Source organism: Enterobacter sp. ENT02, from assembly GCF_019219165.1.
Lineage (GTDB): Bacteria > Pseudomonadota > Gammaproteobacteria > Enterobacterales > Enterobacteriaceae > Enterobacter > Enterobacter mori.
The window spans coordinates 287,356-344,607 of the sequence record NZ_JAHUWD010000003.1 but is presented as its reverse complement, the minus strand read 5'-3'; the positions used below and the strand labels follow the sequence as shown (position 1 = coordinate 344,607).

General features: G+C 56.4%; 51 protein-coding genes (2 of these 51 cut by a window edge). 24 read left to right on the top strand and 27 right to left on the bottom strand.

Features of this window, described 5'->3' with window-relative positions:
- Both KW829_RS12605 and KW829_RS12600 read right to left on the bottom strand, forming a co-directional pair.
- On the bottom strand, positions 1–1,565 hold the 5' portion of the coding sequence (locus KW829_RS12605; RefSeq protein WP_218308340.1) for a hybrid sensor histidine kinase/response regulator. The gene continues 229 nt to the left of window position 1, outside the view; 1,565 of the gene's 1,794 nt are visible here — the first part of the coding sequence; its start codon is at positions 1,563–1,565; the stop codon falls past the left edge of the window.
- Positions 1,562–2,194 carry a response regulator transcription factor gene (locus tag KW829_RS12600; protein ID WP_010435529.1) on the bottom strand — a complete coding sequence of 211 codons (633 nt, stop codon included), beginning with the start codon at positions 2,192–2,194 and terminating at the stop codon, positions 1,562–1,564. The genes KW829_RS12605 and KW829_RS12600 overlap by 4 nt, the downstream gene beginning before the upstream one ends.
- A gap of 175 nt (positions 2,195–2,369) precedes the next feature.
- Here KW829_RS12600 and KW829_RS12595 point away from each other — a divergent pair, with 175 nt between their 5' ends.
- Both KW829_RS12595 and KW829_RS12590 read left to right on the top strand, forming a co-directional pair.
- A complete protein-coding gene (locus KW829_RS12595) occupies positions 2,370–2,684 on the top strand; it encodes a lipoprotein (RefSeq protein ID WP_010435531.1) in 315 nt (104 codons plus the stop codon).
- A gap of 114 nt (positions 2,685–2,798) precedes the next feature.
- Positions 2,799–5,801, top strand: a complete 3,003-nt coding sequence (locus KW829_RS12590; protein ID WP_218308339.1) for an autotransporter outer membrane beta-barrel domain-containing protein — start codon at positions 2,799–2,801, stop codon at positions 5,799–5,801.
- A gap of 61 nt (positions 5,802–5,862) precedes the next feature.
- Here the strand turns inward: KW829_RS12590 and KW829_RS12585 are convergent, their stop codons facing one another.
- Positions 5,863–6,390: a helix-turn-helix domain-containing protein gene (locus tag KW829_RS12585; RefSeq protein WP_010435537.1), complete on the bottom strand. Its 528-nt coding sequence runs from the start codon at positions 6,388–6,390 to the stop codon at positions 5,863–5,865.
- Positions 6,391–7,062: 672 nt separating this feature from the next.
- Between KW829_RS12585 and pgaA the strand changes: the two genes are divergently transcribed.
- From pgaA to pgaD, 4 genes are read left to right on the top strand one after another with little or no spacing between them, the layout of a single operon-like run.
- Complete coding sequence (pgaA, locus tag KW829_RS12580) at positions 7,063–9,501, top strand: poly-beta-1,6 N-acetyl-D-glucosamine export porin PgaA (protein ID WP_218308338.1); 2,439 nt, start codon at positions 7,063–7,065, stop codon at positions 9,499–9,501.
- Between the two features lie 8 nt (positions 9,502–9,509).
- On the top strand, positions 9,510–11,447 hold the full coding sequence (pgaB, locus tag KW829_RS12575; RefSeq protein WP_218308337.1) for a poly-beta-1,6-N-acetyl-D-glucosamine N-deacetylase PgaB: 1,938 nt from the start codon (positions 9,510–9,512) through the stop codon (positions 11,445–11,447).
- Positions 11,440–12,771, top strand: coding sequence for a poly-beta-1,6-N-acetyl-D-glucosamine synthase (gene pgaC, locus KW829_RS12570; RefSeq protein ID WP_218308336.1), 1,332 nt, complete (start codon positions 11,440–11,442; stop codon positions 12,769–12,771). Before pgaB ends, pgaC begins: the two co-directional genes overlap by 8 nt.
- On the top strand, positions 12,768–13,202 hold the full coding sequence (gene pgaD / locus KW829_RS12565) for a poly-beta-1,6-N-acetyl-D-glucosamine biosynthesis protein PgaD (protein WP_010435545.1): 435 nt from the start codon (positions 12,768–12,770) through the stop codon (positions 13,200–13,202). Before pgaC ends, pgaD begins: the two co-directional genes overlap by 4 nt.
- Positions 13,203–13,238: 36 nt before the next feature.
- Here pgaD and gss read toward each other — a convergent pair whose 3' ends face one another.
- The gene (gene gss / locus KW829_RS12560; protein WP_218308335.1) at positions 13,239–15,104 is read right to left on the bottom strand and encodes a bifunctional glutathionylspermidine amidase/synthase; all 1,866 of its coding nucleotides are present in this window, start codon (positions 15,102–15,104) and stop codon (positions 13,239–13,241) included.
- A 153-nt stretch (positions 15,105–15,257) separates the two neighbouring features.
- Between gss and KW829_RS12555 the strand changes: the two genes are divergently transcribed.
- Positions 15,258–15,806, top strand: coding sequence for a thioredoxin domain-containing protein (locus KW829_RS12555; RefSeq protein ID WP_218308334.1), 549 nt, complete (start codon positions 15,258–15,260; stop codon positions 15,804–15,806).
- Between the two features lie 106 nt (positions 15,807–15,912).
- Here the strand turns inward: KW829_RS12555 and KW829_RS12550 are convergent, their stop codons facing one another.
- The 5 genes from KW829_RS12550 to KW829_RS12530 are packed head-to-tail and all read right to left on the bottom strand — an operon-like array spanning position 15,913 to position 21,295.
- Positions 15,913–16,890, bottom strand: coding sequence for an ABC transporter ATP-binding protein (locus KW829_RS12550; protein ID WP_218308333.1), 978 nt, complete (start codon positions 16,888–16,890; stop codon positions 15,913–15,915).
- Positions 16,887–17,864, bottom strand: a complete 978-nt coding sequence (locus tag KW829_RS12545) for an ABC transporter ATP-binding protein (protein WP_218308332.1) — start codon at positions 17,862–17,864, stop codon at positions 16,887–16,889. Before KW829_RS12545 ends, KW829_RS12550 begins: the two co-directional genes overlap by 4 nt.
- Positions 17,857–18,702: an ABC transporter permease gene (locus KW829_RS12540; RefSeq protein ID WP_028014404.1), complete on the bottom strand. Its 846-nt coding sequence runs from the start codon at positions 18,700–18,702 to the stop codon at positions 17,857–17,859. Before KW829_RS12540 ends, KW829_RS12545 begins: the two co-directional genes overlap by 8 nt.
- 4 nt (positions 18,703–18,706) lie before the next feature.
- Complete coding sequence (locus tag KW829_RS12535) at positions 18,707–19,660, bottom strand: ABC transporter permease (RefSeq protein ID WP_218308331.1); 954 nt, start codon at positions 19,658–19,660, stop codon at positions 18,707–18,709.
- Positions 19,661–19,705: 45 nt separating this feature from the next.
- Positions 19,706–21,295 carry an ABC transporter substrate-binding protein gene (locus KW829_RS12530; RefSeq protein WP_218308330.1) on the bottom strand — a complete coding sequence of 530 codons (1,590 nt, stop codon included), beginning with the start codon at positions 21,293–21,295 and terminating at the stop codon, positions 19,706–19,708.
- Positions 21,296–21,540: 245 nt separating this feature from the next.
- Between KW829_RS12530 and yghU the strand changes: the two genes are divergently transcribed.
- Positions 21,541–22,407 (top strand): glutathione-dependent disulfide-bond oxidoreductase, encoded by an 867-nt coding sequence (yghU, locus tag KW829_RS12525; RefSeq protein ID WP_010435563.1) that lies wholly within the window; start codon positions 21,541–21,543, stop codon positions 22,405–22,407.
- A gap of 160 nt (positions 22,408–22,567) precedes the next feature.
- Positions 22,568–22,900: a YMGG-like glycine zipper-containing protein gene (locus KW829_RS12520; RefSeq protein WP_042717804.1), complete on the top strand. Its 333-nt coding sequence runs from the start codon at positions 22,568–22,570 to the stop codon at positions 22,898–22,900.
- Positions 22,901–22,972: 72 nt separating this feature from the next.
- Here the strand turns inward: KW829_RS12520 and KW829_RS12515 are convergent, their stop codons facing one another.
- Genes KW829_RS12515 through KW829_RS12505 form a run of 3 tightly spaced genes read right to left on the bottom strand, consistent with a single transcriptional unit; the run spans position 22,973 to position 25,841 of the window.
- The gene (locus KW829_RS12515; protein WP_218308329.1) at positions 22,973–23,875 is read right to left on the bottom strand and encodes an alpha/beta hydrolase; all 903 of its coding nucleotides are present in this window, start codon (positions 23,873–23,875) and stop codon (positions 22,973–22,975) included.
- A complete protein-coding gene (locus KW829_RS12510; RefSeq protein ID WP_218308328.1) occupies positions 23,865–24,761 on the bottom strand; it encodes an alpha/beta fold hydrolase in 897 nt (298 codons plus the stop codon). Before KW829_RS12510 ends, KW829_RS12515 begins: the two co-directional genes overlap by 11 nt.
- Before the next feature lie 24 nt (positions 24,762–24,785).
- Positions 24,786–25,841: a sugar phosphate isomerase/epimerase gene (locus tag KW829_RS12505; protein WP_218308327.1), complete on the bottom strand. Its 1,056-nt coding sequence runs from the start codon at positions 25,839–25,841 to the stop codon at positions 24,786–24,788.
- A 141-nt stretch (positions 25,842–25,982) separates the two neighbouring features.
- On the opposite strand from KW829_RS12505, the gene KW829_RS12500 reads away from it, so the two are divergent.
- Both KW829_RS12500 and fucR read left to right on the top strand, forming a co-directional pair.
- Positions 25,983–26,576 carry a TetR/AcrR family transcriptional regulator gene (locus tag KW829_RS12500; RefSeq protein ID WP_218308326.1) on the top strand — a complete coding sequence of 198 codons (594 nt, stop codon included), beginning with the start codon at positions 25,983–25,985 and terminating at the stop codon, positions 26,574–26,576.
- Complete coding sequence (fucR, locus tag KW829_RS12495) at positions 26,566–27,282, top strand: L-fucose operon activator (protein ID WP_089599916.1); 717 nt, start codon at positions 26,566–26,568, stop codon at positions 27,280–27,282. Before KW829_RS12500 ends, fucR begins: the two co-directional genes overlap by 11 nt.
- Positions 27,283–27,319: 37 nt before the next feature.
- Here the strand turns inward: fucR and KW829_RS12490 are convergent, their stop codons facing one another.
- Complete coding sequence (locus tag KW829_RS12490; RefSeq protein ID WP_148400575.1) at positions 27,320–28,864, bottom strand: methyl-accepting chemotaxis protein; 1,545 nt, start codon at positions 28,862–28,864, stop codon at positions 27,320–27,322.
- A 230-nt stretch (positions 28,865–29,094) separates the two neighbouring features.
- Between KW829_RS12490 and KW829_RS12485 the strand changes: the two genes are divergently transcribed.
- Positions 29,095–30,135, top strand: a complete 1,041-nt coding sequence (locus KW829_RS12485; protein WP_148400574.1) for an aldo/keto reductase — start codon at positions 29,095–29,097, stop codon at positions 30,133–30,135.
- Positions 30,136–30,235: 100 nt separating this feature from the next.
- On the opposite strand, the gene KW829_RS12480 is transcribed toward KW829_RS12485, so the two are convergent.
- On the bottom strand, positions 30,236–30,724 hold the full coding sequence (locus KW829_RS12480) for a TIGR00645 family protein (protein ID WP_010435582.1): 489 nt from the start codon (positions 30,722–30,724) through the stop codon (positions 30,236–30,238).
- Positions 30,725–30,805: 81 nt separating this feature from the next.
- Positions 30,806–31,309, bottom strand: a complete 504-nt coding sequence (locus tag KW829_RS12475; RefSeq protein WP_042717810.1) for an ESA_00282 family adhesion-associated protein — start codon at positions 31,307–31,309, stop codon at positions 30,806–30,808.
- Between the two features lie 104 nt (positions 31,310–31,413).
- On the opposite strand from KW829_RS12475, the gene KW829_RS12470 reads away from it, so the two are divergent.
- Together KW829_RS12470 and KW829_RS12465 are read left to right on the top strand one after the other, a co-directional pair.
- Complete coding sequence (locus tag KW829_RS12470) at positions 31,414–31,818, top strand: hypothetical protein (RefSeq protein ID WP_010435585.1); 405 nt, start codon at positions 31,414–31,416, stop codon at positions 31,816–31,818.
- Positions 31,799–32,266, top strand: coding sequence for a hypothetical protein (locus KW829_RS12465; protein WP_041951451.1), 468 nt, complete (start codon positions 31,799–31,801; stop codon positions 32,264–32,266). Before KW829_RS12470 ends, KW829_RS12465 begins: the two co-directional genes overlap by 20 nt.
- On the opposite strand, the gene KW829_RS12460 is transcribed toward KW829_RS12465, so the two are convergent.
- The 3 genes from KW829_RS12460 to exbB form a co-directional block, all read right to left on the bottom strand.
- Positions 32,263–33,714, bottom strand: a complete 1,452-nt coding sequence (locus tag KW829_RS12460) for a methyl-accepting chemotaxis protein (RefSeq protein WP_218308325.1) — start codon at positions 33,712–33,714, stop codon at positions 32,263–32,265. The genes KW829_RS12465 and KW829_RS12460 overlap by 4 nt on opposite strands.
- Positions 33,715–33,987: 273 nt before the next feature.
- Positions 33,988–34,413 carry a TonB system transport protein ExbD gene (exbD, locus tag KW829_RS12455; RefSeq protein ID WP_010435590.1) on the bottom strand — a complete coding sequence of 142 codons (426 nt, stop codon included), beginning with the start codon at positions 34,411–34,413 and terminating at the stop codon, positions 33,988–33,990.
- Between the two features lie 4 nt (positions 34,414–34,417).
- Positions 34,418–35,149, bottom strand: coding sequence for a tol-pal system-associated acyl-CoA thioesterase (gene exbB, locus KW829_RS12450; RefSeq protein WP_100166417.1), 732 nt, complete (start codon positions 35,147–35,149; stop codon positions 34,418–34,420).
- Positions 35,150–35,401: 252 nt separating this feature from the next.
- Here exbB and metC point away from each other — a divergent pair, with 252 nt between their 5' ends.
- Positions 35,402–36,589: a cystathionine beta-lyase gene (gene metC, locus KW829_RS12445; RefSeq protein ID WP_089599575.1), complete on the top strand. Its 1,188-nt coding sequence runs from the start codon at positions 35,402–35,404 to the stop codon at positions 36,587–36,589.
- A 142-nt stretch (positions 36,590–36,731) separates the two neighbouring features.
- Positions 36,732–37,391 carry a DedA family general envelope maintenance protein YghB gene (gene yghB / locus KW829_RS12440; RefSeq protein ID WP_089599576.1) on the top strand — a complete coding sequence of 220 codons (660 nt, stop codon included), beginning with the start codon at positions 36,732–36,734 and terminating at the stop codon, positions 37,389–37,391.
- 44 nt (positions 37,392–37,435) lie between these two features.
- Here the strand turns inward: yghB and KW829_RS12435 are convergent, their stop codons facing one another.
- Positions 37,436–38,335: an AraC family transcriptional regulator gene (locus KW829_RS12435; protein WP_010435596.1), complete on the bottom strand. Its 900-nt coding sequence runs from the start codon at positions 38,333–38,335 to the stop codon at positions 37,436–37,438.
- Between the two features lie 195 nt (positions 38,336–38,530).
- Between KW829_RS12435 and yqhD the strand changes: the two genes are divergently transcribed.
- Together yqhD and dkgA are read left to right on the top strand one after the other, a co-directional pair.
- A complete protein-coding gene (yqhD, locus tag KW829_RS12430) occupies positions 38,531–39,694 on the top strand; it encodes an alcohol dehydrogenase (RefSeq protein ID WP_010435598.1) in 1,164 nt (387 codons plus the stop codon).
- A 105-nt stretch (positions 39,695–39,799) separates the two neighbouring features.
- The gene (gene dkgA / locus KW829_RS12425; RefSeq protein WP_218308324.1) at positions 39,800–40,627 is read left to right on the top strand and encodes a 2,5-didehydrogluconate reductase DkgA; all 828 of its coding nucleotides are present in this window, start codon (positions 39,800–39,802) and stop codon (positions 40,625–40,627) included.
- 97 nt (positions 40,628–40,724) lie between these two features.
- Here dkgA and KW829_RS12420 read toward each other — a convergent pair whose 3' ends face one another.
- From KW829_RS12420 to KW829_RS12400, 5 genes are all read right to left on the bottom strand, one after another.
- On the bottom strand, positions 40,725–42,899 hold the full coding sequence (locus tag KW829_RS12420; protein ID WP_256350592.1) for a YgiQ family radical SAM protein: 2,175 nt from the start codon (positions 42,897–42,899) through the stop codon (positions 40,725–40,727).
- A 188-nt stretch (positions 42,900–43,087) separates the two neighbouring features.
- Positions 43,088–44,500 (bottom strand): cell division protein FtsP, encoded by a 1,413-nt coding sequence (gene ftsP / locus KW829_RS12415; protein WP_108416235.1) that lies wholly within the window; start codon positions 44,498–44,500, stop codon positions 43,088–43,090.
- Positions 44,501–44,559: 59 nt separating this feature from the next.
- The gene (plsC, locus tag KW829_RS12410; protein ID WP_010435607.1) at positions 44,560–45,297 is read right to left on the bottom strand and encodes a 1-acylglycerol-3-phosphate O-acyltransferase; all 738 of its coding nucleotides are present in this window, start codon (positions 45,295–45,297) and stop codon (positions 44,560–44,562) included.
- Positions 45,298–45,462: 165 nt separating this feature from the next.
- Entirely contained in the window at positions 45,463–47,721 is a 2,259-nt protein-coding gene (parC, locus tag KW829_RS12405) for a DNA topoisomerase IV subunit A (RefSeq protein ID WP_089599583.1), read from the bottom strand.
- A gap of 118 nt (positions 47,722–47,839) precedes the next feature.
- Positions 47,840–48,241: a YgiW/YdeI family stress tolerance OB fold protein gene (locus tag KW829_RS12400; RefSeq protein WP_029485199.1), complete on the bottom strand. Its 402-nt coding sequence runs from the start codon at positions 48,239–48,241 to the stop codon at positions 47,840–47,842.
- A gap of 139 nt (positions 48,242–48,380) precedes the next feature.
- Between KW829_RS12400 and qseB the strand changes: the two genes are divergently transcribed.
- The 5 genes from qseB to lysM all read left to right on the top strand — a co-directional run bounded on the left by qseB (position 48,381) and on the right by lysM (position 51,999).
- A complete protein-coding gene (qseB, locus tag KW829_RS12395; protein WP_218308323.1) occupies positions 48,381–49,040 on the top strand; it encodes a quorum sensing response regulator transcription factor QseB in 660 nt (219 codons plus the stop codon).
- Positions 49,037–50,374, top strand: coding sequence for a quorum sensing histidine kinase QseC (gene qseC / locus KW829_RS12390; protein ID WP_172701210.1), 1,338 nt, complete (start codon positions 49,037–49,039; stop codon positions 50,372–50,374). The genes qseB and qseC overlap by 4 nt, the downstream gene beginning before the upstream one ends.
- A gap of 104 nt (positions 50,375–50,478) precedes the next feature.
- Complete coding sequence (locus KW829_RS12385; protein ID WP_042714968.1) at positions 50,479–51,060, top strand: NAD(P)H-dependent oxidoreductase; 582 nt, start codon at positions 50,479–50,481, stop codon at positions 51,058–51,060.
- Between the two features lie 30 nt (positions 51,061–51,090).
- Positions 51,091–51,405 (top strand): putative quinol monooxygenase, encoded by a 315-nt coding sequence (locus tag KW829_RS12380; protein WP_010435613.1) that lies wholly within the window; start codon positions 51,091–51,093, stop codon positions 51,403–51,405.
- Positions 51,406–51,558: 153 nt separating this feature from the next.
- Positions 51,559–51,999 carry a peptidoglycan-binding protein LysM gene (gene lysM, locus KW829_RS12375; protein WP_010435614.1) on the top strand — a complete coding sequence of 147 codons (441 nt, stop codon included), beginning with the start codon at positions 51,559–51,561 and terminating at the stop codon, positions 51,997–51,999.
- Between the two features lie 32 nt (positions 52,000–52,031).
- Here the strand turns inward: lysM and KW829_RS12370 are convergent, their stop codons facing one another.
- From KW829_RS12370 to KW829_RS12360, 3 genes are read right to left on the bottom strand one after another with little or no spacing between them, the layout of a single operon-like run.
- Positions 52,032–53,219: a glycoside hydrolase family 88 protein gene (locus tag KW829_RS12370; RefSeq protein WP_218308322.1), complete on the bottom strand. Its 1,188-nt coding sequence runs from the start codon at positions 53,217–53,219 to the stop codon at positions 52,032–52,034.
- A gap of 27 nt (positions 53,220–53,246) precedes the next feature.
- A complete protein-coding gene (locus KW829_RS12365) occupies positions 53,247–54,512 on the bottom strand; it encodes an oligosaccharide MFS transporter (protein WP_089599592.1) in 1,266 nt (421 codons plus the stop codon).
- A 32-nt stretch (positions 54,513–54,544) separates the two neighbouring features.
- Positions 54,545–56,359 carry a DUF2264 domain-containing protein gene (locus tag KW829_RS12360; protein WP_218308321.1) on the bottom strand — a complete coding sequence of 605 codons (1,815 nt, stop codon included), beginning with the start codon at positions 56,357–56,359 and terminating at the stop codon, positions 54,545–54,547.
- Between the two features lie 166 nt (positions 56,360–56,525).
- Here KW829_RS12360 and KW829_RS12355 point away from each other — a divergent pair, with 166 nt between their 5' ends.
- Positions 56,526–57,252 carry the 5' portion of an AraC family transcriptional regulator gene (locus tag KW829_RS12355; protein WP_218308320.1) on the top strand. It continues 113 nt past the right edge of the window, so 727 of the gene's 840 nt are visible here — the first part of the coding sequence; it begins with the start codon at positions 56,526–56,528; the stop codon falls past the right edge of the window.

Genomic DNA, 57,252 nt, shown 5'->3' with positions numbered 1-57,252 from the left:
GCGAACGGCTTAAAGCCCTCGTCGATTATGGCGAACGCTTCTTCAGCGGAGGCCGCGCAGCGCACGTTGATTCCCCATACGCTCATCAGGCTCTCCCAGGCAGACGTCACCAGCGGATCGTCATCGACGACCAGGCAGGAACCGTGCAGCGGTGCATAGCGTACCGGCGTGGCGGTGCTATCACAGGCGGGTTGGGTGTCCAGCGCGATGTCTTCGCCAGCATATTGAGTGAAGCGCATCCAGAAGCGTGAGCCTTTACCTTCAATGGATTGCATCCCGTACTTCACCTTCATCAGCTTGGCACAACGGGCCACTACGGCCAGTCCCAGTCCGTGTCCGGCGCTGTCAATCTTCCATGCCAGCTCAGGGCGGTAGTAAGGTGAGAAGATTTTACCTTTCTCGTCATCGGCGATACCGACACCCGTATCCCACACCTCTACCATACACTCCTCACCGCGTGGCCGGATGGCGACCAGTACGCCCCCCTGTAGCGTGTAGCGAAGGGCGTTTTGAATCAGGTTAATCAGGGATTGTCGCACCAGCAGCGGATCGCCTGTCACGTAGATGCGGCGTTTGGGTCGACGGGTAGACAGTCGCAGGGCACGGCTGTTGGCCTCTTCGCGAAACAGCGTGATCACCGAGTCAAGCAGAGCGCCGATATCCACTTTGGTCGGGGCAGAAAGGACATTCCCGGATTCAATTTTGCTGAGATCGAGCAGAGAGTTGAGCATTAAATGTACCGAACGAACGCTCTGCTGCAGGTCAAGGAGTTGCGGCGTCAGGCTATCGTCCCGGTTTCGGTGGAGAATGGCTTCGATCAGAAAACCCATGGCGTGCACGGGCTGGCGCAGATCGTGGCTGGCGGTTGTCAGAAACTGATTTTTATCCAGCAGAGCCTGCTCCGCGTCCTCTTTGGCCTGACGAAACTGTTCCGCCAGGCGCGAGCTTTTTTCCTCAAGAAGCGCTTGCTGTATAAAGAAAGCGTGTGAAGTTAATGCATGGCGGTAAATCGCGAAGCCGTAAAGCAGATTCAGCATGAGCACGATGAACATTAACTCATCCAGCCGCCAGATAATGCCGAGGTTCAGCACCCCCCAGGAGGCGAAGAAAAAGCGCGTAAAAGTGCTGATGACCGGCGTCAGATGCGTCGCATTGGCGGCGACGATAGCGGCGATGCTGATATTAAGGAGCAGGAAAAAGTCAAAGTTCTGCGTCTGCGGGGTAATTAAATAGAGTGATGAAATGCCCAGCCCGTGGACAAAGGCGATATTATTAATACGCGGAAGCCAGCGACGCAGCACGTCCTTTTCAATATTGTCTTTCGCTTCGCGCTGATAGCGTCGATGCAATATTCGTATCGCCACTGCACATAGCAGATAAATGATTATCCAGGTAATCGTTGGGCCGAGGTCATCCCCAAGCATATAAATCCAGATGGCGAAAGGGATCCCGACAAAGGGCACCGCGCTAAAGCTAAACACCAGCCGCAGAAAGGTGTTGTTTAGCAAACGGATCTGCGCCGGAGGAGAGATACCCTCGTTCTGTAAGCTCTGGAAAAACCTCATTCCGACGGTTCCTGCTTGCCATGCAGAAGCGTGATGGCCTCTACCCTGCTGTTAACACCTATCTTTTTCAATATATTGCTGATGTGTTCTTTGACCGTGGGCTCAGAAATTGAAAGCTGTGCGGCGATTCTTTTATTTGGCAGGCCACGCATAATCATATTTAATACATCTATTTGCCGCGGCGTTAAGTTAAATTTACTTAACTTCTCATTATTCGACTGAACGGAAATTTCGCTTCCATCAGGGAACCACGTCAAATTATTAGTGAGTGCGAAAACGGCCTGTGAGAACATTTCAGGCGGTTCGCTTTTCAATACAAAACCGTGCCCCCCGGCGGCATGAACTTTCCGCCAGAGATCATTATTGTCATCCCCGCTGACCACCAGGAGTCGTATCTGTGGGTAAAGTTGTTTCACTTCTTTGAGTAATTTCAACGCCGTTCCGGACGAGAGCCAAAAATCGATTACCAGCAAACGTGGTGGGCCATTATCCCTAATTTGACGGTAGCAATCGTCTTCATTCGTCACCACATACGCCTGCTTAAATTGGCAATGTGTAATCAGATAATTGGCGATGCCGCTAGCTACCAATGGATGGTCATCAACGACCAACGCATAATTCTGTCCCAAAGGGTCCTCCTTTAACCTTCGCATATCTGAGAGTACAGATGAATTATTATCTACCCACCCTACTTTAGGAGGGTTTTTTCGATTAGGAAAGGGAAATATATTATTCGCTGATTTGAGTAAATGAAAACATAAATACAATCAGTGAAATTAACTGATTGGATATCAAGGATAATTTATGAAAAAACCTCTCGTCTTTTTAACCGTTACGTTGATGCTAACCGGTTGTTCCACGCTGAAAACCGATCAGGCTATTCCACTCCTGCAGGCGGAGACCGCTAAAATGCTGGGGCTGGGCTCATCAGATGAAATAACCGTGACCAATGTAAATGGCGCCCAGCCGGACGCACTGGGTGGACAAAAGCTGTCTTATCGCGCCACGACGGAAAAAGGGCGTATTTTCGATTGCTCATCAATGATGATGCCTGGGATTTTAGGATCCGCACCGACACTCAGCGCGCCAACCTGTACCCCTGTCGTCACTCATAAATAATTAACTTCAAATCAAAAGGCGTACATAAATAACGCCTTTTATATTTTCTGACGTATCTGAGTTTTCATAAAAACGATTTTCCAGACATCACGCTAATGAGTACGGAGATAGCCCGTGAATAACTCTACATCGCATGCTTTAGCGGTTAAGACGCCGCTTTCCAGACTTTACCTCGCTCTATTTTCCGCGCCGCTGTTACTGCTTTCACCTGCCGATTTCGCACGTGCAGCCGATGCAATTTTTGATGGCGACGCGCGTATTACCGAAACGCTGGGTTACACCGGAGATGTTTACGTTGGACGTAATCAACGCGGAAACCTGCTGATCGATAATGGCAAAATCACCGCCTATAACATCAATATCGGTCGACTGTTCGATGGCCAAATTTATGAAAGCGTCGTCACGGTTCGTGGGCCAAACGCTGAGCTTAACGCGGTGAACGATCAGTACGTCCTGCGCGGTGACCTTAATCTTGGCCTCGGCACCCTGCGTGTCGAAGAGGGCGCGCTGGCGAGCGCGAAGGAGATCGTTGTCGGCACCACCCGCGGCTACGACAGCCACCTTATCGCCACGGGTGCGGGTTCTCGCGTGACCAGTAATTTTCTCAGCGTAGGCACCGATCTGGGGGCACGCTCCACGCTGGCGATTGAAGACGGCGCGGCGCTCAGCACCGCCTACGATGCGCGCATCGGCAACGGTACCGGGCCGGGTGAAACCGACACGCTGAGCCCGAAAGCCACCGTCACGGGGAGCGGTTCACAGTGGAATGTTGGCCGTACATTGACGCTTTATGGCGATCTGGACGTGCTGAACGGTGGAACGGTTAACGTTGGCGGCGCGCAGGTGGCGGGCGTCTCCGGGGCGGGTAAAACCGCCGAGCTGGTTATTGCGGGCAAAGACTCACGCTTTACCAGCGTTAGCAGCGTGAGCGTGGGCGATTATGGCAATGGCGTGCTGTCTGTGATTGACGGCGGTTCATTTTCCGCTGGTAGCAATACGCTGATCGTGGGGACTTCGGGTTCCGGTTCGAACCGGGGTGCGCTCATCATCGGCAGCCGCGGCAATATGGACACCGGCACGGGTTTAACTGAGCCAACGCTTGGCACAGCGGGTGGCGCGGGTACTCTCGATGCGAATACGGCAATCAGCCTGCGTGGCGGGCTGTTCGGCAGCTATGTCTACTTCAACCATACCGACGGAAATTACGTCTTCAGCAACACGATGAGCGGTGAAGGTGAGGTGATCAATACCTCCGGGCAGACAACGCTAAACGGCGATCTTTCAGCCCTGCAGGCGAACGTGACCGCGCGCGGTGGCAAAGTCATTATTGCCAGCAATATCAACACCCAGCCAGAAGACGATATTTTTGATATTCAGACCCTTAGCGCCGAGAACGGCGGAACGCTGATCCTCAACGCGACGGCGGGATCCGACGTTAGCAACGGGCTGGGCTACAGCAGCGCCGCGTCAATCAAAGCCGGCGGCACGCTTGGGGGGAACGGCACGCTGGGCCAGACCGAGATCCTGTCCGGCGGGCATATCTCGCCCGGTGACGGCAATATCGGTACGTTGACGCTGAAACGCTATCTGAACTTTGTCGGCGAATCCTTCTATGATGTTGATATTGCCGGAGATGGTCGTAGCGACCAGCTGCTGGTATCGGGCAAAACCACCATCAGCGACCAGGCTAAAGTACAGGTCACCGCGCTGGACCCGCAAACCAGCTACAAAACGGGCCAAAGCTATCGCATTTTAACCTCGGACGGGGGAATTGACGGTCAGTTCGCGGGGGCGATCTCCAAATCTGCCTTCCTGGACGTGGCGCTGAAGCAGGGCACCAACGCCGTCGATCTGACCATCGCCCAGAAAGAGACCGGCGGCGAGAATCCTGGAGGCGAAAATCCGGGAGGTGAGAATCCCGGAGGCGAAAATCCCGGAGGCGAAAACCCGGGCGGTGAGAATCCTGGCGGTGAAAACCCGGGCAGCGGCAAGCCGGGCATTTTCCAGACCGTGGCCAAAAGCAGCAACCAGTGGAATACCGCCGGTGCGCTCTCCACGCTGACGCAAAGCGGCCCGTCGCTGGCGCTGTACAACTCGCTGCTGGTGCTGAGCGCGCCGGAAGCGCGCGAGGCGTTCAACCAGCTGTCCGGTGAAGTTTATCCGTCAATGCAGTCCAACCTGATCGCGGGCAGCACGCAGGTGTTTAACGTGTTAAACCAGCGTATGCAGCGCGCATTTGATAACGACAGCCTGCCGATACCACCGTTAGCGATGTCGCTGGTGCAGCAGCCGGAGCCGCAAAATAACGGCGTCTGGGGTCAGACCTTCAGTTCATGGAGCCGAAACAACGGCGACGGTAACGTGGGCAAGCTGGATGGCAATACCACCGGCTTCCTGCTGGGGGCAGATCGCAAGCTGGCGGATCATAACGTGCGTGTTGGTGGCTACTTCGGCTACAGCCGCGGTGATTACGACGTCGATAGCCGTCGTTCCTCAACGGATACCGACAACTACCATCTTGGCCTGTATGCAGCGGGTCAACAGGATGCGTTCTCCCTGCGCGGCGCGCTGGGTTATACCTGGCACAAGATCGAAGGCGAGCGCACTGTTGATTTCAGCGGCTTCTCGGATCGTCTGAAGTCGGATTACGACGCCAACTCGCTGCTGGCGTTCACCGAAGCGGGCTACCGTTTCGGCCAGCCTGATATGAATATTGAGCCGTTCGTCAATTTATCGTACGTCCGACTGCATACCGACAGCTTCAGGGAAGACGGCGGTGCCGCCGCGCTGAGCGTACGTAACGAAACGATGAACACCTTCTATTCCACCCTCGGGGTGCGCGGTGTGACCGAGCTACCGAAGAACGTTAACCTCTACGGTTCGTTGGGCTGGCAGCACGCCTATGGCGATAAGAACACCTCTTCGCGCATGGCGTTTGCGGGCAGCGACACGTTCATTACTCAGGGTCAGGCCGTGGATGAGGACGTGATGGTGGGTGATATCGGCGTGAGCGTACAGCTGTCTCGAGCGGCGACGCTGGATGTGGGTTATCAGGGGCAATATGGTGCGGATACCCGCGTCAACTCGGTTAACGCGAATCTGCGCTGGTCGTTCTGAATCATTTCTATTAAAAGAACCCGCACTTGTGGCGGGTTCTTGCTTTTGGGCACTCAGGAATTCAGGGATCGTTCCCACCTGCGTCCAGCAGTTTGTTTTTAAAGATAAACAAACACGCCTCGTTGAAGTTCTCCACTCCCAGGCGTTCCGAGAGCGTCGTTCGTTTGCGATAGAGGCTTTTCACCGACGTATTCAGCTCCTCGGCAATGGCTTCCATCGACATCCCTGCCCTCAGCAACCGCAACATGATCGCTTCGTGCGTGCCCGGCCGTAAATTAAGTAGCCACCTCGTGGTCAGGCGTCTGCCCTTCATATTAAGAATCAGATTAAACAGCGAGGCCATATCTGGCGCGGTGAGCGACGTGTTCATAAATAACTTCATACTGAGCAGATTCTCCTCGCGGTGTCGCATATCAAGCATAACGCAGCAGATTGTTTTTTTCGTTCTGGCCGGATGGCGTATCAGGTAATCATATAAACGGAGCGGAGCACGACTATCAATCAACACAGAATATTCATCTGCACCGTTATCAAATATGTTTCTGTCAATCTTGTCGAGCAGGATAATATCCGGAAAAAAAATCCGCATCCCCCTCACAAGGTAGCGATCCTGAGTCACTAACACTATTGAAGTTGCCACTAACCATCCCTTTTAGATTAAAGCAAGAACGATCCTTCAGAAAGAAGGCCGCCTTCGTTTTATAGCGCTGTTATTTTAACGATAAATGTATTCTGGCTTTGGATATCCCTCAATACAGACATTGATGAGAAAGACTTCCTGTAGACTATCATTCAATGGCCGCCATTAATTATAAATAAAAAACAATCGCAGAAAAGTCACTTCTCTAAACATTAAGAATTTTTGTCATGAAACTTCCCAAATATGTACCAGAAAGTACTTTAATTGACACAGCAAAACCGCATAAAAAATATATAACAGGCTGTCACAATAAAAATAAAATAAATAACTTTCAATGAGTTACAAATAAATAGTCAATTCAATAAAAACGTTAAAAACCGCTCGATACAGAATTATCTCAAAACGATAAACCCGCTTTTCAACATATTTATCAGGCAACATATCAGGTGTACATTAGCTTTCACCCAATCCCCTGAGATAAGGATCCATAATTACCTTTAGGTAAGTATCCCACAACATCACTGCATTTAGATTTAATGTTCTCATTTATGGCCTTTAACGCTGAGTTTAAAGGCGGCCGTGTTATGCAATGGATTCACGATAAACAAATGGCAAATAGATATGGAAAGATCGCTTCGCTTCAATACGTTATTCTTTTATCGCACCCCAACATTATTGTTCCTGTTATTCCTCTTTCCTGTTCTGGCTCAGGCGACTGAATCCGTTTATGAGCAACAGATTCAACAGGCGCGTAACGGTAATTACACGCCGTTTCTCGATTATCTTCAGCGTTATCAGCAGCAGCATGCCCTGACACCTGAACACGTTGCGGACTGGTTACAGGTGGCAGCCTGGGCGGGTCATGATGACGAGGTTATTCAGGTCTGGCAGCGTTATGGCATTTATATGCCGCTGCCTGCCCGCGGCGTTGCTGCCGTCGCGCAATCCAGGCGAAATCAAAAAGCGTGGCAGCCAGCCCTGGCGCTCTGGAAAGAGGCGCGTAGCCTTGCGCCGGATAACGACGATTATCGTATCGGCTATATAAAAACCCTGGCCGATGCCCGCATAGATACGCTTGCCCTGCAGGAAGCCCAACGGCTGGTGGCGGAAAATCCCTCTCAAGCGCATCTTCAGACGCTCTCCTATGTCTGGTTACGCCAGGGGAAAAGCTGGGATCGGCTGCTGGCAGACACGCGCGCGCTGAATATCGCACCTGAGAATAAAGCGCTCCTCAGCGAGCTGATCGACGCGCTTACGGATAACCGGGTGAATACCCCCGCGCTCCAGCTTTCACAAAGCGTGACGCTGTCTCCCGCGGAGCGTCGACGTCTTGAGCGTAATGCCGCCGCCGAACGGGTTCGCCTTGCCGATGTGCCAGGCAGAACAGAAAAGGAGCGCCTGCAGCTTGCGCAATCCGCGCTGAATCGTTACGACACCCTGCTTGCTCGCTGGCAAAACGAGCCGCAGGCGGCGGAAGACGTCGTCCTTGCGCGTATCGACAGGCTTGGCGCGCTGTACGCCCATGCTGATTACCCAAAGGTGATAAGCGAATATCAGGATCTTACGGCAGCCCAGCATCCGGTGCCGGGCTGGGCAATTGGCTGGGTCATCTCCGCGTATCTGCAGGAGAAAAACGCGACCGCCGCCTTCGCGCTTCTGCAACGCTATCCGCAATATGCTTCCGACCCGCAGGATGAGGAGCACGCGCTTTTTTACGCCTGGCTGGATACGGGAGAGTACGAGGCCGCCCGCCAGTACGTTGAGCGCCAGACCCGCGACGTCCCCTGGACCCGTTACGACTTTGGCTCCCCTACCCCTCAGCCGAACGATCGGTGGCTTACCGGGCAGTCGCTCCGTTTTAACTATTTGCTGGCGACGAATGCCCTGCCGGAAGCCGAAACGCTGGCGCACCGTCTGGCGACAACGGCGCCGGGCAATCAGGGGCTACAGATTGACTACGCCACCCTGCTTCAGGCGCGGGGCCTGCCGCGCGCGGCCGAGCAAAAGCTGAAAACGGCGGAGGCGCTGGAGCCGTCCAATACAGAGCTAGAGCAACAGCAGGCCTACCTCGCGATGGACCTGCAGGCGTGGCGACAGATGGATTTACTGGCCGACGACGTGCTGGCGCGCGCGCCCGCCGACCGCAGCGCCAGGCGTCTCGACAGGCTCCGAACGGTCCACCACATGTCCGAACTGCGCCTCAACGCGGGCAAGGGCTTGCACTCAGATAACCCCGTCAGCGGGACACACGACCTGAACTGGGACGCCACGCTCTATGGCCCACCCGTAGCGGATAGCTGGCGGCTGTTTGCAGGTGCCCGCTACGCGCAGAGTCATTTCGATGAGGGCAAAGGTGCCAGCCGTCACCTTTTGGGCGGCGTCGAATGGCGGCCACGCGACTTGCAGCTCGAGGCCGAACTCTCCAGCAACCGCTATCACGGTGAAAACAAGCCGGGCGCTCGCCTCTCAACGACGTACTTTGCGACCGATCGCTGGCAGGTCAGCGGCAGCCTTGAGCGCCTGTCGCGCACTACGCCCCTTCGGGCGTTACGCAACGGAATTAGCGCCAACCGGGGTGAAGGCGGGGTGCGCTGGTACCAAAACGAGCGGCGTGAGTACCAGTTCAGCGCCGCCCTCAGCCGCTTCTCCGATCATAACCGTCGCCAGGAATACACCCTCACGGGTAAGGAGCGTCTCTGGCAGACCCCGTCCCTGACGCTGGATCTCGAACCGGGGATCGCCGCCAGTAAAAACAGCCAGCGGGACACGCTCTATTACAACCCGGCGCGGGATCTGTCCGTGACGGCTGCCCTGGCCGTTGACCATGAGATGTATCGCCATTACGACACCCTCTGGAGCCAGCAGGTCGTGGCGGGAGGCGGCAGCTACTGGCAGAAAAATCAGTCCGCTGGCGCCATCGCCCTGCTGAGTTACGGACAACGCGTTCAGTGGAACAACGTTATCGATACCGGCGTGATGCTGAACTGGGATAAGCGCCCTTACGACGGCAAACGCGAGAGCAACCTCTCCGTCACGTTTGACGCGACTTTACGCTTTTAAGGATGAATATGCTGAACACACGTTTTTCCGTGAGCCTGATACTCCTCGGCTGGCTCTGCCTCAGCGCGAGCGTCTGCGCGCAGGCGATCTCGTTCATTGCGCCCAAAGCACGGCCGCAGCTGGAGGCAAGTAAACCCTGGCCGAAGAACCAGTTTCTGGTCCTGGCCTATCACGACGTAGAAGATGATGCCGCTGACCAGCGCTACCTCTCCGTTCGCACCAGCGCGTTAAACGAGCAGATAAGCTGGCTTCTGCACAACGGCTATCATGCCATCAGCGTGCAGGACATTCTCGATGCGCATGACGGGAAAAAAACGCTGCCGCCAAAGGCCGTTCTGCTCAGCTTTGACGACGGTTACAGCAGCTTCTACACCCGCGTCTGGCCGCTGCTTCAGGCGTGGAACGTCCCTGCGCTGTGGGCGCCGGTGGGCAGCTGGGTCGATACGCCAGCTAATCAGAAGGTGAATTTTGGCGGCCTGATGACGCCCCGCGATCGCTTCGCAACGTGGGACATGGTGCGCGAGCTCAGCCAGTCACCGCTGATTGAGATCGGATCGCATACCTGGGCCTCGCATTACGGCATTCCGGCAAACCCGCAGGGCAGCCGCGAACCGGCGATCGCCAACCGCTTTTATGACAAAGCAACGGGACGCTATGAAACCGACCAGCAGTTCAACCAGCGGATCGGCGATGACGTTCGCAAAGTGACTGAAAAAATCACGCAGGTGACGGGCAAAGCGCCGCGCGCCTGGGTCTGGCCTTACGGCGCCGCCAGCGGTACCTCGCTCGCTATCGCCAGACAGCAGGGTTATCAGCTGGCCTTTACCCTTGAGGACGGGCTGGGAAATGTGCAGGATCTGGGCAACATCCCCCGCCTGCTGATCGCCGGAAATCCCTCGCTCAAGGCGTTTGCCAGTACGGTCAGCCAGGTTCAGGAGCACGATCCCGTGCGCGTCATGCACGTCGATCTCGACTACGTTTACGATCCCGATCCGGCCCAGCAGACCCAAAACATCAACAGGTTGATCCAGCGGGTCTACGACATGAAGATCAGCCATGTTTTCCTGCAGGCGTTTGCCGACCCGCAGGGCGACGGCAGGATCACGGCGCTCTATTTCCCGAACCGTCGTTTGCCGGTTCGGGCCGATCTCTTTAATTTTGTCGCCTGGCAGCTACAAACCCGCGCGGGGGTAAAAGTCTTCGCGTGGATGCCGGTGCTCTCGTTCGATCTCGATCCTTCCCTGCCGCGCGTGCAGCGCCGGGATCGTCAAACCGGCCAGCTGCGCGAAGCCACCGAGCCCTATATCCGGCTCTCCCCGTGGGATCCGCAGGTGCGCCAGCAGGTGACGGATATCTATGAAGATCTGGCCCGCTATGCCAGCTTCAACGGGATTTTGTTCCATGACGATGCGGCGCTGACGGACGTGGACGATGCAGGACAGGACACGACTCGCCAGAAGAGCCAACGGCTTATCGGCTTTACCCACGCCCTGAGCCTGGCGGTGAAGCATATCCGTGGCCCGCAGATAAAAACCGCCCGCAACATGTTCGCCCTACCCATTCTGCAGCCCGAAAGCGAAGCGTGGTTCGCGCAGAATCTTGATGATTTTCTGGCGGAGTATGACTGGACAGTACCGATGGCCATGCCGCTGATGGAGTCCGTCGCGGCAGACGAGAGCGATGCCTGGCTGACGCGTCTGGTTAACGCGGTCGCCGCGCGCCCCGGCGCGCTCGATAAAACGATTTTTGAGCTGCAGGCCAGGGACTGGAACCAGAAACCGCAGCGCGCCGTTGCCGATAGCCAGCTTGCGCAGTGGATGCGCGTGCTCCAGCTGAACGGCGTCAAAAATTACGGTTACTACCCCGACGACTTCCTCAACAACCAACCTGATATCTCGCGCATCAGGCCTGAATTTTCTTCGTACTGGTACCCTGACAATGACTGATCGCATTATCGCATTCTCTATTTTATGTCTGGTATTCGGGTTGCCGTTGGGCGTGGCCGCCCTCTTTACCGGCGAACTGATTCTGGATTTTGTGTTCTTCTGGCCGCTGTTCATGTCGGTGCTCTGGATAACCGGCGGCCTCTATTTCTGGTATCAGCTTGAACGCCACTGGTCGTGGGATAAAGACACGCCTGCCCCGACGCTCGCCGGTGAGCCGCTCATCTCCATTCTTATCCCCTGCTTCAACGAGGGACGAAATGCGCGGGAGACCATCAGCGCCGCGCTGGAGCAGCGGTATGAAAATATCGAAGTTATCGCCATCAATGACGGCTCGTCTGACAACACCGCTGAGGTGCTGCAGGCGCTGGCGCAGGAACAGCCGCGCCTGCGGGTGATTAACCTCGCGGAGAACCAGGGGAAAGCGCTGGCGCTCAAAGCCGGGGCGGCAGCGGCCCGGGGCGATCTGCTGGTCTGCATTGACGGCGACGCCCTGCTCGATCGCGATACCGCCGCTTATCTGGTGGCCCCGCTGATTCAGTACCCCCACGTCGGGGCGGTGACCGGGAACCCGCGCATTCGCACGCGCTCCACGCTGATTGGCCGCATTCAGGTGGGGGAGTTCTCCTCCATCATTGGGCTCATTAAGCGGACGCAGCGGATCTATGGCCGGGTCTTTACCGTCTCCGGCGTCATCGCCGCCTTTCGCCGACAGGCGCTGGCGGACGTCGGGTACTGGAGCCCGGACATAATCACCGAAGACATCGACATCAGCTGGAAGCTCCAACTGCGCCACTGGGATATCTTTTTTGAGCCGCGAGCGCTGTGCTGGATTTTGATGCCGGAGACGCTGAAGGGCCTGTGGAAGCAGCGTCTGCGCTGGGCCCAGGGCGGCGCGGAGGTGTTTCTGGTCAACCTTCGCAAGATTGTGCGCTGGGAGCATCACCGCATGTGGCCCCTGTTTATGGAGTATGCGCTGTCAACGCTCTGGGCCTTCGCGTACGCGATGACAGTGCTGCTGTTCATCATCAGCCATGTCGCGCCCATTCCACCCAACCTGACCGTGGAGAGCCTTTTTCCACCGGAGTTTACCGGGCTGCTGCTGGGGGTGATGTGCCTGTTGCAGTTCCTGGTCAGCTTGTTCATCGAGCGGCGCTATGAACGAAGAGTGGCCAGCTCGCTTTTCTGGGTGATCTGGTTCCCGATGGTGTACTGGATGATTGGCCTGTTCACCACCCTCGTCGCATTTCCAAAAGTCATGCTTAAACGTCAGCGTGCCCGCGCGCGCTGGATCAGTCCGGACCGGGGAAAAGGAAGCCTTCAATGAACGAAAATACCTTAATTTTGACCGAGCATCGTCTCTTGCCACGTCTTTTCGATGCCGCGTTAACGCTGGTGGCATGGGGAGGCTTTCTGTTTTTCCTGTATGCCAGGCTCTGGATGCAACTAACCGATGAGAGCGACTACCGGTGGGGCGTGATTATCGCGTCCTTTAATACGGTGTTGCTCTACCTGCTGTTCGCCGCGCTCAACGGCTGGCTGCTGATTTTGTGGTATCAGTACAACCGCCGCCGCGCCCACGTGAGACGTCGTCAGCCGGGCTATTTTCACCAGGAGGAGCTGGCCCGCAGCTTTAATGTCTCACCGCAGATCATCTCCGAGATGAGCCAGTACAACCTGCTGACGGTGTATCACGATCAGATTGGCCGCATCATCGATCTGAAGGTAAGCGAGCAGCTGGAAGAGGAAGAACAGTAACGAAAAGCCCCCGCAGGATACCCTGCGGGGGTATTTTTATAGCGAGTCCTTCATCACGATCAGCGGCTCGATATCGCTCTCTTTCTTCACCACCAGCGAGTCATCGCCGCGCAGGCAGGTACCGCCATAGTTCCCGCCCACGGTAAAGGTACAGACCTGTATGTATTTGCCATCGACCTTCGGCAGGCACCACAGCTGCTGGTAGATGTTTTTACGGTCAACAAACTTGCCGCTGGATTTATCCAGCAGTTCGTCCTGGGCGCTGATGAGATCGATATTGCTGCCGCAGCGTCCGGCAATCGGCTTGACGGCATAGCCGGTCTGTTTCAGCAGGTCGTTAACCTCAAAATCGGTGTCGAGCAGGTAGCGGTGATTCGGGAACAGCTGCCACAGGACCGGAAGAATCGCCTTGTTACCGGGAATTACGGTCCACAGCGGTTCGAAGACCAGCACTTCCGGACGCAGCAGAACGTCAATCAGGCGCACCTCGCCCTCAGGATGCCCGGTGCGGATCGGCACGGCGGCGTATTCGGTTTCGCTGACCTCGCGGATCTGCTCAATCGCCGTCTCCCACGCCCAGGTTTTCCACACGCAGTTGACGTGGCGGCCTTCATCGTCAATCAACTGTCCGGCGGCATCCCAGCTGAGCGCCTCCAGCCCGTGCAGGATTTTGGTTTCAAACCCGGCCTGCATCAGCGAACGCTGGATAAAGAGCGCGTGATAGTCCTCTTCGACATCGTTGTCCTGCATGATGTGAACGAACGGCCGCGCGTGGCTGTGCTTCCATGCGCCGGTCAGCTCTTCCAGAAGGCCTTCCGCCGGGTTATGCCCGTTACCGCGATAGCCATTTTTCACCCACTCTTCGAGGATCAGCCCGCCTTCCGTGTGACAGGACGCGGAGTCAGCGTTGTACTCGTAGACCTTAATGCCGCGCTCATCCATGCAGAAATCCATACGACCGGTGATCATATGGTGGCGACGCCACTGCCAGGAGAGGCGCAGGCGCGGCCAGAGGATTTTCGGGATGTCGAAAAGCGCCAGCAGGCTGTCGTCTTTCAGCACCTTGTCCGTCGCGTGCAGGTACATCAGGTGCAGTTCGTTGGTGGCCTTGATCAGCTCCTGCTCGGCACTTTCGGTAATGGTGAAGTACTGGCAAGGATCTTTGTTGATCACATGGCCGTTGGCGCGGATATATGCCTGCTGCAGCGCGTCATTTTCGTTAAGCCATTTTCCGTCGAACTGACGTTTGTTTTTCAGCCGCGCGCCGCTGATTTTCAGCAGTTCGCCGTCGATTTCCGGCTGGGGAATGCTGTGTTCCGTGTCGTCGGTCTGGATCATCCAGCCGAGGATCTCCGTGTCGTTGAAGGTGTCATGGATGGTATAACACCCGTTCTCCACGCTCAGACGCAGCTCGCGCGTCCACTGCTGCCCGAGCGGCAGCGGGGAGTGAATCACGTTCTGCTCCGCAATACGCACCTTATCGTCGAGAAGCTGGGTGATCACCGCCACGTGGCCGGTCTCGTGAAACTCTCCGCCCTTTTGCCAGATCAGCAGCGCCCCGGCGCGCGGCGCGCGTTTCGAACCGTTGGCAAAAGCCTGAAGGGGCAGAATGTTATCGTTCACCACCTGACGCAAAAAGCGCAGAGAGAAGATCTCCCACGCCATGCCGACATCGGTAAACACAAAGCCATAGTTGAGAAACAGAAAACGGCGGGCAAACTCAACGCACTGCCACTTGTGGCCCATGTATTCGTTGCCGATATAGCTGCGAAAATCTGCGTCTTCCGGATATTTTCGCGGGTCCAGACTGCCGTAATTTGAAGAGTAAATCGCCACGCCACCGGGCGCATAGCCTAACAATGTCCCGAATGGCGCATCACTGCTTAACTTTCCTTTACGCATGTATCCAACCTAAAACAGGCAGGCGGCAATTTTTTGAGGGGTTGTCGTCGTCTGCACGTTGTAATTAACCTGACAGAGGTGGATTTATCATACACCTGCGTGGCAAATTATTCGTCGCAACAATGACTAAAATTCACAACATCAGGAGTCAACATGAGCGAACAGGCGCAAGCGCTGGAATGGGGCCACGGCCCGCGAACCTTTGAAGTGTTCCTGGAACCAACCTGCCCCTTCTCGGTTAAGGCATTCAATAAGCTGAATGCGTTTCTGGAACAGGTTGGGGAAGACAAGGTCACGGTCAAAATCCGTTTACAGTCCCAGCCGTGGCACCTGTTTTCCGGGGTGATTGTGCGCTGCATTCTGGCAGCATCCATGCTGCCGGACGGCAAAGCCGCCGCGCGTAAAGTGATGCAAGCGGTGGCCGACCATCGCGAAGAATTTGAATTTACCGACCACTGCAGCGGCCCGAATATGCAGGCCACGCCTGACGAAATTATCGCCCGGATCGAGGGCTACAGTGGGGTGCAGGTTGCAGGCGCGTTTGCCCGGCCGGAACTGCAAAATGAGATCAAATGGCACTGCAAATACGCCCGCCAGAACGGCATTCACGTCTCGCCGACGTTTATGGTTAACGGCCTTGTGCAGGCGGATTTAGGCAGCGGCGATAACGTAGAGGTTTGGGCGAAGCGGGTGTTGGGATAGCGTTGTGGAGCCGTTCATGCCGGGTGGCGGCTTCGCCTTACCCGGCCTACGAAACACAACCCCCTGTAGGTCGGGTAAGCGAAGCGCCACCCGACACGTTTAAGGCTCAAATCTTAAACAACCAGCACGCCGCGAAATGCCCTGACGCAATCTCCTGCATGGCAGGCTCCTGCGTCTGGCAAACCGGCATGGCGTGCGGGCAGCGGCTGCAGAACTTACAGCCCGGCAGCGCGGACGTGGGGCCTGGAATTTCGCCGCGCAGGGTGACGTCTTCGAGATTGCGGATGCGCGGATCGGGCTGGGGAACCGCCGCCAGTAGCGCGCGGGTATAAGGGTGTGCCGGACGCTGATACAGCTCATTCGCCGGGGCCACCTCCACCAGTTTACCGAGGTACATCACCCCAATGCGGCTGGAGATATGGCGCACCATGGAGAGATCGTGGGCGATAAACAGATAGGTTAGCCCCAGCTCCTGCTGCAGATCCTGCAAAATATTCACCACCTGCGCCTGCACCGATACGTCCAGCGCCGAGAGCGGCTCATCGCACAGCACAAATTCAGGATGCACGGACAACGCGCGGGCAATACTGATGCGCTGACGCTGCCCGCCGCTGAACTCATGCGGGAACCGTTCAAGGTGTTCGTGCTTGAGCCCCACTTTGTAGAGCAGCGTTTCCGTACGTTCTCGCTGTTCTTCGCGGCTGTAGCCGTGGATCTGCATCGGTTCGGCCACCAGCTGTCGCACCGTCATACCGGGGTTAAGCGAAGAGTAAGGATCCTGAAAAATCGCCTGCATCCGCTTACGCAGCGGCTTGAGCTCTCTTTCGCGGGCGTGGGCGATCGCCTGCCCGGCGAAGTGGATCTCGCCCGAGGTGATATCGAAAAGGCGCAGGATGGCGCGACCGAGGGTGGATTTCCCGCAGCCGGACTCCCCCACCAGGCCAAACGTCTCGCCCGGCTGAATATCAAAGCTCACGCCATCAACCGCCTTCACGGCCACGCCTTTACGCAGCAAACCGCCGTTGAGCGGATAGTGCTTGCGCAGATCGCGCACGCTCACTAATGGCGCCTGTTGTTCACTCATGCCTGAATCTCCTTATCGGCCCATAGCCAGCAGGCGGCGCGATGGCCCTCTCCGGCAATGTAAAATGCGGGTTGCCGTTCACACTGGGGCATGCGCTTCGGGCAGCGTTCCGCGAATGGACAGCCCGGCGGCGGGTTAAGCAGGCCAGGCGGAGAACCTTCAATGGGCGATAAACGTTGATTCACCTCATCCGGGCGCGGCAGCGAGGCCAGCAGACCCTGGGTGTAAGGATGCGCAGGGCGATAAAAAATGTCCTCCACGCTCCCCTCCTCCATCACCAGCCCGCCGTACATCACCACCACGCGGCTGCAGACCTGCGCCACCACGCCGAGATCGTGGGTAATTAGCAAAATCGCGGTCCGGGTCTGCTGCTGCAGGCTTTTCAGCAGGCGCAGGATCTGCGCCTGAATGGTCACGTCCAGCGCGGTGGTCGGTTCGTCGGCAATAAGAAGCTTCGGGTTGCAGGAGAGCGCAATAGCGATCATCACGCGCTGGCGCATTCCGCCGCTGAACTCGTGCGGATACTGATTGTAACGGCGTTCCGCTTCGGCAATGCCCACCTGATCCAGCATGGCTATTGCTGCCGCTTTGGCCGCTTTTTTCGACAGTTTTTTATTTCGCACCAGGATCTCAGACATCTGCTTGCCGATAGTGAGCACCGGGTTCAGGGCGGTCATCGGATCCTGAAAAATCATCGCGATCTCGTTGCCGCGAATGGCACGCATCTGCGCGGGGGTTTTCTGCGCCAGGTCCTCATTCTGGAAGCGGATGCTGCCGCCCGTTATCCGTCCGTTGCTCCCCAGAAGCTGGATAATCGACTTACAGGTGACGCTTTTCCCGCAGCCCGACTCGCCGACGATACCGACGAGTTCGCCCGGCTGAACCTGAAAGCTCACGCCACGCACCGCGTGAACCTCGCCCTCGCGGGTGCGGAACGTGGTTTGCAGGTTCTCAAGCGCTAACAAGTTACTCATCGCGATTCGCTCCTGGTTCAAAGGCGGTACGGAACACATCGCCCAGCACGTTAAAGCTGAACACCGTCAGCAGGATCAGAATGCCGGGGAACATCGCCAGCCACGACGCTTCGCCAATATAAGACTGGGCGTTGTTAAGCATGCTTCCCCATGATGCCGCCGGTGCCTGCACGCCCAGCCCTAAGAAGCTGAGCGTTGACTCCATCAGAATGGCCGAGGCGATATTCAGCGTGGCCGCCACGATAATGGTCGGCAGCACGCCGGGAATGATGTGGCGCACGATAATACGCAGCGGATGCGCTCCCGACGCGCGGGCATAAAGCACGTACTCGCGCTCTTTCACCGATAGGGTTTCAGCACGCACCAGACGCGACATGTTCATCCACGTCAGCAGGCTGATAATCAGAATGATGTTATCCACGCCCGGCTTGAGGTAAGCATTCACCACCAGCAGCAGGAAGAAGGCCGGAATGGCCATCAGGATATCCACGGCGCGCATCATCAGGTTATCCAGCCAGCCGCCAAAATAGCCGCTCACCGTTCCTACCACCGTGCCGATAAGCGTGGAAAAGAGCATGGCAAGAAAACCGACCATCAGGGAGATCTGGCCGCCGTACAGTGCGCGGGTAAAGTAGTCGCGCCCGTATTCGTCGGTGCCGAACCAGTGCGCGGCATCCGGCGGCAACGTGCGCGCGCCGAGCGCCATCCGATCTGGATCGTACGGACTTAACCCCGCACAGAGCGCGGCGACAACGAAAATAAAAAGCACAAACAGGGAGAACTGCGCCGGACGGTTGCGGCGCAGCTGGTGACGAACCTGCTGCCAGCGTCTGCTCATCCGGTTACCTCAGCGTACGAATGCGGGGATCGGCGAAGCGATAAAGCACGTCGGCGATCAGGTTACCGACGATCAGCATCATCGACGAGAGCATGATGATCGCCATAATCAGCGGGTAGTCCAACGAAGCGATCGACTGGATCCCGAGCAGCCCCATCCCCGGCCAGGAGAAGACGCTTTCCGTCACATAGGCCCCCACAATCAGCTCACCGAACGACAGGCCGAACAGGGTTATCACCGGCAGCAAGACGTTTTTCAGCACGTGGCGGAACAGAATACTGGAACGCGTGGCGCCGTAGGCAAGCTGGGTCTGCACGTAATCGGCCGAGAGCTGCGAGATGGTGTTGGAGCGGATGTAGCGCACGTAGCTGGAGAGGTTGTAGAACGTGAGGGCAATACACGGCAGCACGCCGTGGCGCAGCAGATCCAGCCCGTTGTCCTCCATGCCGATGGTGCGCATCCCCATGCTGGGGAACCAGTTAAGCTGCACGGCAAAGACGGTGATGAGCAAAATACCGAACCAGAAAATCGGCACCGAGATGCCGATATAGGCGAACAGGTTCAGGAGGTGATCCAGCCAGCGGTGCTTAAATGCCCCCGCCAGCAGGCCCAGCGGAATAGCCAGCAAGATCGCCAGCAGCAGCGACGCCCCCATCAGCCCCAGCGTGGCCGGAATGCGTTCACCGATCATCTCCAGCACCGGGCGGTGGTAAATCAGCGAATAGCCGAGATCGCCCTGCAGGACGTTTTTCAGCCACAGAACGTACTGCGTGACCAGCGGCTTATCCAGCCCCAGGCTCTGGCGAATACGTTCGATATCTTCCGGGGCCATACGCGGCGTGATGTACGCCGCCACCGGATCGCCGGGCGCGAGCTTGACCAGCAAAAACGCCACCAGCGAAATGAAGAAAAGCATCGGCAGCAATTGCAGCAGCCGACGCGTGAGGAGTGTGTTCACGACGTGCCCTTACCAAAGCCCCGACCTGACGGCCGGGGCAATCGCTTATTTCTGATAGATTTTTGACAGATCCTGGAACAGATAAACCGGTTTCGGCTCTGCTTCCTGGGTGCCGCCGAAACGCTTGTCCACCGCGACGGTCGCATTGGTATAGGCGATCGGGTAGTAGGTCATGTCGTTTGCCACGGTCTGCTGAATTTGCTTATAGATATCGGCACGTTTCGCGGCGTCGGTTTCCACTGCGCCTTTATCCCACAGGGCATCGAACTGCGGATTTTTGTAGTGCGCGTAGTTATAGGCCTCGTTGCTCATGAACAGCGATTTATAGCCGTCCGGCTCTGAGCCCATGATGTAGCCGCCCAGGTTCAGCTCCCACGCGGTGTTATTCATATCAAGACTGCGCTGAGACATGGCGTTGGAGTCCAGCGGCATCAGCTCCACGTTCACCCCAATGCCCTTCAGCGCCTGCTGAATGTAGAGCGCCATGCTCTCCTGGGTTTTGTTGGTGTTCACATACGCCAGGCGCAGCTTGAGGTTGTCCGGCGCGCCGGACGCTTTAAGCAGATCTTTGGCCTTTTGCAGGTCAAATTTGTACTGCTCGACGTCATCCGTCTTGTAAAGCGTATCTGGCGTCAGGAACGACGTCGCCGGTTTAGCGTAGTCCAGCGAGGTAAACGCGGTCTGGGCCAGCTCGTCCTTGTTGATGGCGTACGCGATGGCCTGACGCAGCGCTTTGCTCTTCATCACCGGCACGTTCTGGTTGAACGTCATATAGGCCAGACGGCCTTCCGGATAGACCACGAAGTCAAATTTCCCGGTATTTTTCAGGCGGTTCACGTCCTGCGGGTCAACCATCTTGAGGTTGATTTCACCGTTTTGCAGCGCCAGGTTGGCGGCGTTGCTGTCTTTGGCGAAACGGTAGGTGACCGAATCAAGCTTCGCTTTGCCGTTCCAGTAATCGTCAAAACGGGTCAGGGCGTAATACTGACCGGCGCGATACTCTTTAAACTTAAACGGCCCAGAGCCTACCGGCGCATCGTTTTTGGTGCTCTTTTCCAGGTCGCCTTCACCGGCGAACACGTGCTGCGGGATCGGGTAGATCTGTACCAGGGTGCCGGTAAAGGCCGCGCTGACCTGCGGTAAGGTGAACTTAACGGTGCGCTCATCAACCTTGCTCACTTCAACAGGCTTGCCGCCGTAGGTAAACATGCTGCGGAAGAAACTGTGCTGTTTGGCATCCAGCAGCTTATTGAAGGTGAAGACCACGTCGTCCGCCGTCAGCGGCTGTCCGTCCTGCCATTTGAGGTTGGGTTTTAGCGTCAGGGTATAGCTCAGGTTGTCGGCGGAGGGCGTCAGGCTTTCCGCCAGGCCCCACTCAATGTTGCCGTTATTAAAGCTGTACAGCGGGGCATAGAGCGCCTGCATGATCGTTAACGTCGTGCGGTCACTGGCATAGAGCGGATTAACGGCTAACGGGTCGCCGGAGGTAATACCGATAATCAGCGAACCGCCCTCTTTTGGCGCGTCGCTTTTTGCCGCTGAGGGCGTGTTTGTCTCTTTATTTTTCGCATCATCACAGCCCGCCAGGCCTAACGCGAGCGAAACGACCACTGCCGATAACAGAAGCTTGCGCATCTCACTAACTCCTTGCCTTATAAAGTGTTTATTACTGCATCTTTTATTTATGTTGAAGCATCATATTCAGCTTTAGCGGTTTACGCATTAATTATGAAAATGCGATTTTCGATTAAGCTTATGCCGGATTTGATATATATAAGCAGCAGAAGGAATAGCGGTTAATTGATTGCGCTCACAACGTTAAACGGTTCACAAATCTCCTGCTACACTGCCTCAACACATCACTAAAAAGGCAGGCCAACATGTCAGACAACACGTATCAGCCACCAAAAGTATGGGAATGGAATAAGAACGGCGGCGGCGCGTTCGCCAATATTAACCGCCCGATCTCCGGCGCGACGCATGAGAAGGATTTGCCCGTAGGCTCTCACCCACTGCAGCTCTACTCTCTGGGAACACCGAACGGCCAGAAAGTGACGATCATGCTCGAAGAGCTGCTGGCGCTGGGCGTGACGGGCGCGGAGTACGACGCGTGGTTGATCCGCATCGGCGAAGGCGATCAGTTCTCCAGCGGGTTTGTCGACGTGAACCCGAACTCGAAAATCCCGGCGCTGCGTGACCACTCTACAAACCCGCCAACGCGCGTCTTTGAATCCGGCAATATCCTGCTTTACCTGGCAGAGAAATTCGGTCACTTCCTGCCGAAAGATCCGGCGGGACGCACCGAGACGCTGAACTGGCTGTTCTGGCTCCAGGGCGCGGCGCCGTTCCTCGGCGGCGGCTTTGGTCACTTCTACAACTACGCACCGGTGAAGATTGAGTACGCGATTGACCGCTTCACCATGGAAGCCAAGCGCCTGTTCGACGTTCTGGATAAACAGCTGGCGCGCGGTCGTTACGTCGCGGGCGAGGAGTACACCATCGCGGATATCGCCATCTGGCCATGGTTCGGCTGCGTGGCGCTGGGTAGCGTTTATAACGCCGCCGAATTCCTGGATGCAGAGAAGTACACTCACGTGCAGCGCTGGGCGAAAGACGTGGCGAATCGCCATGCCGTTAAGCGCGGACGCATCGTTAACCGCACCAGCGGCGAGCTGAACGAGCAGCTCCACGAACGCCACGCGGCGAGCGACTTCGAGACGAATACGGAAGATAAGCGTCAGGCCTGACGCTCTGCCGGGCGGGCCACCGCCCGGTAACAACGATCCTTGCCCAGGGCATGATTAGCTTAAAGGTTGAACCGGTATTACTGGCACTATTCGCCCTCTTTTCTCATGCCTGGCTGTGAGAAGCGAAGTCTCAACCAACAGCTATTACAAAGGATCTGTTATGAAATTCATCAAAACAGCGCTGGTTATCAGCACCCTCATTATTTCTACCTCGGGTATGGCGATGGACAAAACTGCCGCTGGCGCCGTTGCCGGTGCCGCAATTGGCGCAGCTACGGGCAAAGACCTGAAATCCACAGTAGGCGGCGCGGTCGTTGGTGCGGGTACGGGTGCCATGTTTAAAAACGGTGAAAAAGGCAAAGATGCGCGTAAGGGCGGTGCCGTGGGCGCAGTCGTTGGGGCGGGTACAGCAGCAGTGACGGGCAATAGCGTACTGAAAGGTGCAGCCGTTGGCGCAGGCGCTGGCGCGCTGATTGGTGAAGCCACGCACTGATAAACGGTGTGGTGTGGCAAACGATCTCCCAAAAAACCCCAGTTGATACTGGGTTTTTCGTTATGAGTCCTCTTAACCGCGAGCCAGTTCGAAAAGCTGCTGTATGGCTGGCGTTAGCCCTGACATATGAAGACAGGCGTGGATCATGCCCTGTAATCGCACACACCGCACCGTTACGCCAGCCTCCTGAAGTCGCTGCGCATACTGTTCGGCCTCATCACGCAGCGGGTCATATTCGCAGCTGAGAATAGTTGCCGGTGGTAAACCGCGCAGGGAATCGGCGTGCAAAGGTTCGGCGTAGTCATTGCGCCGTTCCCCCAGATAATTTTCCCAGCAAAACGCCATCGCATCACGTGTCAGATAATACCCTTCAGCAAATTCCCGATAGCTTTCCGTTGCCATATCGCGACTTAATGCCGGATAAAACAGCAGTTGATGCTCAATTTCAGGACCGCCACGATCGCGTGCCAGTAGCGCTGTTGCTGCGGCAAGATTTCCTCCAGCGCTATCGCCAGCCACCGCCAGACGGTGGGTATCAATGCCCAGATACGCTGCCTGTTCGTAGACCCAACATAGCGCCTGATAAACATCGTCTAATGGCCGCGGGAACGGGTGCTCGGGTGCCAGTCGATAATCTACTGACAATATTATCCTGTCGGTGGCATTCGCGAGTGTCTGACAGGGACGATCGTATAGCGAAAGCGATCCCAGACACCCCCCTCCGCCATGGGCAAACAGCATCGCGGGCCGTGCAGTTTCTGTCTTTAAGCCGACGGGCGTATAGACCCGGAGGGCGATGCCATGACCATCATCAGCATTGACGACATAATTTTTGATGTCGTCGTTTAATGCCACCTCTCCCTGTAGCCCAGGCAATTCCACCTCTATCGCCGCTCGCATTTCAGCCAGTGAGCCCGGTAGTGGCGCTCCCGATAAGGTTTTCAGAAAGTTGGCAATCCCCGGATCAAGCGGCATGGTTTGTATCCTCTGACAGGAACGGCACAATTATCCCGCTAAAAGCCTCATGGCACTCTTCGGTAATAAAATGCCCGCAGTCGGCCACCGTCTCTCCACGCAAATCAAGGGCATTGCCCTGTAGGGTTATCAGCGGCGCATCGCGCGTCGCATGTTCGGCCCCCACCGTCAGCACTGGCATTGTCAAAGGTGTTTGCGCGCGGCGCTGGTTTTGGCGGATGGTCTCAGGGATCGCCCGATAATAATCAAAACCTGCACGTAGTCCCCCCGGTGTCGAATAAGCGGCGATATACACGTCTGATGCCACCCGTCCACGCCGATGAGACCAGCGGTCGAAAATATAGCTAAGATAGTGCGCTTCACGGCCACGGGTGAGGGTTTCGGGTAAATCAGCCAGTTGATTGAACATGAAGTGCCAAAGGAAAATATTCTCTTCCGGTGCGACAAAAATCGCCGGAGGGGGTGCCAGACCGGGGATAACCGCTTCTGTCAGCACAACCCGTTCAACCGCATGCGGAAAATCACTCGCCATGGCGTATCCAATCCACATGCCGATATCGTGGCCAACAAGGCTGTAACGTGAATGCCCGAGTTGCGCCATTGTCGCGTGCAGCATGGCAGCGATGCTGCCGGTGTCATAGCCATTGAGCGGTTTATCTGAATCGCCAATGCCCGGCGGATAAATCGCTATCGCCTGAAACCCCGCCTCCGCCAGCGCGCACATGACATAGCGCCAGGTAAACCAGGTCTGAGGCCAGCCGGGTATCAGCAGCACTGGCTTGCCTTTTCCCGCCACAACGCAGTGGATGCGCTGCCCGCTCACTTTCGTATAGATGTGTTTGGCGTCGAGATCCTTGTGCAGGTTCTCGTTATTTTCTTGTTTCATTTTGACGTCCTGTAAGATGGCGGCTTATCGAATACCAAGTAACGCGTTGATTTGTAGAGGATTGACAGGAGCACCCGCGAAATCATCGAAGACTTTATCGGTGATATGGATGATATGGTCGCGGATAAACGCAGCGCCTTCACGTGCGCCGTCGAGCGGGTTTTTCAGGCAGCACTCCCATTCCAGGGTTGCCCAGCCGACATAATCATATTGTGCAAATTTCGAGAAAATCGCGTTGAAATCAACCTGACCATCACCTGTTGAACGAAAGCGCCCTGCGCGATCGATCCACGACTGATAGCCGCCATAAATTCCCTGACGCCCGGTGGGATTAAATTCAGCGTCTTTTACATGGAACATGTTGATGACATCCTTATAAATATCAATAAATTCCAGGTAATTCAGCTGCTGTAGCACCATATGACTGGGATCAAAGAGTATCCGACAGCGAGGATGCTCCCCCACACGTTGATGAAACATTTCAAACGTCACCCCGTCGTGCAGATCTTCGCTCGGGTGAATTTCGAAACAGAGATTTATGCCCTGCTCATCACAGGCGTTAAGCACCGGAAGCCAGCGTCTGGCCAACTCGTCAAATGCGGTTTCGATTAACCCCTCCGGACGCTGCGGGAACGGGAAAAGATAAGGCCACGCCAGTGAGCCGGAAAACGTGCCTAATTCGCTGAGGCCAAGCCGGGCAGAGGCTTTGACCGCCATCAGCAGTTGTTGCCGTGCCCATTCACCGCGCGCTTGCGGATTGCCGTGTATCTCCGGCGGCGCGAAACTGTCGCATAAGCTGTCGTAAGCCGGATGCACCGCCATCAGTTGGCCAAAGATATGGCTGGTCAGCTCGCTAACAACCAGCCCCTGTTCGGCCAGCATGCCGACAATGTCATCGCAGTAGGTCTGGCTTTCCGCCGCAGTGGCTACGTCGAAAAGACGACGATCCCATGCCGGTATTTGTAGTGCCTTGAATCCGGTTTCCGCTGCCCACTGGGCTATGGCGGGTAAGCTGTTGAACGGGGCCTCGCTATCACTGAATTGAGCGAGATGGAGGCTTGGACCTTTCAGGGTTTTCATCGTAAACTCCTATTGTTTGTCGATTGACAAACAATAGGAGCAAAACGCATTCACCGCAAGCGAAAAGATAAAGTCGTTGGCGATCGCAACGATTTAGGCGATCCTGTTTTCAGTGAAGATAAGACAAACCGGAGCAACAAAATGGCAGGCAGACCGCGTCAGTTCGATCGTGACCAGGCGCTCATAAAAGCGCGCAATTTGTTCTGGCGACAAGGTTATGAAGGGACCTCAATGTCAGATTTGGTGGCGGAACTGGGCATCGCTTCGGCGCGTATTTACAAAGCGTTCGGCTCAAAAGAGCAACTCTTTCGGGAAGCGATTGCTGATTACGAAAGTCAGGAAGGCGGTTTCGCGGATCGCGCCTTAGCGGCCGGAGGTAGCGTGCGGGAGACGCTGCAAAAGCTCCTTATGGATGCCGTGCACCTGTATTGCCAAAAGGATCTGCCGCAAGGGTGTATGGTCGTCTCTTCAGCAGCGAGCGTCAGTGCCGGAAATGACGATATCAAAACCTGGCTGGCGCAGCATCGCCAGCAGCGCACGCAGCAGATCATTGACCGACTTCGGCAGGCCGTGCAGCAAGGTGAACTTTCAGCATCGGTAGATGCTGACAGCCTGGGAGACTATTTCGCTGTCTTTTTGCACGGTCTTTCAATTCAGGCGCGGGACGGTGTCCCGGAAGCACGCTTGCTTGAGGCCGTTAATCAGGCGCTTACCGTACTGCCACATGAAACTTAACCGACAGCAGCACATTATTGACCTCCTGAGCGGCTGCGACTGGCTAACCACTGACGCACTGGCCGAGACGCTCTCGGTCAGCAGGGAGACGATCCGTCGCGATCTGAATGCCCTTCAGCAGCAGGGTAAGATCCTGCGCCAGCACGGCCGCGCGCGGCTTATCCATCCGAACAGCCGCGACAGCGGAGAGCCGTTTGGCGCGCGCTTAAAAAGCCATTACGCCGATAAAGTCGATATCGCCCGCCACGCGCTGGACTGGATCAGCGAAGGGATGACCATCGCCCTCGATGCCAGTTCAACCTGTTTTCACCTGGCGCGCCAGCTCCCGGATATCGAACTCACCGTCTTTACCAATAGCCTGCCGATCTGTCATGAGATGGCAAAACGCGAGCGGATCACGCTTATTTGCTCCGGCGGCACGCTTGATCGCAAGTACCGCTGCTACGTCAATCCGGCGCTGCTTACACAGCTTAAAGGGCTGGAGATTGACCTGTTTATCTTCTCCTGCGAAGGCGTTGATGAGCAGGGCACGCTGTGGGATCCGGTGGAGCATAACGCAGTCTTTAAATCACTGCTGTTAAGCCGCGCAGGCCAGTCGCTGCTGCTGATTGATAAAAGCAAATTCCAGCGGTCAAGTGAGGTGAGGATAGGCCAGCTGTCACAGGTGACGCAGGTGATTCAGCGGGATCGTCTTTCAGGGGGATAACGGGTCAGGCCGCGACAGGCGACCCGACCCGATAAGGTTATGCGGTGAGGCGGAATTTTTGCACTGAGCGCTGAAGCTCTTCAGTCTGGCGTTCCAGCGCGGCGGCCGCCGCGGAAACCTCTTCAACCAGCGAGGCGTTCTGTTGGGTGACGCCATCCATCTGGGTGATAGCGATGCCCACCTGAGAAATGCCCTTACTTTGCTCTTCTGACGCAGATGCAATTTGCTTCATGATGGTCGTCACTTCGGTCACGTCGCGCAGAATCGCTTCCATCGTCGTGCCGGTGTCGTTCACCAGCTGCGCGCCCTGCTCGACGCGGGAAACGGAGTCCGCGATCAGCCCTTCAATCTCTTTTGCGGCATTGGCGCTGCGGCTGGCCAGATTACGCACTTCACCCGCAACCACGGCGAAGCCACGACCCTGTTCCCCTGCGCGCGCTGCCTCAACGGCTGCGTTGAGCGCCAGAATATTGGTCTGGAACGCAATGCTGTTAATCACGGTGGTAATTTCCGCGATCTTCTTCGAACTGTCAGAAATACCGCTCATGGTGGTGACCACGTCTTCTACCAGCGAACCGCCACGGCTGGCGGTCGTCGAAGCCACGTCCGCCAGCTCGCTGGCCTGACGTGCGCTTTCGGCGTTCAGTTTTACCGTCGCCGTAAGCTGCTCCATACTCGCGGCGGTCTCTTCCAGCGCGGCGGCCTGCTCTTCCGTACGGGACGAGAGATCGTTGTTCCCGCTGGAGATCTCCGTCGCGCCGCGCCAGATATTTTCGCTGCCGGAGCGGATGGTGCTGACCGCTTCACGCAGGCTGTCCTGCATGGCGCTCAGTAAGGGAACCAGCTGTCCCACGCAGTTGCGGCCAAACGGCTCAATCGGCTGGCTGAGATCGCCCTGGGCAATCTGGCGGAACTGCTGGCGAATACGAGCCAGCGGTTTCACCAGCATCGCCACCAGGTAACGGTCGGTGAAAAGCAGGATCAGCAGGCCAATAATCGTGGCGACGATAATCACCGTGCGGGTCATGCTGGTCAGGCCGTCCACCACCACTCGGGTGCTGTCGAGCGACTTCGCGGCGGCGTTGTTAAAGTTCTCCGCCGCGGCACCAAACGCGCGGCTCAGCGGTGGCGTGACGTTGTTGGCCTGCTGACGATAGCCGTCCAGCGACTGCTTAGCCTGCTGCATCTGCGGGGTTACGCCCTGATCGAGCAGCGCCTGCCAGCTGCTAATGACCTGAGCAGAAACCTGTTCGTCCATGGGACCGGGGGAGATGGCCTTCATTTCGGCCAGCTTCTTACTCATGTTATCCAGCGCCTGTTGGGCAGAGGCCAGGTCCGGCGTGCCGCCTGCGGCTTTGACGTCCATTGCGCGGCTCAAACGGGTGACGAATCGGAAATACTGATCGTTACCCTGACTGAGTACCGTCATCTGTTTGACCAGCTGCCGATCCACTTCGTTACCATCAGAAACGCGAGACAGTGACCAGGTGCTGTATAGCCCAACCCCCGCCCACATTAAACAAAAGATCCCAAGAATCGTCAGCATGACGAAGCGGATCGTGAAATTACGGAGCATATTCATAAATCTTCCTTGCCGAGAGGGTGAGTTCGCCCAGAGGCGAGTACTACTCTCGTTATCGGCAGGGAGCGCAGAAATTATAACCTTTTGTGATTATTTTTAATTAGTGTGGCTTCACTAGTCACACAGCTGCCGTTAACCATTATGCCCACGCTTAGTGATGTAATGGGTGATGTGATAAGTTCAGAATGAAAACGCTGTTTCGAAAATTCATCGATAAGAAAGGAGACATCATGTCCTGGCACCCTTACACCGGCCGCTATGAGAATATGCAGTACCGCTACTGCGGGAAAAGTGGCCTGCGTCTGCCCGCGCTGTCACTGGGACTGTGGCATAGCTTCGGTCACGTCCAGCCGCTGGATGCCCAGCGGGCGCTGTTGCATAAAGCTTTCGACCTCGGCATCACCCATTTTGATCTCGCCAATAACTACGGGCCACCGGCGGGCAGCGCCGAGGAGAATTTTGGCCGCATCCTGCGCGAAGATTTTGCCGCGTATCGCGACGAGCTGATTATCTCCACCAAAGCGGGCTACGACATGTGGCCGGGGCCGTATGGTTCCGGCGGTTCACGTAAATATCTGCTCGCCAGTCTCGACCAAAGCCTGAAGCGTATGGGCGTGGAGTATGTGGATATTTTCTATTCTCACCGCGTGGATGAAAACACGCCAATGGAAGAGACGGCCTCAGCGCTGGCGCACGCCGTACAAAGCGGCAAAGCGTTGTATGTGGGCATCTCCTCCTACTCAACCGAGCGCACGCAGAAAATGGCCGAGCTGCTGCGCGAGTGGAAAATCCCGCTGCTGATCCACCAGCCGTCTTACAACTTGCTTAACCGCTGGGTCGACAAGACCGGTTTGCTGGATGCGCTTGAAGCAAACGGGACGGGCTGTATCGCCTTCACCCCACTGGCGCAGGGCCTGCTGACCGGGAAATACCTGAACGGAATTCCTGAAGGTTCACGCATGCAGCGCGAAGGCAAAAAGGTGCGCGGCCTGACGGAAAAAATGCTGACCGAAGCCAACCTGAACAGCCTGCGCCTGCTAAATGAAATGGCGCATGCGCGTGGGCAAACCATGGCGCAGATGGCGTTGAGCTGGCTGCTCAAAGATGAACGCGTGACGTCGGTGCTGATAGGTGCGAGCCGTCCGGAACAGCTGGAGGAGAACGTTCAGGCGCTGGAAAACCTGCGCTTTACGGAGGACGAACTCAAGCGGATTGACCAGCATGTGGCGGATGGGGAATTGAATCTGTGGCAGGCGTCGTCGGATAAATAGTGCGGTCTGATGCCCTCACCCCGGCCCTCTCCCACAGGGAGAGGGAGCTGACTATCCCCTCTCCCTGTGGGAGAGGGTTAGGGTTAGGGTGAGGGGGAAATTATTTCTTACTGATCTTATCCAGATACCCCATCACAAACGCAGACAGCACAAACGTCAGGTGGATGATCACATACCACATCAGTTTGTTATCCGGGACGTTCTTCGCGTCCATAAACACGCGTAACAGATGAATAGAGGAGATCGCCACAATCGACGCAGCCACTTTATTCTTCAGCGACGAGGCATCCATTTTACCCAGCCAGTTGAGCTTCTCTTTGTGCTCGGCGATATCAAGCTGGGAAACGAAGTTCTCATAGCCAGAGAACATCACCATCACCAGCAATCCGCCCACCAGCGTCATGTCCACTAGCGACAGCAGCACCAGAATCAGGTCCGCTTCGGCGATGGAGAAGATGTCTGGCAAGACGTGAAAAATTTCCTGGAAGAACTTTATGCTCAGCGCGACCAGTGCCAGGGAAAGGCCAAAATAGACGGGTGCCAGTAGCCAGCGAGAGGCGTACATTGCGTTTTCAAAAAAGCGTTCCATAGAGTCCTGTCTGCAATCGAAACCAGCGGGCAGTATATCTCAACGACGCTCACTGTTTGCAACAACTAACCAACACCACGCCTACACCTCTTCCGGGTTAACCTCCGGTCGCGCGTACTCCGGCCAGACCAATACCACCAGCTCCGGGTAGGCTTCCAGACTGAACTCGCGAAAACACTGACGCAGGTTTAATACGTCCAGGTCGGAATACGAGACTTTCTCGCCATTAAGACAGCGCTTTTTGATATTGTCATAATATTTATAGACAGCGGAATTCAGGTCGCTGCAGCGACGCTGCGCTTCAAACAACCCCGGCGTGTCATTAATTTCTGACATTTTCATCCGCTTAATTGTCGCGTGCAAAAAGTCGATATATTCATGGTTCACCCGCCAGTACCAAACCGGTGTCACCGAGTTCATCAATACAGAGAAATGATCTTCTCCTTCCTCTTTTGTCATCAACTCTGGTTGCGGCGGTTCACTGGCGTCTTTCGACACTTTCGTTTTATTGAACTCTTGCATCAATAAAAGCACACCAGCGGTCAGTAATAGTAATGTGATGACCGTAAAGAAAATGCTGTTCATGGGTAGGCTCCATTTTTTTTGATTTTAAAATTGCCTCATGTTATTGTCAACGAATCTCACGCCTTTACCAACCCCACCCTGTTGAAATTAAAGGAAATTAAAAAATGCTGCCCGACAGTCTCGTCCCGGCTAAGTACCACATTGCGCCTGTGGAACAGCAACCGACGAAAGAAGAAAAAGAGGCTAATTTTACTCAGGGAAAAAGAAAGCTCTCCGATTTCGAGTCTGACATATTAATTGGTGTTTCCCGAACGGGCAAATCCCGTAATATGGTGTTGGAGGAGCATGACCGCCATATTAAAGACCGTTTATTTCGCGCTGTGAAAATTGAAGCCTTGGCGCACCTGCTGAATGACCTGCAAGCCGAAGGTGAAATAGATGCCCAGCAGCTCAGTCAAATAATGGCTGAAAAGACCAAAGAAATAAACGAAATGGGTAATGAAATTTGGCTTAATTTAATTACTCGAGAAAAAAACGCCCCCATTTTTTATGACTTCGGGGAAGATTAACGTGAAACCAGTTAATGACAATAATGTCTATTTGACTTTAGATGATAAAAAAAGCGATGAATTTATCTTAAAGCAAAATCTCGAAGCATTAAAAAAGAGTAAAAATGAAGAGATGACGCGTATTACCCAGGATCTGGTATCGATCCCGGCCACGCTCGTGCGCCTGAAATGGCAGAACCGCCGCGAAATATACCCGTTACAGGTGAAAGAAGAGATCTACGGTGCCGTGATGAATGCCATCATCGAGCAGCGCCCGGAGCTGAAAGAGAAGCTTCTGGGACGTCTGGAGGCCAATTATCAGTATCTGCTGGCGAGAGAGACCGCGACGCTGCGCCTGACCCGTAAACTGTCTGAGGGGGATTATCACACCTCAAACGTCACCCACGTCGCCCTCAATGAAGACGCGCTGGTGACTGGCACCCGCTCCCCCTCCGAACCGCAAAGCTAGTTAAATTTGAATACGGCAATCGCCTCTTTTAACTGACCCGTCTGCTGCCGCTGCGCGTCGGCCACCTGCAATGTTTGCGCAACGTGACGCACATTCTCCTGTACGCTGGCATCAATGCTGGCAATGCTGTCGTTCATCTGCGCAATGCTTGCCCGCTGCTGCTCGCTCATCTGCGACAGCTCTTCCAGCAGAGAGCGAAGCCCTTCGATACTCTCAATGATCGACTTCATTGTCATACCCGCGTGCTCAACCTGTTCGACGCCCTGCAGCGTGGTCGCCTGCGATGCGGTCAGAAGCTGGCGGATATCTTTTGCCGCCCCCTCGCTGCGCTGGGCCAATACACGCACTTCTGAGGCAACCACAGCGAAGCCTTTGCCATGTTCGCCTGCTCTTGCAGCCTCCACCGAGGCGTTGAGCGACAGAATATTTGTCTGGAACGCGATCCCGTCGATCATCTCCAGAATGGCGTAAATACGCTGCGACTCCTCGCGAATGTGCTCCATCGCCGCAATCGCCTGCCGTACATTATGGCCCCCCTGCTCCGCCACGTTACTGGTGCTTATAGCCACTTCCCTGACCTGGCTGGCTTTTTCACTGGTCAGGGTAGCGACAGCACTTAACTGTTCCATCGCACTGGCCGCCGTTGCCAGTGAACTGGCCTGATGATCGGTGCGTTCTGACAGCGCGCTGTTGCGTTGTCCTAACGCACGGGATGCCTCCAGCAGTTGTCCAATATTGGCGCTGACCTGCTCAAGCGTGGCGCGCATGGTGCCAAGCGTCAGGCTAAACGTGCGGGCAAAAGGAGACTCTGCAGGCTCCGCATCGACGGCAAGCGTGAGGTATCCTGGCTCGCGGTTGATCACGCCCGCGAGCCCTGCCACCTCACTCGCAGAGCGGGCGTCCTGCTCCATTCGTATCGCCAGCAGGACCAGGATCGCGGTCTGGACCACGACAAACAAGCCATGAAAAACCACCATATGAAAGCCGGTGTGCATGAACACCACCACGCCGTAAAGGTCATTCTCCTGCAGATAGTTAAACACCAGATGATGTAACGCAATGACCGCGGCCCCCATCACCAGGGGCCGCCAGTCTCGCCAGGCAAGCAGCGCGGAAAGCAGGACGAAAACAGAGAAATGGTATTCGGTTTCCCCCTCGCCCAGATGAATGAGCAGCGCGGAAAAGGCCATTAGCACAAAAGCAGAGCTCAGGCGGAGCAGCAGCGCGCCGGGAAACAACAGCGTCAGCAGCGTCGATAAACAGGCCAGAGAGGTGCCGACAATGGCCCCCTGCACAACATTCTCGTTCAAATAACCGACACCCAGCGAGATACCCCACAGCGACCAGATAAGCACCAGAATTAGCCTGTCGGCGCGTCGTCGAATTGCAGGAAGCGTAAACTGGTCGTTTTGAGGCGCGTGTGGATACAGCCATGTCATCGTAACCATAGGGAGTCTCTTGCTGTGCAGGTGAAAAGATCCTTCGAAGAAGGATTGTTTTTATTATCTTTGTTAAGAGTAGTGGGGATATTCCACGACGCCATTTCAGCAAACGATATATTTTAACGGCGTAGCAGAATACTGATATTTACTTAACTATCAATAGATTATTAATTATGGCTTTATTAATAAATAAATATGAAGAATGGGGATATGCAGCAGAAAATAATAACGATTTAACATAGTAACAAACAAAAAAGCTGGCTTTCGCCAGCTTCCTTATCACTTCGCGGCCGCTTTTTCTTCGCCGACCAGACCAATCTTCAGGTACCCCGCCTGATGTAGCGTGTCCATCACCCTCATCATGGTTTCATAGTCGACGGTCTTATCTGCACGGAAGAAGACGGTGGTGTCTTTCTTGCCGCCGGTCAGCTGATCCAGCGCCGGAATGACTGACGCATCCGTTACCGGGTCGTTACCCAGGAACATAGATTTATCCGCTTTCACCGACAGATAGATAGGCTTTTCCGGGCGCGGCTGCGGCTGGCTGGACGAGGCCGGGAGATTCACCTTCACGTCGACCGTCGCCAGCGGCGCTGCCACCATAAAGATAATCAGCAGAACCAGCATGACGTCGATAAACGGCGTCACGTTGATCTCATGCATTTCACCGTTATCGTCCAGATTTTCGTTTAGACGCATTGCCATACGATTAACCTACGCGCAGTTTAGAGGCCGCATGCACCGGTTTAACGGAGCTGGCGTTGAGGTCCAGGTCACGGCTTTGCAGCAGCAGAACCTGTGCAGCAACGTCACCGAGCGTGGCTTTGTAGCTGCCAATCATACGCGCGAAGATGTTATAGATTACTACCGCAGGGATCGCGGCAACCAGACCAATGGCCGTTGCCAGCAGCGCTTCTGCGATGCCTGGTGCAACCACCGCCAGGTTAGTCGTTTGAGTCTGCGCGATGCCGATGAAGCTGTTCATGATGCCCCAGACGGTACCGAACAGGCCGACGAAAGGAGAAATCGCCCCGATGGTCGCCAGATAACCATTACCGCGGCCCATATGACGACCTACGGCAGCTACGCGGCGTTCCAGACGGAAGCCGGTACGTTCTTTAATGCCTTCGTTATCTTCACTGCCTGCGGAGAGTTCCAGCTCGTTCTGTGCTTCATTAACTAACATGCTGGTCAGGCTTTTCGCATGGAAGGATGAGGTCATATCAGAAGCCTGATCCAGAGAACGGGCTTCGGCCAGCTGCTGCTGTTCGCGCTTAAGGCGGCGCTTCTGAGAAAGCAGCTCGGCGCTCTTGCTGAAGAAAATAGCCCAGGTGACAACGGACGCCAGAATCAGGCCGATCATCACAATCTTAACCACGATGTCAGCATGTTGATACATGCCCCAAACGGAGAGATCCGTCTGCATCAAATTATTACCCACTCTGTATCTCCAGGACGCAAATCACAAAATCTGAGCGTAATAATATCAAAACGTCGTCGAATTGATAGTAGTTCTCATTAGTATTTACATAGTGCCGTAATTTTCGCTCACATTCCTTGCGCTTACGCAGTAAAAATTTCTTATGCGTATTTTTCATAATATTTTCTGCTTATTCGATAAGCATCCGGGTGCACATTTTTACAATCGTGGTAGTCTGGACGTCCAGACGTATAAAAAACAGGGTTAGCGAACATGACAAAGAAGCATCTTGATACCACGCTGGTGCAGGCAGGACGCAGCAAGAAATACACCCAGGGATCGGTAAACAGCGTGATTCAACGCGCTTCCTCGCTGGTGTTTGATACGGTTGAGGAGAAAAAAATCGCCACGCGCAATCGCGCGAAAGGCGGGCTGTTTTATGGTCGTCGCGGCACGCTAACCCATTTTTCTCTACAGGAAGCCATGTGCGAGCTGGAAGGCGGCGTGGGCTGTGCACTGTTCCCCTGCGGCGCGGCGGCGGTTGCCAACACCATTCTGGCGTTTGTGGAACAGGGCGATCATATCCTGATGACCAACACCGCCTACGAGCCAAGCCAGGATTTCTGCACCAAAATCCTCAGCAAGCTCGGCGTGACCACCGGCTGGTTTGACCCGCTGATCGGGGAAGGCATTGCCGAACTTATTCAGCCAAACACGCGCATTGTGTTCCTGGAATCTCCCGGCTCAATCACCATGGAAGTGCACGACGTGCCTGCCATCGTGAAGGCCGTGCGCAGCAAAGCGCCGGATGCGATTATCATGATCGACAACACCTGGGCGGCAGGCGTGCTGTTTAAGGCGCTGGAATTCGATATTGATATTTCGATTCAGGCGGCGACAAAATACCTGATTGGGCACTCGGACGGCATGATCGGCACGGCGGTGTCCAACGCGCGCTGCTGGGATCAGCTGCGTGAAAACGCCTATCTGATGGGGCAAATGGTGGACGCAGACACGGCCTACATGACCAGCAGGGGCATCCGCACGCTGGGGGTTCGTCTGCGTCAACACCATGAAAGCAGCCTGAGAGTTGCCGAGTGGCTGGCGCAGCATCCGCAGGTGGAGCGCGTGAATCACCCTGCGCTGCCGGGCAGTAAAGGTCACGAATTCTGGCAACGTGACTTTACGGGCAGCAGCGGCCTGTTCTCCTTCGTGCTGAAAAAGCGGCTGAACAACGACGAGCTGGCAAGCTATCTGGATAATTTTACCCTCTTCAGCATGGCCTACTCCTGGGGCGGCTTTGAATCCCTGATCCTGCCTAACCAGCCGGAACAAATTGCGGCCCTGCGCCCCGGCGGCGAAGTGGACTTCAGCGGCACGCTGATTCGATTGCATATTGGTTTAGAAAATGTGGACGATTTAATTGCGGATTTGTCAGCAGGGTTTGAACGTATCGTGTAGAGTGCAGGCTGAAAATGTACTCCTGGACGTTTTTGTGAACACTGCAAGCAGAAAAGTCTGCATGAGTTGCGTCCGCGATCAACCCCAGCGGGCCAATTCGGGAGTACAATAGCGTTATATCTGCTGTTCCACAGGAAAGTCCATGGCTGTTATTCAAGATATTATTGCGGCGCTCTGGCAACACGATTTTGCCGCGCTGGCGGATCCGCACGTCGTGGGGATTGTTTACTTCGTGATGTTCGCGACGCTGTTTCTGGAAAATGGATTACTGCCAGCCTCGTTTCTCCCCGGTGACAGCCTGCTTCTGCTCGCAGGCGCGTTAATCGGCAAGGGAGTGATGGACTTCACGCCGACGATGGTGATCCTCACGTCAGCCGCCAGCCTGGGCTGCTGGCTGAGCTATTTACAGGGCCGCTGGCTTGGGAATACCCGCGTCGTAAAAGGCTGGCTGGCGCAGTTGCCGCATAAATATCATCAGCGCGCGACCTGCATGTTTGACCGGCACGGCCTGCTGGCGCTGCTCGCCGGGCGTTTCCTGGCATTTGTTCGCACGCTTCTGCCCACCATGGCGGGCATTTCCGGCCTGTCGAACCGCCGTTTCCAGTTCTTCAACTGGCTGAGCGCCCTGCTGTGGGTTGGTGTAGTCACCACACTCGGCTACGCGCTGAACATGATCCCGTTTGTGAAACAGCATGAAGACCAGGTGATGACCTTCCTGATGGTGCTGCCGATGTTCCTGTTGGTGGCGGGGCTGGTAGGGACGATTGCGGTGGTGATTAAGAAAAAGTACTGCAGTGCATAAAAAAAGCCGGGTGGCGCTATCGCTTACCCGGCCTACGTTTCCCCTCAGGCTCCCTGCATGGTTCGGATGCGTGACGCATCTTCTCCCGGCGTGACGCCGAAATAGCGCTTAAACTCCCGACTGAACTGCGACGCGCTTTCATAGCCGACGCGCATTGCCGCCGCGCTGGCCTTCATGCCGTCGTGGATCATCAGCATCCGCGCCTTGTGCAAACGGTAGGTTTTGAGGTACTGCAGCGGCGAGGTGCTGGTCACCGATTTGAAGTTATGGTGAAACGCCGAGACGCTCATATTCGCTTCCGCCGCCAGCTGGTCGACGCTGAGGTTTTCCGTGTACTGGCTTTCGATACGCTTGAGCACGCGGCTGATCAGGCTGAAGTGGGTCTGTCGGCTCACCAGCGCCAGTAACGCACCGCCTCCCGGCCCCAGCAGCACATGGTAAATAATTTCACGGATAATCTGCTTGCCGAGAATACGCGCGTCCAGCGGCCTTTCCATCACGTCCAGCAGACGTTCAATGGCGCAGAGGATCTCCTCCGACAGCGTCGCTGAGTTAATCCCGCTTGCCGCCATCGAAGGCTGGAAAAACTCGTCTTCACCAATCTCCATCAGTAGCTCCTGCAGCTGAAGAATATCGACGTTGACGCGAATACCGGCCAGTGGAACCGCCTCTGTCGCGAAGGTTTCACATTCGAAGGGTAAAGGTACTGTCAGAAGCAGGTATTCATTGGTGTCGTAGCGGAACACGCGCTCGTTGATATAGCCAATTTTATGGCCCGAGAAGAGAAAAACGATGCCCGGCTGGTACATCACCGGCGTGCGCGTCCCGGGCTGCGTGCCGTAGAGCAGGCGAATGTCAGGAAGCAGGTTACTGACACCCTTTTCGTTATCTATCAGTCTTTTAATCTGCGTAGTGAGCTGATGGCAGATCGCTTCACGGTTCATATTACGTTACTCCGGGTACGGTTTCCGACGCTGACAGTGTGCGTCGTTTTCCGCGCTTTCTCCAGCGCTCTGTAGAAATGGGCAAGACATCGGCAGGAATGTGCATTGAGAGGATAGCCCCGGGCGGCCACAATGTGCAGCATCAGGTAGCCCTCTGCGCCACCACGGTTTTTCACCCACTAAAGGGAACGAGCAATGAACAACTTTAATCTTCACACCCCAACCCGCATTCTGTTTGGTAAAGACGCCATCGCCGACCTGCGCGCGCAAATCCCCGCTGACGCCCGCGTGCTGATCACCTACGGTGGCGGCAGCGTGAAAAAAACCGGCGTGCTGGATCAGGTTTACAGCGCCCTGGACGGAATGGACGTGCGTGAGTTCGGCGGCATTGAGCCAAACCCGTCTTACGAAACGCTGATGAACGCGGTGAAAATCGCCCGCGAAGACAACATCACCTTCCTGCTGGCGGTCGGCGGCGGCTCCGTGCTGGACGGCACCAAATTCATCGCGGCGGCAGCGCACTACGCTAACGGCATCGATCCGTGGCACATTCTGGAAACCCGCGGCAGCGATATTAAAAGCGCCATCCCGATGGGCTCCGTGCTGACCCTGCCAGCGACCGGCTCTGAATCCAACAAGGGCGCGGTGATCTCCCGTAAAACGACCGGTGACAAGCAGGCCTTTATGAACGAACACGTTCAGCCTGTGTTTGCCATTCTGGATCCGGTGTATACCTACACCCTGCCTGCGCGTCAGGTGGCGAACGGCGTGGTCGATGCCTTTGTTCATACCGTTGAGCAGTACGTCACGTATCCGGTCGATGCCAAAATCCAGGATCGCTTCGCGGAAGGCATTCTGCTGACGCTGGTCGAAGACGGCCCGAAAGCGCTTAAAGAACCGGAAAACTACGACGTGCGTGCCAACGTGATGTGGGCGGCAACCCAGGCGCTGAACGGCCTGATCGGCGCTGGCGTGCCGCAGGACTGGGCGACCCACATGCTGGGCCACGAGCTGACGGCGATGCACGGTCTGGATCACGCCCAGACGCTGGCGGTCGTTCTGCCTGCCCTGTGGAATGAAAAACGCGACACCAAGCGTGCCAAGCTGCTGCAGTACGCCGAGCGCGTGTGGAACATCACCGAGGGTTCTGACGATGCGCGTATTGATGCCGCCATCGAAGCGACCCGCAGCTTCTTTGAAGGTCTGGGCGTGCCAACGCGTCTGTCTGGCTACGGTCTGGACGGCAGCTCCATCCCTGCTCTGCTGGCAAAACTTGAAGAGCACGGCATGACCCAACTGGGCGAGCACGGCGACATTACGCTGGACGTCAGCCGTCGCATTTACGAAGCTGCGCGCTAAGCGTTTTTGCCCTCCCGACTTTCGTTTTTTGACATTTCGTCCAGACTTAATGCACACCCCATCGTCGGAGTCCCCCTCCGACGATGCGCACCTGAAGGAGGAAAAATGGCAAACCAAACCGTAATCAAGCTGCAGGACGGCAACGTGATGCCCCAGTTGGGGCTAGGTGTATGGAAAGCCGGTAACGACGAGGTCGTCTCCGCCATTCATAAAGCCCTGGAAGTCGGCTATCGGTCGATTGATACCGCCGCCGCGTACAAAAACGAGGACGGCGTGGGGACCGCACTGGCCAGCGCTGGCATCCCCCGCGATGAGTTATTCGTCACGACTAAACTGTGGAACGACGATCAAAAGCGCCCTCGCGAAGCCCTGCAGGAGAGCCTGGAAAAGCTCCAGCTCGATTTCGTCGATCTCTGGCTGATGCACTGGCCGGTTCCGGCTATCGATCACTATGTTGATGCCTGGAAAGGGATGATTGACCTGCAAAAAGAGGGGCTGGTGAAAAGCATCGGCGTCTGTAACTTCCAGGTGCATCACCTGCAGCGTCTGATTGATGAAACCGGTGTTGCGCCTGTCATCAACCAGATTGAGCTGCACCCGCTGCTGCAACAGCGCCAGCTTCATGCCTGGAACGCCACGCATAAGATCCAGACCGAATCCTGGAGCCCGCTAGCGCAGGGCGGCGAAGGGGTATTCGATCAGAAAATTATCCGTGAGCTGGCGGATAAATACGGCAAAAGCCCGGCGCAAATCGTCATTCGCTGGCATCTGGATAATGGACTGGTGGTGATCCCGAAATCGGTCACGCCGTCGCGCATCGCCGAGAACTTCGACGTCTGGGACTTCCGGCTGGATAAAGATGAGCTGGGTGAGATTGCGAAGCTGGATAAAGGTAAACGTTTAGGCCCGGATCCGGATCAGTTTGGCGGTTAAGTGCGTAAAAAAGCCGGGTGGCGGCTTCGCCTTACCCGGCCTACGCGCTGACCTGTAGGCCCGGTAAGCGACAGCGCCACCGGGCATTGTTACAGGTTTAACCGGTCTTACGTTTTACGTTCTTCTTCGTTCCCGCCCCACCGTTCGAACGCTGATGCACAATCGGCGTGTGCTTGGTCAGCGCCGGGCGCGTATTGCGGTTCTGGCGACGCGCTTCGCGCATCTCATCCAGCGTCGGGGCCGGTACCAGGCAGTCGCGTCGCGAGCCGATCAGGTGTTTTTTACCCATATCTTCCAGCGCCTGACGGATCAGCGGCCAGTTTTTCGGATCGTGGTAACGCAGCAGCGCTTTATGCAGACGACGCTGTTTATCCCCTTTCGGCACCACCACCTCTTCACTCTTGTAGCCAATCTTACTCAGCGGGTTCTTGCCGGTGTAATACATGGTCGTCGAGTTGGCGAGCGGTGACGGATAGAAGTTCTGCACCTGATCCAGACGGAAGCGACGCTGCTTTAGCCACAGCGCCAGGTTGACCATGTCCTCATCGCGCGTGCCCGGGTGGGCGGAGATGAAGTACGGGATCAGATACTGCTCTTTACCCGCCTGCTTCGAATAGGTGTCGAACAGCTCTTTAAAGCGATCGTAGCTGCCCATGCCCGGCTTCATCATTTTCGACAACGGGCCTTCTTCGGTGTGCTCCGGGGCAATCTTCAGATAGCCGCCGACGTGGTGCGTCGCCAGCTCTTTGATGTAGCGCGGATCTTCCACGGCGATGTCGTAACGTACCCCGGAAGCGATCAGGATCTTCTTGATGCCCTTCAGGTCGCGCGCGCGGCGGTAGAGGTTGATCGTCGGCTCGTGGTTGGTATCCATATGCTCGCAAATGCTCGGATAGACGCAGGAGAGGCGACGACAGGTTTGCTCCGCGCGCGGCGACTTGCAGCGCAGCATGTACATGTTCGCGGTTGGGCCACCGAGATCGGAGATCACGCCGGTAAAGCCCGGCACCGAGTCGCGAATCGCTTCGATCTCATTGATGATCGAATCTTCAGAGCGGCTCTGGATAATACGGCCTTCGTGTTCAGTAATGGAGCAGAAGGAACAGCCGCCGAAGCAGCCGCGCATGATGTTGATCGAGAAGCGGATCATCTCATACGCCGGGATACGGGCGTTACCGTACGCCGGGTGCGGCACGCGCTTGTACGGCAGCGCAAAGACGCTGTCCATCTCTTCGGTGGAAAGCGGGATCGCCGGTGGGTTGATCCAGATAAAGCGCTCGCCGTGCTTCTGCATCAACGCGCGGGCGCAGCCCGGGTTGGTTTCATGGTGCAGAATACGGGACGCGTGCGCGTAGAGCACCTTGTCGGCTTTCACCTTCTCGTAGGACGGTAGCAGCACGTAGGTCTTTTCCCACGGTTTCGGGCGCGGCGGCTGCACAACGATAGCCTTCGCTTCCGCTTTTTTCGACTCAACCGGTTTGTTATCGGCACACGGCAGATCTTCGCCGTACGGGTGCGGGATCGGATCGATTTTGCCCGGCATATCAATGATACGGGAATCCACCCCGCTCCAGCCCGGCAGCGCCTCTTTCACCATGAGCGCGGTATTGCGCACGTCGCGGATGCTGCTCACCGGTTCACCCTGCGACAGACGGTGCGCCACTTCCACCAGCGGACGCTCGCCGTTACCGTAAATCAGCATGTCGGCTTTGGAATCCACCAGCACCGAGCGGCGAACGGTATCTGACCAGTAGTCGTAGTGCGCGGTGCGGCGCAGGCTCGCCTCGATTCCGCCCAGGATCACCGGAACGTCTTTCCAGGCTTCTTTGCAGCGCTGGGTATAGACCAGGGTAGCGCGGTCCGGACGTTTGCCCGCCACGTTATCCGGCGTGTAGGCATCGTCATGGCGCAGCTTACGGTCGGCGGTGTAGCGGTTGATCATCGAGTCCATGTTGCCTGCGGTCACGCCGAAGAACAGGTTCGGTTTACCCAGACGCATGAAGTCGTCTTTGCTGTTCCAGTCAGGCTGGGAGATGATCCCCACGCGGAAGCCCTGCGCTTCGAGCATACGGCCACAAATCGCCATACCAAAGCTCGGGTGGTCAACGTAGGCATCGCCCGTGACCAGAATGATGTCGCAACTGTCCCAGCCCAGTTGGTCCATCTCTTCCCGGGACATCGGCAGGAACGGCGCCGGTCCAAAGCAGGCCGCCCAGTACTGGGGCCAGGAGAAGAGGTCACGATCCGGCTGGATCAGGGAAATTGCGCTCATAATGCTTCCGAAGAAAAAATAGACAAAAGGGCGGGGATTATACGCTGGAACAATGAGGGAAATGAAGGGGTATTATGCGGGCTTTTGTCCCCTCACCCTAACCCTCTCCCCAGAGGGGAGAGGGGACTGCCCGGAGCGGTCTTTCACCCTCGCCCCTCTGGGGAGAGGGCCAGGGTGAGGGGTAATATTCACGGTGCTGGATTCACCAGCATCTGCCCCACAGATCCCCTGTCCATCATCTCCAGCGTCTGGCTATGGAACAGGAATGGGAAGTGCGGCCAGGAAGGCTGGCCATAGTAGACGAGCAGTTCAACCTGACCATCCACCCAGACGGTGTCTTTCCAGCCGCGATCTTCCGGGAACGGCATTGCGCCATTGACGTTGCGGATCAGGAATGACACCCCTTCAATATGGAACGACTGCGGCATATCCGAACGAACCGTCCAGCGCTCCCAGGTCCCCTGCTGCGCGGTAATATCTATACGGTTCACATCCCACAGCGCGCCGTTGATGCCCGGATCGTCGCCCAGGCTGATATCACGGCTGCGCACCGGCGAACCGCTCATGATCTCCTGCGGCAGCAGGCGCATTGGCAGGCTATCGGTCACCAGCGGCAGCAGACCTGTCGGGCGCAGGGTTAATACCAGCGTAGAGACCAGAATGCTCGACGGCTCAAAGAACCCGCGAATGCGGTCAACAATGCTCGCCGCTTCACCACAGGTGACGGAGACTTCATCCCCGTTGGTCATATCCACCAGGATTTCACGACGTTCACCCGGCGAGAGCGCCAGCTGTTTAACGGAAACCGGTGCGGGTAAAAAACCCTGATCGCCTGAAATCACGTGCAGCGCGCGGCCGTCGCTCATCTGCAGCTGATAGCGGCGCGAGTTGGAGGCGTTCAGCAGACGCAGTCGCACCCAGCCACGCGAGACTTCAACATAGGGGCTTTGCGCGCCGTTAACCAACAGCGTATCGCCAACAAAACCACCGCTGCCCGGCTCGCTGTATTCCGGCGTACCGAAATTATCGAGGCGTTTATCCTGAATAATGACCGGGAAATCATCCACGCCGTAGTGATTCGGGATCGGCAGCGATTTACTCACCTCATCCTCAATCAGCCACATACCGGCCAGGCCGTTGTAGACCTGCTGGGCGGTGCGGTTCGGCGTATTGGCGTGGTACCACAGCGTGGTCGCGCTCTGGCGGATAGGGAGGACGGGCGCCCAGTCGGCGTTTGGCGACATCATGCGCGCCGCGCCGCCGATCAGCGGCCCCGGCACCTGCAGCCCGCTGACGGTCATCGCGACATTTTCAGTCGTCCGGTTACTGTATATCAGCTTAACGTCATCGCCGTTCCACACGCGAATGGTTGGGCCAAGGTAGCGCCCATTGATTCCCCAAATCTGCGCGCGCGTTCCCTGAGTAAAGGACCAGTGGCTACGCTGTAGCGTGAGGAAAAGCGGCTGCCCGCGACGGGATTCAATCAACGGCGGAATAGGCAGCGGCTGTTGCTGCCCGGCGGCGCTGGCTGTCCGCGGTATCGCACCTGCACAAAGGGCGATCCCCGAAGCCTGAATAAACTGACGCCGACTGAATGACATATAAGCTCCATCTGAAACGACTAACAACGCGGGAATTCGTTTTCCCTTATAACGCCGGATTAAATCTTACCGGCGGCTTCTCTCTCTGCGACTTCTTTGTCGAGCAACGCAATATGCTGAGCCATCAGCTCACGGCAATGAGCTGCCAGTTCGCGCACCTGATCTTTGCCATATTTACTGGTATCCACCGGCGGCAGCATTTCGACAATGACCAACCCGTTATTCAGGCGGTTAAGATTAATCTTATTAGAAGTATTGGAAACACACACAGGAATAATTGGAACACCTGCCGCAATTGCGGCATGAAACGCACCGGTTTTAAACGGCAGCAGGCCACGACCGCGGCTACGCGTCCCTTCCGGGAACATCCAGATTGAGATTTTGCGTTTCTTAAAGTGATTCACCACTTCCGCAATAGTGCCATGCGCTTTGGCTCGATTATTACGGTCAATCAACAAGTTACCCGTCAGCCAATAGAGCTGACCGAAAAACGGGATCCACAGCAAACTCTTTTTCCCCACCGTCACGGTTGGCGGCAGTACGATGTTTGCGGCGGTCACCATATCGTAGTTGTTCTGATGGTTAGCGATATAGATGGCGTTGCCGAACTGCTCCGCGCCTTCCGGCAGGCGTTTTTCCACCTTCAGACCAAACAGCGGCGCAAGGCGGCCAAACATATGGCCAAAGGTGGCGACATGCTTAGGATTACGCGGACTGAACAGGCAATAGATGCAGCCGAAAACACAGACCAGAATGCAGTAGATAACGGTAAGAATGAGACGAACAATGTATAGCATAGCGACCTCTGAAGCCCTGACAGCTGACAATTATACTTCACCTGTGGCCAGGTAAGGACTTTATTACGAGCGCGTATTGTTAATCGCAACGCACGAATTAACAACGATTTTACGGGAAATTTTCGTGAAATGCCCCCCTCCGGAACGGAGGGGGGAGGCGTTACGTTACTCTTCGCTGTCGCCCGCGGTGCTGCGCGCAGGAGAGTCAATCTCCACGCGGTCGATACGCTGCAGGCCACGCATCAGCGAGCCACGACGACCGCGCTCGCCAACAACCTTCTGCAGCTCTTCCGGACGCAGTTTGATTTTACGCTTGCCGACATGAATGGTCAGCGTGCTCTGCGGCGGCAGAATGAAGAGGTGCGCCAGGCCATCCTCGCCTTTTGCCGCTTCCGCTGACGGGATGTTGATGATCTTGTTGCCTTTACCTTTCGACAGCTCCGGCAGGTCGCTGACCGGGAACATCAGCATACGTCCGGCAGAGGTGATCGCCAGCAGCATGTCGCTCTCGTTCTCAATCACCAGCGGCGTCATCACGTGGGCGTTGTCCGGCAGGCTAATCAGCGCTTTACCGGCGCGGTTACGCGACACGAGATCGTTAAAGGTACAGATAAAGCCGTAGCCCGCATCGGAGGCCATCAGCAGTTTTTGGTCATCCGCTTCCATCAGCATATGGTCAACCGTCGCGCCCGGCGGGAGCGTCAGCTTGCCGGTCAGCGGTTCACCCTGCCCGCGCGCGGAAGGCAGCGTGATCGGGTCGATGGCGTAGCTGCGACCGGTGGAATCGATAAACGCCACCGGCTGGTTGCTCTTGCCTTTCACCGCCGCTTTGAAGCTGTCGCCCGCTTTATAGCTCAGGCCCGGCGCGTCGATATCGTGGCCTTTGGCGCTACGCACCCAGCCACTCTGCGACAGCACAATGGTCACCGGCTCGGACGGCTGCATGTCGTGCTCGTTCATCGCCTTCGCTTCTTCGCGCTCGTGCAGCGGAGAACGACGGTCGTCGCCAAAGGCTTCGGCATCCGCCTGCAGCTCTTTCTTCAGCAGGGTATTCATCTTGCGCTCGGACGCCAGAATCGCCTGCAGCTGATCGCGCTCTTTTTCCAGCTCGTTCTGCTCGCCGCGGATCTTCATCTCTTCCAGTTTGGCGAGATGACGCAGCTTCAGTTCGAGGATGGCTTCGGCCTGGGTTTCGCTGATGCCAAAGCGCGACATCAGCGCGGGCTTCGGCTCGTCCTCGGTACGGATGATCTCAATCACTTCGTCGATATTGAGGAACGCCACCAGCAAACCTTCGAGGATATGCAGGCGCTTAAGCACTTTTTCCAGACGGTGGTTCAGACGACGGCGCACCGTATCGCGGCGGAACGTCAGCCATTCAGTGAGGATCTCCAGCAGGTTTTTTACCGCCGGGCGACCGTCAAGGCCGATCATGTTCAGGTTAATGCGGTAGCTTTTTTCCAGATCGGTGGTGGCGAACAGGTGGTTCATCACCTGCTCCATGTCCACGCGGTTAGAGCGCGGCACGATCACCAGACGAGTCGGGTTCTCGTGGTCGGATTCGTCGCGCAGGTCGTCCACCATCGGCAGCTTTTTATTGCGCATCTGGGAGGCGATCTGCTCCAGCACTTTCGCACCGGAGACCTGATGAGGCAATGCAGTGATCACCACGGCGCCGTCTTCTTTATTCCACACCGCGCGCATGCGCACGGAGCCGCGACCGTTCTGGTAGATTTTGCGGATTTCCGCGCGCGAGGTAATGATTTCGGCTTCGGTCGGGTAATCCGGCCCCTGCACGATATCCAGCAGCTCGTCCAGCGAGGTTTTCGGCTGTTCAATCAGGGTGATGGCGGCTTTCGCCACTTCGCGCAGGTTGTGCGGCGGAATGTCCGTCGCCATACCGACCGCGATACCGGTGGTGCCGTTCAGCAGGATGTTCGGCAGACGCGCAGGCAGCATTTTCGGCTCCTGCATCGTACCGTCGAAGTTTGGCACCCAGTCAACGGTTCCCTGACCCAGCTCGCCCAGCAGCACTTCGGCGTATTTAGACAGGCGGGATTCGGTATAACGCATCGCCGCGAAGGATTTCGGATCGTCCGGCGCACCCCAGTTCCCCTGCCCGTCCACCAGCGGGTAGCGGTAAGAGAACGGCTGCGCCATCAGCACCATCGCTTCATAACAGGCGCTGTCACCGTGCGGATGGTATTTACCCAGTACGTCACCGACGGTACGGGCGGATTTCTTGAACTTGGCGCTGGCGCTCAGGCCCAGTTCGGACATCGCATAGACGATGCGGCGCTGAACGGGCTTCAGGCCATCCCCGATAAACGGCAACGCCCTGTCCATGATGACGTACATGGAGTAGTTCAGGTAGGCGTTTTCCGTGAATTCATGTAGCGCGAGGCGCTCTGCCATATCGCTCATTACGTGTGATTCCTCAACTCAGAAACCGAAGGGTTTCAGGCAATATTGCCGCAGATACTACCTCATCTGACGAATTGAGTCACAAAGAAAAAGGGCCGCACAGGCGGCCCTTTTCGGGTTATTTGTTCAGCTTGATGACCTGCTTCACGTCGATTTCAAACTCGTTCCAGTCTTTATCGACTTTACCCTGGAGTTCGACCTTATCCTGCGGGCTGACGGTCACGCCGTTCCAGCGCTTGTGGTCAATCTCAACTACCACCGTGCCGGTTTCATCGCGGAAGGTATAGCGGTCATCGGACAGGCGCTCGGTGATGTTCCCGCGCAGCTTCACCCAGGCATCGTCCTTCAGATCCTTCACTTTTGCCGCCGTCGTCAGGTTGGCGTTGTTATCCACAAAACCGCCCTGCTGGGTTTGCGTCTGGGTCGCGGTTGCGGACGGGCCGTTAAATCCGCCCTGCGCGGCAAAAACAGGGGCAGTGGTCATCATCATGATGGCAGCAAGTGCAGCGAATTTTTTCATCTTAATCTCTCCCTTTAATGTGGTTTCGCAGTCCATTAAACAGGGTAATCCTTAACAACTTCTTAAGGGGAAAATTTATTTATTTTTACTGTACAGCATGTTGATTCAGAGGGTTTACTGACGGCATCAAGGAGGGAACATGCGCATTTTACTGGTAGAAGACGACAGGCTCATCGGCGATGGCATCAAAGCGGGCCTGAGCAAAATGGGGTTTAACGTGGACTGGTTTACCGACGGGAAAACCGGTCAGGCCGCGCTGTATAGCGCGCCCTATGATGCCGTAGTGCTGGATCTAACGCTGCCGGAGATCGACGGGCTGGCGATCCTGCGCGCCTGGCGCGAAAGCGGGCGCAGCGAGCCGGTACTGATTCTGACGGCGCGGGATGCGCTGAACCAGCGCGTCGAGGGGTTGCGCCTGGGCGCGGACGATTACCTTTGTAAGCCGTTTGCCCTGATCGAAGTGGCCGCGCGCCTTGAAGCGCTGGTGCGGCGCAGCCACGGTCAGACCCGCAGCGAGCTGCGTCACGGTAAGGTCACGCTCGACCCGACGAGCCTTGTCGCCACGCTGGAGGGCGAAACGCTGCCCCTCAAACCTAAAGAGTTCGCCCTGCTGGAGCTGCTGATGCGCAATGCGGGCCGCGTGCTCCCCCGCAAAGCAATTGAAGAAAAGCTCTATAACTGGGATGACGACGTCTCCAGTAACGCCGTAGAGGTCCACGTCCATCATCTTCGCCGCAAGCTCGGCAGCGCGTTTATCCGCACCGTGCACGGCATCGGCTACACCCTGGGTGACGCATGAAACTGAGCCTGAAACTCCGCCTGACGCTGCTCTTCCTGCTGCTCTCCCTGACGGCCTGGTTTGCCGCCAGTCTTGTCGCGTGGCAGCAAACGACGCATAAGCTCGACAAGCTCTTTGATACCCAGCAGATGCTGTTTGCCAAACGTCTGCTGACGATGGACCTGGACGAGATCCGCGCGCCGGAGCGCATGCGCGAGGTGCCCAAAAAAGCCAAACACGGGCATTTGGACGATGACGCGCTGGCCTTTGCCATTTTCAGCGCCGACGGCAGCATGATCCTCAACGACGGTGAAAACGGGCACGATATTCCGTATCACTACCGCCGCGACGGATTTGCTGACGGGCGGCTTCAGGACGACAACGACGAATGGCGCTTCTTATGGCTGACGTCGCCAGACGGTAAATACCGCGTGGTGGTCGGCCAGGAGTGGGAGTACCGCCAGGACATGGCGCTGGACGTGGTGAGCTCGCAGCTTACGCCGTGGCTGGTGGCGCTGCCCGTCATGCTGCTGTTGCTAATCCTGCTGTTGAGCCGCGAGCTGAAGCCGCTGAAAAAGCTGGCGCAGACCCTGCGCTCCCGCACGCCGGATGCCACCGATAAACTCCCAACGGAAGGTGTCCCCACTGAGGTGCGTCCGCTGCTCGACGCGCTGAATCACCTCTTTATGCGCACGCAAGAGATGATGAGCCGCGAGCGCCGCTTTACCTCCGATGCCGCCCACGAGCTGCGCAGCCCGTTAGCCGCCCTGAAGGTGCAAACCGACGTGGCGCAGCTGTATCAGGACGATCCCGAGGCGCAGTCCAAAGCCCTTTCGCAGCTTCATGCGGGTATCGACCGCGCCTCCCGGCTGGTGGATCAGCTCCTTACGCTGTCGCGCCTGGATTCGCTGGATAACCTGGACGGCGTCGAGCCGATTGTCATGGCCGATTTACTGCAGTCCGCGGTGATGGATATTTATCATACGGCGCAGCAGGCGGGCATTGATGTGCGCCTGAATATCCATGCGCCAGAGGTGAAACGCGCGGGTCAACAGCTGCTCCTGAGCCTGCTGGTACGTAATCTGCTGGATAATGCAGTACGTTACAGCCCGCGCGGTAGCGTGGTGGACGTGACGCTGGACGGTCACCGCTTCACCGTGCGTGACAACGGCCCCGGGATGTCCCCCGACGCGCTGGCACGTATTGGCGAGCGCTTTTATCGTCCACCGGGGCAAGATGCCACCGGAAGCGGGCTGGGGTTATCGATTGTTAAACGCATCGCCACCCTCCACGGTATGCGCGTCTCGCTGGCTAATGCGCCTGAAGGGGGCGTTGAGGTCAACGTCAGCTGGTAGGCATTATTGCGCTGTGTGCAAAAGACTTTGCACATTTTGCTTATTTTTCCGCTCCGTCCTCGCGCGTAGAATCCCCGACATACTCTCAACACCGAGGACAAATAATGAGCAACATTTTGATTATCAACGGCGCGAAAGAGTTCGCGCACTCTAAAGGCCAGTTGAATGACACCCTGACCGAGGTCGCGGACGGTTTCCTGCGCGACGCCGGGCATGATGTTAAGGTCGTGCGCGCGGACAGCGATTATGACGTGAAAGCCGAAGTGCAGAACTTCCTGTGGGCCGACGTGGTGATCTGGCAGATGCCGGGCTGGTGGATGGGCGCGCCGTGGACCGTGAAAAAATACATGGATGACGTGTTCACTGAAGGTCACGGTTCGCTGTATGCCAGCGACGGTCGTACCCGTTCAGACGCCTCCAAAAAATACGGTTCCGGCGGCCTGATTCAGGGCAAAAAATATATGCTCTCCCTGACCTGGAACGCCCCGATGGAAGCCTTCACCGAGAAAGATCAGTTCTTCGAAGGCGTGGGCGTAGACGGTGCGTATCTGCCGTTCCACAAGGCGAACCAGTTCCTGGGCATGGATCCGCTGCCGACGTTTATCGTTAACGACGTGATTAAAATGCCTGATGTCCCGAGCTATATCGCAGAATATCGCAAGCATCTCGCGGAAATTTTTGCTTAACTGGTAACCTGGAATTAGAAGGAGTTAACCATGCTTACCGTAATTGCTGAAATTCGTACTCGTCCAGGTCAACATCACCGCCAGGCGGTGCTGGATCAGTTCGCGAAGATTATCCCGACCGTACTTGAAGAAGAAGGCTGCCACGGCTATGCGCCGCTGGTGGATGCAGCCACTGATGCTAGCTTCCAGGCGACCGCGCCGGATTCAATCATGATGGTTGAACTGTGGGAAACCGTGGCGCACCTTGAAGCGCACCTGCAAACTCCGCACATGAAAGCGTGGAGTGAGGCGGTAAAAGGTGACGTGCTGGATACCCATATCCGTATTCTGGAGCAAGGGGTTTAAGGTTCGTGGAATTTGCCGGGTGGCACTGCGTTTACCCGGCCTACAAAACCTGACCCGTAGGCCCGGTAAGCGCTAGCGCCACCGGGCTTTTTGTATCACCTTAAAGCCCAACTGCTATGCTTATTCTGACTTCATTGTTAACAGGAGGATGGAATGGGTCTTTTTAACTTCGTGAAAGAAGCAGGCGAAAAGTTATGGGATAACCTGACCGATCATAAAGGTCAGAGCGACAAAGTCAGCGAGCACCTCAAAAAGCTGAATATTCCTGGCGCGGATAAAGTCCAGGTCACCGTTACCGACGGCAAAGCCAGCGTGACGGGCGACGGGCTGACGCAAGAACAGAAAGAGAAAATTCAGGTTGCCGTGGGGAACATCGCAGGGGTGAGCGAGGTGGAGAACAACATCACCGCCACCGATGCCGAAGATGAAGCGACCTACTACACGGTTAAATCAGGTGACACCCTGAGCGCCATCTCCAAAACGGTGTATGGCAATGCCAACCAGTACAACAAGATTTTCGAGGCGAACCGCCCGATGCTCTCCAGCCCGGATAAAATTTATCCAGGCCAGACGCTGCGCATCCCGAAAGCGTAACCGCAGAGTCGGGGGGACCTCCCCCGACTGTTTTACCAGTACGATTTCCAGCTTTGTGTAAAGCGCACCAGCGCCTCAACGTAGAAGTAATCCCCCCAGCTTGCGCACTCATCCACCCCTTTATTGCTCGCCAGGTGATACACCGAGTGCTTCAGCAGCCCGTTGCCCTTCTCGTCTTTGCCCATGAGATAGTGCTTCGTCAGCGACGACATGATCCCTTTCGCCCACTCCAGATAGCGCTCGCGATCCGGATCCGTAACCGGCAGATGCTTCACCAGTTCCAGCAGCCCGCATACCGCGATGGCCGCCGAGGACGAATCGCGCAGCGCGTCGGTGCCCACCAGCGCCAGATCCCAGTGGCAGACAGAATCCTCCGGCAGTCGGTTGAGGAAATAGTTCGCCAGCCGCTTCGACAGGGCGATCATCGTCTTGTCACCGGTATAGATATAGCTCAGCAGGAAGCCGTAAATGCCCCACGCCTGCCCGCGCGACCAGCACGAATCGTCGGCGTAGCCCTGCTGGGTATTGCCGTAGCGCGGCGCGCCGGTGTTCACATCCATATAGTAGGTGTGGAACGTCGAGGCATCCTCACGGATGAGATACGTCGCCGCCTGCATCACGTGCGCTTTTGCAGCCTCGGCAAAGCGCGGATCGCCGGTTTGTTCCGTCGCCCAGTAGAGCAGCGGCAGGTTCATGTTGCAGTCGATGATCATGCGTCCGGCCTGTTCCGGATCGGCCAGATCGCCCCACGCCTGAATGATCTTCGCCTTCTCATGGAAGCGCTCCAGCAGGGCTTCCGCCGCCAGCAGGGAGAACCCGCGCGCCTGGCGGTTCCCGGTCAGCCGCCAGGCCGCCACGCAGGAGAGCGTGTACAGGAAGCCCAAGTCGTGGGTGTTGGTGTCATTGCGTCCGGCGATGCGCAGGCCGAACGAGCGCACGTGCTTTTCCGCCATCGCGCGGAATTTCGCTTCGCCGCTCATCTCCCACGCCAGCCAGAGCTGGCCGGTCCAGAAGCTGGTGGTCCACTCCACGTTATCGGTCAGCGGGTAAAAACCGTCCTTACAGGTTTCCGCCGGGAACTGCTCGCCGAATTCGGTTAAATGACGGCTAATCAGGTCGAGGACATGGCCGCGAGCCGAGCTGAGTTCATCGCTAAATGCGCGTGGGTCAACGGGCGCGGCAATCGCAGGCAGGCGCTCCTCTTTGATACGACTTAACATATTTCGGTTCCTTCTTTGACGGCGTAATTATCGGGTAGAGGTTTCTGCTACGTTCAGCGTGCGGGGCCCGCGCCATTTGCTCTGACAGGCGGATAACGTGAAGGCAGAAATAAGGGTAAAGGTCAGCGCCGTGGCGCCCATGATGATATAGGTCTGTTCAAAACCGATGCGATCATACAGATATCCCGCAGGCGAAGAGATGACCACGTTACCGACGTACAGCATTGCCTGATAGCCCAGTAAATACATGGTGGCGTTCACGCGCTTATCGAAATGTTCGGCGATGTATTTAAAGACGGAGACCAGCAGCAGGCAGATCTCCAGGCCATACAGGGGTTTAAGCACGGAAATTAACAGGTGTGAATCGCACATGCCGGAAATAATCAGACGCGCTCCCACCACCAGACCGACAATTAACAGCCCGCGCTTGGCGCCAATAAAGTTGACGAACAGCGGGATCACCATATACATAACGAACTCCATGCCGGACTGCACGGTGCCCAAATAGCCAAACACCGCGTTGCCCTGGTGAATATCGTCAAAGAAGGTGACGAAATAGCGCGAGAACTGCTGTTCGGCGATAAACATCATCCACGCCACGCCCGCCACGTACAGGCAGAACGCCCAGAATTTACGGCTGCGCAGCAGAGCGTACACGTCCGAAGGGGCGATTTTCTCTTTGGTCAGCACCTCACCGGCGTGAACGGAGTTAGTGTTCACTTTCAGGCTGAGCAGGACAATCAGCATCACCACAGAGGTCACGCTGCCCATAATAAAGTTATACGCAGGCGAGAGGTTAAACAGCAGTCCGGAGAAGGACGACGCCACCGCCCAGCCGAGCGAGCCCCACATGCGGATCTGCCCGAACTCCATGCCGTTCAGGCGGCTGAAGCGGTCAGAATAGGATTCACACGCCGCCACGCCCGCATACCAGGCAAAGCTCAAATAGAGCGCGCCGATAATTATCCCCAACATGGTGTTGGAGATTAACAGCGGCTGATAGACGTAAATAAAGAACGGCGCCATCAGGGCCGACATGGCGACCACAAAATAGAGCAGGTATTTGCTCATGCCAATTTTATCGAGAATATAGCCGTAGATGGGTTTGAGAATAACGGAGAAAATACCGTTCACCGCGAATACGGTTCCGATCACCGCCCCGCTGAGATTCGCTTTTTGACCGAGCCAGATAGCCAGCAGACCAATACTGGCGGACCAGGTAAAGAAATAGAGAAAAATAAAGCTGCTGATTTTGTAATATTCGGTTCTGTTGGTTATCGATGTATTTTTCATACCATCCTCGCCGAGGTGTAGGGTCAGAATTTTTATAATGTGAACGACAGTTGACGTTCGCCTCCAGGTTCGCGGATCTCGACCTGGTTTTGAGTGATATTCAGGTGCGGCCTGGCCGCACTATTTTGCTTTTCGCTAGCAAAGACGGCGCAGCAGAGCCAGCTTTCGCCTTGAGGGATATCGGTTTTTAACAGCGGAATGGTGGCGCACTCCGGGAACATGATGCTGCTGTTCGGCGGCGTAACGATGCTGTCCGGCAGGCGCTTGATGGCGGGCGACAGATCGACAATCACGCTGCTGCCGTTCTCGGCTGCCAGATAACAGCCGCGCTCGCGGATCTGGTGTTCAGTTTTCATCACCGCAAACCCACCCTCGGCCGTTTGCAGCGCGCGTGCGCTGTTGATGCGGTGCAGGCGCAGATGCCATTCTCCGAACGGCACTTGCCAGGTGTCGATATGCACGTCGTGCCACGGCGACCAGCGCGAGTAGAGGTAATTTTCATCCACCCGCACCGCTTCGCATTCGCGGCGACCGCGGTAGTAATCGTCTCCGTCCGCCAGCAGCAGCATGGAATCACAGGCCGCATGCTTCAGGCCAAAGCGCCCGCGCTCAATGGTGAAACCAAAGCGGCTGGAGTAGGCAAATTTAGTGTATTTGGCGTCGGTATTGACGTAGTTATTCAGCTCAAGCTGTCCGGCGGTAAGCATGGTGACGTGCTGCGACTTTTCCGCATGGATAAGGATCTGCCGGGCATGCGGAATCACGTGCTTTTCCGCCAGCGCGGGCAGCAGCTGTTCCTCAGCCAGCCAGAACGGGTGCGTCTCCGGCAGCGCCAGAATGAGGTAAGTTTTCAGTGCCCAGTACGGCGAACCAGGCGAGTTGTAGTCCTCGCACATCGCGAGGTTCGGATAGGCAAAGCCGAGGGTCAAAATGCCGTCGCGATCGGTAATCGGCTGCTGCTGCCACCAGCGCAGATGGCGCAGAATAATGCCCTTCACGATGCCCGGCGTGAACACCTCCAGCCCGGAAAAAGCCACCGCGCTCCAGAACGCGACCATTGCAAAACGGTAAGTCAGGCTGCGGCCAAACGGCACCGAGGCACCATCAGCAGCGGACCAGTAGATAAAGTCTTGCGCGAACAGACGCGAGCGCTCGCGCAGCACGTCCGCCCTCGCCTCGTCGCCGCTCAGGGCGGCGTAGATCAGCCCGTAGAAGTGGAAGGCCATTGAAATGTAATAATCTTTCGGACGCCCCGGACCGTCGGAATACCAGCCGTCGCCCAGATAGTACGCGTCCATCAGCGCAAAGCGATGGTCGATGGCGCGCTGATCATACGGCAGCCCCGCGCGCTTGAATCCAAGCTGGACCATGATGGCGAAGTAGTTCCAGTTGCTGTCCGGCATCTGCGCGTCGGTAATCTGGCTGAGCCAGGCGTGGAGGTTCATCACTTCGCGCTCGGTGAAACGCTCGAGGAGTTTGTCACCCAGCAGGGACAGCCCCAGACCGTAGGCCGCCATCTCCACCAGACGCTGATCGTAGGGGCTGGTTTCACCCCAGTAGCCCGCGCTTTGCGGATCGGTGCCCAGTTTGATGGCGTCCAGGTATTTCTCACTCCACGACTCGCCCTCGCCGCCCGCCATCAGCGGAAACAGCCCCCACAGCGCGCGGGAAAGCCCTTCCATCTGCGCGATATCCGTCGCGTAGTGCGCGCAGGTCTCGCCCAGCGAAAAACGTGAACTGCCCGGCGGAAACTGCTTATCCAGCGCGCCCAGCATCCCGTTTAAATACGCCACCACGTCCCGGCGTGAAGACAACGGATTTGATTTTTCTTTGTTTGCCGCCCACATAGGTTTGCCCTCGTAATCAACTGCGGCAAAGCATAGTGAATCCGCAAGGGGCAGAAATGTTAGCCGCGTCACAGGTGAGAACGATGAATAAACCTACAGTTAAGAAAATTTAAAAAGGTGGTTTATAAATAGCATCTGACGGGAAAAAGTTGAGTTCTATTGCACTATGCGCGACACGCCAACGTCCGATCATCTGGAGCTGATTACCCTAAACGACACCGTGGTGTCGTTTAGCCGCCTGTTCGCCAATACCGTGCGTTACCACCACTGGCATCAGTGTCTGGAAATTCTCTATGTGGAAGAAGGGTTTGGCGTCGCGATTGTCGACAACCGGCATTACACCATGCGCCCCGGCCGGCTGTTTTTCTTCCCACCCTTTACCCTGCACAAGGTGATGGTGGACGCGCAGGCGGAGGCCATTTACCGGCGCACCATCATTCATCTCGATCATCACGCCGTGCTGAAAAACCTGCGTGATTTCCCGCAAACCCGGCAGCGGCTGGAGCGGCTTTCACGCCGCGGCGGTGAGGCGTGGGTCGCTGACCTGGCGCATTGCCATCACCATGTCGATCATCTGTTGGGCTGTTATCAGTCGCCCATGAACAGCGAGGCCATTGCCGGGCTGCTGATCGGCCTGTTTGCCATGCTGCCCGACGATCGCGACGGCACGCCGGGCAGCAGCCAGGGGATCGCCAGCCAGGTGATGTTCTGGCTGGATGAGCACTATCAGGAGAAGTTCCGCCTGGACGCGCTGGCCGCAGAGCTGGGCAAATCGCGCAGCTACGTGTCGCGAAAATTCCATGCGGAGACGGGCGAGAAGATCCACGACTATCTCAACACGTTACGGCTGCGTAAGGCCTGCGAGTGTTTGCTACACACGGATTCGAGCGTGC

Excerpts from the sequence above, each read along its gene's own strand:
- KW829_RS12480 (WP_010435582.1), bottom strand. The coding sequence starts at position 30,724 with ATGGAACGCTTTTTTGAAAACGCAATGTACGCCTCTCGCTGGCTACTG.
- KW829_RS12585 (WP_010435537.1), bottom strand. The coding sequence starts at position 6,390 with ATGCGGATTTTTTTTCCGGATATTATCCTGCTCGACAAGATTGACAGA.
- KW829_RS12520 (WP_042717804.1), top strand. The coding sequence starts at position 22,568 with ATGAAATTCATCAAAACAGCGCTGGTTATCAGCACCCTCATTATTTCT.
- pgaD (WP_010435545.1), top strand. The coding sequence starts at position 12,768 with ATGAACGAAAATACCTTAATTTTGACCGAGCATCGTCTCTTGCCACGT.
- pgaB (WP_218308337.1), top strand. The coding sequence starts at position 9,510 with ATGCTGAACACACGTTTTTCCGTGAGCCTGATACTCCTCGGCTGGCTC.
- KW829_RS12435 (WP_010435596.1), bottom strand. The coding sequence starts at position 38,335 with ATGAACCGTGAAGCGATCTGCCATCAGCTCACTACGCAGATTAAAAGA.
- gss (WP_218308335.1), bottom strand. The coding sequence starts at position 15,104 with ATGCGTAAAGGAAAGTTAAGCAGTGATGCGCCATTCGGGACATTGTTA.
- KW829_RS12555 (WP_218308334.1), top strand. The coding sequence starts at position 15,258 with ATGAGCGAACAGGCGCAAGCGCTGGAATGGGGCCACGGCCCGCGAACC.
- KW829_RS12385 (WP_042714968.1), top strand. The coding sequence starts at position 50,479 with ATGAGCAACATTTTGATTATCAACGGCGCGAAAGAGTTCGCGCACTCT.
- yghU (WP_010435563.1), top strand. The coding sequence starts at position 21,541 with ATGTCAGACAACACGTATCAGCCACCAAAAGTATGGGAATGGAATAAG.
- KW829_RS12515 (WP_218308329.1), bottom strand. The coding sequence starts at position 23,875 with ATGCCGCTTGATCCGGGGATTGCCAACTTTCTGAAAACCTTATCGGGA.
- KW829_RS12360 (WP_218308321.1), bottom strand. The coding sequence starts at position 56,359 with ATGTGGGCGGCAAACAAAGAAAAATCAAATCCGTTGTCTTCACGCCGG.
- pgaC (WP_218308336.1), top strand. The coding sequence starts at position 11,440 with ATGACTGATCGCATTATCGCATTCTCTATTTTATGTCTGGTATTCGGG.
- KW829_RS12420 (WP_256350592.1), bottom strand. The coding sequence starts at position 42,899 with ATGAGCGCAATTTCCCTGATCCAGCCGGATCGTGACCTCTTCTCCTGG.
- KW829_RS12505 (WP_218308327.1), bottom strand. The coding sequence starts at position 25,841 with ATGAAAACCCTGAAAGGTCCAAGCCTCCATCTCGCTCAATTCAGTGAT.
- KW829_RS12485 (WP_148400574.1), top strand. The coding sequence starts at position 29,095 with ATGTCCTGGCACCCTTACACCGGCCGCTATGAGAATATGCAGTACCGC.
- KW829_RS12500 (WP_218308326.1), top strand. The coding sequence starts at position 25,983 with ATGGCAGGCAGACCGCGTCAGTTCGATCGTGACCAGGCGCTCATAAAA.
- KW829_RS12595 (WP_010435531.1), top strand. The coding sequence starts at position 2,370 with ATGAAAAAACCTCTCGTCTTTTTAACCGTTACGTTGATGCTAACCGGT.
- KW829_RS12400 (WP_029485199.1), bottom strand. The coding sequence starts at position 48,241 with ATGAAAAAATTCGCTGCACTTGCTGCCATCATGATGATGACCACTGCC.
- yqhD (WP_010435598.1), top strand. The coding sequence starts at position 38,531 with ATGAACAACTTTAATCTTCACACCCCAACCCGCATTCTGTTTGGTAAA.
- KW829_RS12530 (WP_218308330.1), bottom strand. The coding sequence starts at position 21,295 with ATGCGCAAGCTTCTGTTATCGGCAGTGGTCGTTTCGCTCGCGTTAGGC.
- KW829_RS12490 (WP_148400575.1), bottom strand. The coding sequence starts at position 28,864 with ATGAATATGCTCCGTAATTTCACGATCCGCTTCGTCATGCTGACGATT.
- lysM (WP_010435614.1), top strand. The coding sequence starts at position 51,559 with ATGGGTCTTTTTAACTTCGTGAAAGAAGCAGGCGAAAAGTTATGGGAT.
- KW829_RS12365 (WP_089599592.1), bottom strand. The coding sequence starts at position 54,512 with ATGAAAAATACATCGATAACCAACAGAACCGAATATTACAAAATCAGC.
- KW829_RS12550 (WP_218308333.1), bottom strand. The coding sequence starts at position 16,890 with ATGAGTGAACAACAGGCGCCATTAGTGAGCGTGCGCGATCTGCGCAAG.
- KW829_RS12470 (WP_010435585.1), top strand. The coding sequence starts at position 31,414 with ATGCTGCCCGACAGTCTCGTCCCGGCTAAGTACCACATTGCGCCTGTG.
- KW829_RS12540 (WP_028014404.1), bottom strand. The coding sequence starts at position 18,702 with ATGAGCAGACGCTGGCAGCAGGTTCGTCACCAGCTGCGCCGCAACCGT.
- fucR (WP_089599916.1), top strand. The coding sequence starts at position 26,566 with ATGAAACTTAACCGACAGCAGCACATTATTGACCTCCTGAGCGGCTGC.
- yghB (WP_089599576.1), top strand. The coding sequence starts at position 36,732 with ATGGCTGTTATTCAAGATATTATTGCGGCGCTCTGGCAACACGATTTT.
- qseC (WP_172701210.1), top strand. The coding sequence starts at position 49,037 with ATGAAACTGAGCCTGAAACTCCGCCTGACGCTGCTCTTCCTGCTGCTC.
- qseB (WP_218308323.1), top strand. The coding sequence starts at position 48,381 with ATGCGCATTTTACTGGTAGAAGACGACAGGCTCATCGGCGATGGCATC.
- metC (WP_089599575.1), top strand. The coding sequence starts at position 35,402 with ATGACAAAGAAGCATCTTGATACCACGCTGGTGCAGGCAGGACGCAGC.
- plsC (WP_010435607.1), bottom strand. The coding sequence starts at position 45,297 with ATGCTATACATTGTTCGTCTCATTCTTACCGTTATCTACTGCATTCTG.
- KW829_RS12465 (WP_041951451.1), top strand. The coding sequence starts at position 31,799 with ATGACTTCGGGGAAGATTAACGTGAAACCAGTTAATGACAATAATGTC.
- exbD (WP_010435590.1), bottom strand. The coding sequence starts at position 34,413 with ATGGCAATGCGTCTAAACGAAAATCTGGACGATAACGGTGAAATGCAT.
- KW829_RS12475 (WP_042717810.1), bottom strand. The coding sequence starts at position 31,309 with ATGAACAGCATTTTCTTTACGGTCATCACATTACTATTACTGACCGCT.
- dkgA (WP_218308324.1), top strand. The coding sequence starts at position 39,800 with ATGGCAAACCAAACCGTAATCAAGCTGCAGGACGGCAACGTGATGCCC.
- KW829_RS12380 (WP_010435613.1), top strand. The coding sequence starts at position 51,091 with ATGCTTACCGTAATTGCTGAAATTCGTACTCGTCCAGGTCAACATCAC.
- KW829_RS12460 (WP_218308325.1), bottom strand. The coding sequence starts at position 33,714 with ATGGTTACGATGACATGGCTGTATCCACACGCGCCTCAAAACGACCAG.
- KW829_RS12510 (WP_218308328.1), bottom strand. The coding sequence starts at position 24,761 with ATGAAACAAGAAAATAACGAGAACCTGCACAAGGATCTCGACGCCAAA.
- ftsP (WP_108416235.1), bottom strand. The coding sequence starts at position 44,500 with ATGTCATTCAGTCGGCGTCAGTTTATTCAGGCTTCGGGGATCGCCCTT.
- pgaA (WP_218308338.1), top strand. The coding sequence starts at position 7,063 with ATGGAAAGATCGCTTCGCTTCAATACGTTATTCTTTTATCGCACCCCA.
- KW829_RS12545 (WP_218308332.1), bottom strand. The coding sequence starts at position 17,864 with ATGAGTAACTTGTTAGCGCTTGAGAACCTGCAAACCACGTTCCGCACC.
- KW829_RS12370 (WP_218308322.1), bottom strand. The coding sequence starts at position 53,219 with ATGTTAAGTCGTATCAAAGAGGAGCGCCTGCCTGCGATTGCCGCGCCC.
- parC (WP_089599583.1), bottom strand. The coding sequence starts at position 47,721 with ATGAGCGATATGGCAGAGCGCCTCGCGCTACATGAATTCACGGAAAAC.